This is a genomic window from Bifidobacterium platyrrhinorum, assembly GCF_010667645.1.
GTDB classification, from domain to species: domain Bacteria; phylum Actinomycetota; class Actinomycetes; order Actinomycetales; family Bifidobacteriaceae; genus Bifidobacterium; species Bifidobacterium platyrrhinorum.
Map to the genome: position 1 here is coordinate 438,268 of NZ_WHZV01000001.1, position 56,091 is coordinate 494,358.

The following is a 56,091-nucleotide window of genomic DNA, read 5'->3' on the forward strand; positions in this document are numbered from 1 at the left end:
GGCCGGAGCCGACTGGAACGGGGTCAACGAGGCCGTCGGAGACGCCGTGTGGATCATCCACGACGCGATGATGGACCTGCCCGGGTTCGCCGACATCGGACTGACGCCGCGCCGTCTGTTCGACACGGAGGTGGCGGCACGTCTGCTGGGCCTGCACCGGTTCGGCCTGGCCGCCGTCACCGCGCACTACCTCGGCATCACCCTGGCGAAGGAGCACTCCGCCGCGGACTGGTCGTACCGGCCGTTGCCGTGGGACTGGCGCAACTACGCCGCACTCGACGTGGAGCTGCTCATCGAGCTCGAATCATGCATGCGCGCCGACCTGCGCAGGGCCGGCAAGGAGGAATGGGCCGAGGAGGAGTTCGCCCACATCCTCGCCGAGGGCACGTCCGGGCGCCCGCGGCACGAGCATCCCGTGCCGTGGTTGCGCATCTCGCACATCACCAAACTCGCGCGCGACCGCCGCGGGCTGGCCGTGGCGCGGGCGCTGTGGACCAGGCGCGACGAACTGGCCAGACGGTACGACATCGCGCCCACCCTGCTGCTCGCCGACTCCTCGATCATCGAGGCCGCCCAGCGCAAACCGCACAACGCCAGGGAGTTCCGCGCCGTGCGCTGCCTGAACGAACGCGTGCGCATGCACACCGGCGGCGAACAGGACAAGATGTTCGAACGCTACGCGCCCATCCAGCGTACGGTGAAGCCCTCCATGTGGAAGAACGTCATCCAGGAGGCGCTCGACCTTCCCGAGGACGAGCTGCCGACCATGCCGTCGGGCCATGCGGGGGCCGGCGAAGGCGAGACGAACGCGCCGCGCGCGATGCGCATCTGGGACCGCCACCCCGAACGCAGGGAGCGTCTGCACCGCGTGCGCCGCGTCATCAACCAGATCGCCGAGGACACGCGCACCCCGGCCGATATCATCGTGCGGCCGCAGATCATCCGCAACCTGTGCTGGACCGACGACCCGCGCGGCCTCGATGTGGCCGGCTTCCTCCGGGAGCAGGGCGCGCGCGACTGGCAGGTGAAACTGATCGCAGCGTCCGTGTCGCGCGTTATACTGTGACGGTTGCCTTCGGGCAGATGTAGGAAAAACAACTTTTCAGGAGCGTTTAGCGTGAAGATCAGCGTTCGTAACCTCGAACCCACCAAGGTGAAGCTCACCATCACCGTCGAACCGGAGGAGTTCGACCCGTACCTCGATGCCGCTCGCAAGGACATCGCCAAGCAGGTGAACGTGCCGGGCTTCCGCAAGGGCCACGTTCCGGGCAAGATCATCGACCAGCGTTTCGGCTTCGGCGCCGTCGCCGGTGAGGCCGTCAACAATGGTGTGCCGGAGCTGTACTCCAAGGCCCTCGAGGAGAAGAAGATTCATCCGATGGCCCAGCCGGAGTTCGACGTCGTCGACGTGCCGGAATCCGCCAAGGACGAGAAGAAGCTCAAGTTCACCGCCACCGTCGAGCGCCGCCCGGAGATCGAGCTGCCCGAGATCGACGGCATGGAGATCGCCATCGCCGCCCCGGAGGTCAAGGACGAGGACGTCGACAAGCGCCTCGAGGCCCTGCGCCAGCGCTTCGGCACCCTGGTCGGCGTGGACCGTCCGGCCGCCAAGGGCGACTTCGCCAACATCGACCTGTCCGCCGAGATCGACGGCGAGGTCGTCGACTCCCAGGAGGGCGTGAGCTACGAGCTCGGCTCCAACACCATGCTCGACGGTCTGGATGAGGCCCTCGACGGCCTGTCCGCCGGCGAGGAGACCACCTTCGAAGGCACGCTGGAGGCCGGCGAGCACGAGGGCCAGAAGGCCACCGTCAAGGTCAAGGTCAACTCCGTGAAGGCCGAGGAGCTGCCGGAGCTGGACGACGACTTCGCCCAGGAGGCCTCCGAGTTCGACACGCTCGACGAGCTCAAGGCCGACATCCGCAAGGCCGCCGGCGAGGACGCCAAGGGCCGTCAGGCCACCGAGGCCCGCGACGCGTTCCTCGCGAAGCTGGCCGAGGGCCTCGAGATCCCGGTGCCGAAGGGCGTCAAGGCCGCCGCGGTCGAGGAGCACCTCAAGGGCCTCACCCCGGATCCGGAGAAGGCCACCGACGAGCAGAAGCAGCAGGCCGAGGAAGGCGCCGAGAAGGAGATCAAGGATCAGATCCTGCTCGACACCCTCGCCGAGAAGATGAACGTCGAGGTCTCCCAGGCCGACGTGTTCAACTTCCTCGCCTCCATCGCCCAGCAGTACGGCATGGACCCGAACGCCTTCATCCAGGCCATCATCAAGAACGGCCAGCTCGGCTCCGCCGTGCAGGAGGTCGGTCGTTCCAAGGGTCTGCTGGCCGGCATGCGCGCCGTCAAGTTCACCGCCAACGGCGAAGAGGTCGACCTCTCCGCGTTCCTCGGTGACGCCGCCGAAGAGGAGGAGGCCGAGTCCGTCGAGGCCGCTTCCGCCGCCGCCGCGGTCGCCGACGAGCTGTCCGCCAAGGACGGCGAGTGAGCATGGTCGCGCGCTAGCGTGATATGACGTATGGGGGCTTGGAATCCAACGGGTTCCAGGCCCCCATTTCGTTATGCCGCCGAAACGGCATACCCATGGCGACGGTCGCACGATCGCCGGGGCGCGCAATCGGCTCCCTCCGTCGAGGGAGCTTCCGGCAGGGCCGGTTGGGGGAAAGGTGATGGTGATGTACGGACGAACGCGCATCAATCGCATGCTATGGCTCGTCGCGGCGACGCTCGTGCTGGGGTCGCTGATCGGCGTGGGAGCGGGATTGCTCACGCTGCTGCTATACGGCGTCGAACATGTGATGCTCGGATATATCGAAAGCGGCCTGATCCCCGGTCCGTTCCACGTGCCGGCCGTGCGCCGCGCCGTCTCCGTGACCGTGGGATTGTCCATCGCCGCGTTGGCCTGGTGGCTGCTGCGCACGAAGACCGAAAAGGTGCCGTCCGTCAAAAAGGCGGTCGCGGGGGAGCGCATGCCCTGGTGGCAGACCGTCGTGCACGTGGTGCTGCAGATCTTCATCGTCGGTTCCGGCGCCTCCATCGGGCGCGAGGTCGCGCCGCGCGAACTCGGCGCCATGCTCGCGCAACGGTTCTGCGACCTGTTCCGTATCGGGGTGGACGGGAACGGCACCGGTCCGGCCGACCGTCGCATGGTCGTCGCCGTCGCCGCCGGTGCCGGTCTGGGAGGCGTGTACGATGCGCCGCTCGCCGGCATGTTCTTCGCCGTCGAGATCCTCCTCGTGGACGTGACCATCGAGAAGGTCGCGTTCGGGCTGGGCATGTCCGCCACGGCCGCGTTCGTCGCCTCGCTCGTCAAAGGACGTCACACGTTCTACGATGTGACCGCCATGCAACCGGACTACTCGGCGAGCCTCATGCTGTTCGCGCTGGTATGCGGCGCCATATGCGGCGCCGCCGGCGCCGCCTTCCGCAAAGGGTCGCAATGGGCGACCTCCCATCAGCCGAAGGGACGCGGGCTGCTGTGGCAGATGCCGCTCGCCGGTCTGCTCACCGGACTCGTCGCCGTCATCGTGCCGCAGGTGATGGGCAACGGGCGTGCGGCCGCGCAACTGGGATTCAGTACGTTCATGCCGGACGTCGCCGCCGTCTCCGGGGCGTCGCAGTCGTCTTCATCGACGGCCGCCTCGCCATGGACGCTGCTGGCCACGGGCGGATCGTCAAGCACCGGACTTGCGCCCCACGCCGACGTTCCGCTCGCCATGGCCGGTTTATGGGCGCCGCTCGGGATACTGGCGATCACCTTCATCGCGAAGGCCGCCATCACCTTGCTGACCATCCGGTCCGGCGCATCCGGCGGCGTGCTGCAGCCGGGCATCGCCTTGGGCGCCACGCTGGGGGCGATGCTCGGTCTGGTCTGGATGCTCGCATTCCCGTCCGATTCGGCGGCCGCATGCGCGCTCATCGGAGCGGCGGCCCTGTTGAGCGCCTCGCAGCAGGCGCCGCTCATGGCCATGTGCCTGGTCATGGAACTGACCGAGGCGCCCATCACGTTCTTCGTTCCCGTCGGCCTTGGCGTCGCCGCATCCGCATTCGTCTCCAGCTGGCTGCTTGAACGCAGGTGATCCGGCGAACCGTATGCGCTTCGCCGGATCATGCGCGACGGGGGAGGTCGATCAGCGTCGTCCGACGCGTTCGAACCTTAGGGCGAACGTGGCCAGCAACGCCACCGCGGCCACGGTGAACGGCAGTCCGGCGAGGCCGATGACGTGGTAGTCCATGCCGGAGGCGTTCAGCGCCATGCCGCCGACCAGGGATCCGACGGCGTTGCCGCCGTTGAAGGCGATCTGCACGGCCGCGCCGCCGATGAGCTCTCCGCCGCCCTTGCCGGCCTCGGCCATGAGCAGCATCTGGGGGCCGTTGATGAAGAACAGGCCGAACGCGATCCAGAAGGTCAGCAGTGCGCAGGTGGCCATGTTGCCGGGCGTCAGGAACACCATCAGCAGGCCAAGCGCGGAGATCGACTGGCCCACCGCCGCGGTCGCTGAATGCAGCCAGCGGTCTGCCATATGACCTCCGGACAGGCCGCCGACCACCATGCCGAATCCGGCGAGCATCATCAGCAGCGGCACGAGGCGTGAATCATAGCCGCCGGTCTTCTGCAGCCAGGGGGAGACGTAGCTCCACCAGCAGAACACGCCCGAATTGCCGACGAACACCGCGCCGAGCACCAGCCACGGGCCGGGCTTGGCAAGGAAACGGAACTGTCCGGCAAGACCGGCGTCGGGCACGGCCGGGATAAGCGGCATCCACGCCAGGGTGAGGACGATCGTGAGACCGGCGCCGGCGGCCAGGATCACGAAAGCCAGGCGCCAGTCGAGGTATTCGGCGAGCAACGTGCCCGCCGGGACGCCGAACATGTTGGCGAGCGTCTGTCCGGTGACCATCACCGAGACGGCCTTGCCTTCCCGGCCCTTGTCGGCCAGCGCCTTCGCGATCACCGTGCCGGTGCCGAAGAACGCGCCATGCGGCAGACCGGCGATGAACCGGGCGGCGACGAGCACCGCGGCGTTCGGCGCCGCCGCGCTCAGTGCGTTGCCGGCCAGCGCGAGCGCCATGAACAGGATGACCAGATGCTTCGGACTCGCCTTGCGTCCGAACACGAGCATGGTCACGCCGACGCACACGCCGATGGCGTACGCGGAGATGAAGTGCCCTGCGGTCGGAATGGACACGTTCGTGGCGGCCGCCGCCTGGGGCAGGATGCCCATCATCACGAATTCGGCGGCGCCGAGCACGAAGGCCCCGGCGGCGATGGACAGCAGGCTTCTCTTCACGGGTGATTCCTCTTCTCTGCGACGTGATTGATCCCGCATAGAGTATATGCGCCACGGACGAAGGCGGCGTCCACCTATACGGACTCGTCCAAGGAATTGAGCTTCCCGATGACGATGCAGGGCGTCACCACCACCATCAGAATGCAGAAGCGGTGAGCGATACCGTACAAGACGACACGCAAGACATCAGACGCCCCCGGGGAATAGATGCGTCGTCCCGGCGCGATTTCATGTGGCAACAATCGACCCCGGTATGACTGAGGGCTTTGGAATCCCAATGATTCCAAAGTCCTCGACACTACCCGGCAACCACTTGCTCACATTGGGTGGAGGTCACTCGGAGTAGGCGCCACGCAGCGGGTCCATCGTGCTCAACGGTCCGGTCGGCGGATGCAGACCCCGACAACATCGCGTGATGCGTCGCCTATTGTCCCGCCGGGACAATAGAACCCTCGATTTCGGATTCCCAATGATGCCTATTGTCCCAAATCGGCGTTTTGGAACAATAGAACCCTTAATGTCATGCACATAACGGTTCTTTTCCGCGAAAGGGAACAATAACAATGGGCTACAAGAGCATCCGGCAGACGGTGCATATGAGCCGGTCGGGCGAACGGCCCGACGACATGGCCGAACACGAATACCGGCTCAGACTCGAGGGATGGAGCACGTTCCGTTCCGGAATCGTATTGCGCAGGCACGAGCCGTTCGTCGTGAACTTCCGCGAGCTCGCCGTCATCGTCGAAGGCATCCGGGAGCGGGAACACGATGTGGCGGGCCTATGGAACGACCTGCCGCCGATCGCGCGCCGCGCCTACCTGTTCGACCTCATCGGCGCGGAGATGCAGAGCACCAACAGCATCGAGGGCGTACGTTCCACACGCAAGGAGATCAGCGAGGCGTTGGAGGCCGCCATCGGCGACGGCCCGCATAAACGGTTCAGCGAATTCGCCAAACTATTCCTCGCACTCGGCGGCGACGACCCCGCGCGCTACGCCATGCCCGGGGCACTCGAAGACATCAGGGGCATCTACGACCGCGTCATGGCCGGCGAACTCGCCTCCGGGGACGAACCGGACGGCGAACTATTCCGCAAGGGCTCCGTCTACATCGACGACCAGGCCACGGGCCGCCGCATCCACGCCGGCATCACGCCGGAATCGGAGATCAAGGTCGCGCTCACCCAATGGCTCGCCCTCACACGCAACCGGGACGTTCCGCCACTGATTCGCGCCGCCCTATGCCATTTCGCGTTCGAATACATCCACCCGTTCTACGACGGCAACGGCAGGACCGGACGATTCCTGTTCGCCCTGCAGTTGCGCCAGCACCTGAGCGTGCCCACGGCGATCAGCCTCAGCCCGGTCATCTCCGACGGCAAGGACCGCTACTACAAGGCATTCGAGGATGCGCAGCACCCGTTGAACCGGTTGGACGCCAGCCTGTTCGCCTACCGGATGATGAAATTCGTCGCCGAAGCGCAGCAACACATCATCGACGACCTATCCGAAAAACGGCACAGGCTCGTGCACGCTCTCAACCGCCTCGACGATATCCAGGCCAGGAACGGCTGGACGGACGACGAAGGCAACATCGTGGCCATACTGATCCAAGAGGAGCTATTCGGCGTCGCCCCTCACGTCGTCACCAGAAAACAATTGGGCGAGGGACTCCGTATAGGACGCAAACGCGTCACGCAGGCCCTTGATGGCCTTGAAGCCTCGGGCGTGGTCGCGCATCAGGGAGTGAGGCCGGCACGGTATTACCTCGTGCATGAGACGACGAACGTCCTGTTGCAGGATGCCGGCGAAGAGGAATCATGACCGCCGTGTTGCCGGTGTCTGCGCGGCTGAACTACAGGCTAATGCCCATGATGCTGTATGAAACGGCGCCGAAGCTGACCGTGACGAGCGTCATCCCACCTGACAATCTAGCCGGCCTCTACTGCGCTGCCGCCGACACCGTCCTCATCGACACCTACATGCGCAAACGGTCGCCACGCCGACTGCCGACACCGGTGACGGCGATTCGTCCGACTCCGCAGTCGGCACGCCAATCGGATTCATCGACGTGGACGACGCCGGGTACATCGACATGCTGTTCGTCGACCCGGCGTACGGACGCATGGGCGTCGCCACGTCGCTGCTTACACGGGTGGGACGGTTCGCTGCCGCCCATGGCATCGGACGCCTCACCGTCCATGCCAGCATCACCGCGCGCCCGTTCTTCACCCGTCGCGGATTCCGCACGATCGAGACCCGGCATCCGACCATCGGAACCGTTTCGTTTGTCAACTATCTGATGATCTGCTCATAGCGACCGGCCGCTATCGGGCCGAAACCCCCAGTCTATGGCTCCAGGGTGTGGGGACAAACCCGAAGGAACCCATCCAATGGCGTTCGATACGACAATCCGAGATGGAAGAGCCCCATCGGCCTCTGGAGAATTCCACATGGCCAAAATGACCAAGGGCCTTGGAATCGCTGGAATTCCAAGGCCCTTGCAGTTACTCAGCAACCGCTACTTGCTGACGTTGAACTTGAACTCGACCGGCTTGCCCTTCTGCAACAGTCGCTCGTTTCCACGCATTGATCTCAGTCATCCGCCGTGACAGCGAGTCTGATGGCAATGTACTGGTATTCCTGAGTAAGACCACGCGAAACCCCACGAGTCGGGATGCACGCCGGATGAACAACGCCTTATCACCCTTGGTGTTGGCGCCCTCGGCGATGGGGTCGCCTGTCCGGAATGGCGGATATGAGTTGAGACATGGAGACCTCACATGCCGATCCGCCGCCCGTTGCGTCTAAGCCGCGGGACGACGTCGAGTCTGCCATCGAGCGCGCGCTCATCGATCTGCTCAACGAAGGCGCCGATCCATCCGGCCCGGCGGGACGCGTCGAGCTGCCATCGGTCAAGACGCTATGCGCGAAAGCGTTCGTGGCGCGCAGCACGTTCTATGCGCACTACCACCACGTTGGCGAGGTGCTCGAGACGTTGGAACGTCGACTGGTGAGGGACCTCGAGGAGCTGAACGAGCCGCTGACCGTCAGGGATGCCGATGGCGGGGATGCGCACGGAGCAGCGCGCGTCACGCTCATGCCCACGCTGGACTACATCCGGGCCAACGAGGATGCGTTCCACGCGCTGCTCGTCTCGGCGCCCGACGTTCGGTTCATTGAACGATGGAAGGACGCCATCAAGCGGCAATGCAGACTGCGGATGACCGACGGCGGTGAGGCGTCACGGGCGGAAGGCCCGCGCCGTCCCACCGTCAACCGCGAGTTGATTCTGGAGATCGTCGCCTCATCGATGGTGTCGGCCACCACGTTCTGGCTGCACGACCCATCCAAGGTACACGAGCAGGGAGTGGACGGAATCGTCAACACGGTGTTCGGCGCACTGGACGCACTGATCGTGCCGTGACGTGCGCCGTTTCAGCTCAGCAGGATCGTCTCGGGACGATTCGCCGTGTCGTGGCAGGCGATCGACCGCACGCATAGCGGCGACAGGCTCTGCTCGCGGATCCATTCGAGCGAGGAGCGCTGCGCGTGACGGTCGTAGACGATGCCCGACGTAACCATGTCCCTCCATGATCGCGTGGCGTAGCCGCCGTCGGCGAACAGCAGTACGTACCGGCCCGACGGCGCCGTGATCTTCATGGCCACCTGACCGTCGGTGTGGCCGGGGATGTTGATGAGCTGCACGCTGCGGTCGCCGAACAGGTCGTAGGATCGTCCGGCGGGGCCCTCATGGTCGTTCCAGTCGTACAGGTCGAGGTCGATTCCCCTCCACCACGAGGCATTGAAGCGCACGAGGCTGTTCGGGAACCGCGTGGCGCACCGCATCTCGTCCCTGGATACCATGATGCGCCGGGCGTTCCTCACGCCGCGCAGTCCATTCGCGTGGTCGCAATCGAGATGGGAGATCGCCACCACGTCGAGATCAGCCGGGGACAGGCCCTGCGCGGCCAGCTGCTCAGGCACGGTCATCCCCGTACCCACTACACCCTGGTTGACCCGGTACAGGGACCATGAGCCGAGAGAGCGGATCTGCGCCCCACGGTCGTAGACGCCGTCCGGGCTCATGTCTCGGCCCCAGCCGGTGTCGAACAGGATACAGCCGTGCGGCGTGGTGACGAGGAACGCGCACACGGGCAGCCATATGCGCTTGGACGCGGGCACGAAAAAGCCCGAACCGCGGACCAGTCCGCACCCGTTGCCGAAAGGCAGATCCGGTGAGACACGAACACGGCCGGCCACCATAACCTGAATGGAGATTGCTGAGTTGTTGGCACTGTTGTTGGTCATGGCTCCATTACAGAACGCCGTGTGATGGAGAGGCTTCGTTTCGCGCTACACAAAACGCGATTATGTCCACGATGGGCACCTGTGGCTTTCTCTCCGATCCAATCGTCCGTCACACCGGGCGCAGACCCCGGCGATGCACCGTTCCCAACACAGACCACGCCGCAACGGCCAGCGCTCCCCATTTGACGAGGGCCTTGGAATCACTGGAATTCCAAGGCCCTCAGCGCTACTCAGCAACCACTACTTGCTGACATTAAATTTGAACTCGACGATATCGCCGTCCTGCATGACGTAGTCGCGGCCTTCCTGGCGGAGCTTGCCCTCCTCCTTGATGACGGCCATCGAACCGTCGGCGGCGACGAAATCGTCGTAGGAGACGATGTCGGCCTTGATGAAGCCCTTTTCGAAGTCGGTGTGGATCACACCGGCGGCCTGCGGGGCGGTGAAGCCCTTGTGGATCTGCCAGGCGCGCACCTCCTTGACGCCCGCGGTCAGGAAGGTCTGCAGGCCGAGCACGTCGAAGCCGACGCGCGCCAGCTGGTCGAGGCCGGACTCCTTGAGTCCCGCGTCCTCGAGCATCTCACGGGCGTCCGCCTCGTCGAGCTCGGTCAGGTCGGCCTCGAACTGGGCGTTGAGGAACACGGCGGGCGCGGGGGCGACGGAATCGGCGAGATTCTTCTTCAGATCGTCGTTGGCGAGCTCGTTGTCGTCCACGTTGAACACGTAGATGAACGGCTTGGCGGTCATCAGGTGCAGGTCGTAGACGGAGTCCTTGTCGAAACGGCCTTCACGCGCGGCCTTGTCGAGCGTCTCGCCGGCCTCGAGGATGGTCTTCGCCTCCTTGACCGCGTCGAAGTACTCCTGTTCGATCTTCTTGCCGCGCAGATCCTTCTCCAGCTTCGGCAGCGCGTTCTCGATGGTCTGCAGGTCGGCGAGGATCAGCTCCGTGTTGATGGTGTCGATGTCGTCGGCCGGGTCCACCTTGCCGTTGACGTGCACGATGTCGTCGTCCTCGAAGGCGCGCACGACCTCGCAGATCGCGTCCGCCTCGCGGATGTTGGCCAGGAACTTGTTGCCCAGGCCCTCGCCCTCGGAGGCACCCTTGACGATGCCGGCGATGTCGACGAACGTCACGGTGGCGGGCACGATCTTCTCCGTGTGGACGAGCTTGGCGAGCACCGGCAGGCGGTCGTCCGGCAGCGGCACGACGCCCGTGTTCGGCTCGATGGTGGCGAACGGGTAGTTCTCGGCGAGCACGTTGTTGCGGGTCAATGCGTTGAACATGGTGGACTTGCCGACGTTCGGCAGTCCCACGATTCCGATAGTTAAAGACATGGCTTCCAGTCTAAGGGCGAAAGCGACAACGGGCCGCGGGCAACGCGCCCGGACCGGCGCATCCGTCGCCACGCCCGTTCCGCATCCGTTCGGGACGACGTGTGGCGTTTGGGCCGCTCCGTGGCCATGCCGGGTTTCGGACTATCCGATAGCGGGGTATAAGCGCCGCTCATAGCGGCCTGTGGCGGCGAATGCGCTTTCATCGTCGCGGAAGGGGCCGAATCGAATCGTTTCATCCGTTGCGCCGGTTGGGATTCCGGCGTATGACGCGAATTCCTGCCGGAAGGTCGGAATCTTGCGGATGAAACATAAACGTGAGACGGAAGCCGTTCGGGGCGGCCCGCGGACGTGATGCGGGCGACGAAACATGCCGCGCGGGTCATTATCCTTGTGGGTTAGCAATCGGAATGTCGTTTCGTCGCGGCCGATTCCCGATTCGGCCGCATGCGGGTTTCGACGTGGACGGCGCGGGAGGGGAGTGCGGCGGCGGTCGGCGTTTGGAGGCGATGGGGCGGGACGGTTTCCGCCCGCCGCTCCGCCACGAGAGAAAACGATAGGGGAAATGATCACCATCACACCGATGCGCATGACGGAAGGAGGTAGGTCGTGAGCGGGGAAGTCATCCAGCAGGCGCTTCCGTTGTTCGTCAAGGCGTTCGTCCTGACGCTCAGGCTCTCCGCCGTCAGCGTCGTGCTCGCCACCTTGCTCGGCCTCGTGCTCGCGCTCCTGCGCGAATACCGCGTGCCCGTCCTGTCCCAGGTCAGCACCGTGTTCCAGGAGCTGTTCCGCAACACGCCGCTGCTCATCCAGCTGTTCTTCCTGTACTACGGCCTGCCGTCCATCGGCGTCAAATGGAGCGCCGAGACCTGCGCGGTGGTCGGCATGTCCATCCTCGGCGCCGCCTACATGTGCGGCGCGTTCGAAGGCGGCTTCACCGGCATCCCGCGCGTGCAGAACGAGTCGGCGCGCGCCCTCGGCCTGTCCCCGCTGCAGATGATCCGCCACGTCACGCTGCCCCAGGGTCTGACCCGCAGCGTGCCCGCCGTCGCCGCGAACGTGATCTTCATGGTCAAGGAGACGAGCGTGTTCACCGTCATCGCGGTGCCGGAACTCACCAACACGGCGCGCGACCTGATCGGCATGTACTACCGCAGCGACGAATACCTGTTCATGCTGGTGGTCGCCTACGCGATCATCCTCATACCGCTGTCGGTCATCCTCACGCTGCTGGAAAGGAGGGTCCGTCGTGGAACCTTTGGCGATAACTGACGCCGCGGGCGCCGCGTACGTCACCGTGGCCTCCGGTGCGGGCGTCATCTTCACGGGGGACAATTTCACGCGACTGCTGTCCGGTCTGGGCACGTCCGTGACGGTCGCCGGCCTTGCGCTGCTCGCCGGCATCCCGCTGGGCATCGTGCTCGGCGCGCTGCGCATCCTGCACAATCCGATCCTGCGTGCCGTGCTGCGCCTGTACCTCGAGTTCTTCCGCATCGTGCCCACGCTGGTGATCCTCTTCCTCGCGTACTACATCCTGCCGCGCGAGATCGGCGTGCAGGTGGACGGCGTGACCGTCGCCGTCGTGGCCTTCGGCCTGTGGGTGGCGGCCGAGATCAGCGACATCGTGCGCGGAGCCCTCATCTCCGTGTCCGACCATCAGGTCGACGCCGGCAAGGCGCTCGGCATGAACGGGTTGCAGATTCTGTGGTACGTGCGCATCCCGCAGTCCATCAACCTCATGGTGCCCGCCGTCATCAACCTGGCCGCCCGTGTGATCATGACCACGTCGCTGCTGTTGCTCATCAGCGTCATCGACGTGATCACCGTCGGCCAGCAGATCATGGAGGCCAACCGCATGACCCATCCGGACGCCGCCTTCTGGGTGTACGGGTTCATCTTCTTCCTGTATTTCATCATCTGCTGGCCGCTGGCGATGATCGCCAAGGCCCTCGAGAAGCGAGCCAAGGAGCGTAACAATGGCTGAAGCCGATAACGAAACCACCGCCGCGGGCGAGGAGCCGCTGCTGTCCGTGCGCCATCTGCGTAAATCCTACGGCGACCATGAGGTCCTCAAGGACGTGAGCTTCGACGTCAGGCGTGGCCAGGTGCTCGTCCTGCTGGGCCCCTCCGGATCCGGCAAGTCCACGCTCATCCGCTGCCTCAACGGCCTGGAGACCATCCAGGGCGGCGAGATCCGCTTCAAGGGCGAACTCGTGCCGAACAACAACGAGAAGGCGTGGCGTCGCCTGCGCAACGAGATCGGCATGGTGTTCCAGAGCTACGACCTGTTCCCGAACCTCACGGTCGCGAAGAACATCGAGCTGGGCCCCACCAAGGTGCAGAAACGCCCCAAGGCCGAGGTCGACGAGCAGATGGACAGGCTCCTCGCGGACGTGCAGCTGTCCGAATACAAGAACGCGTACCCGCGTGAACTGTCCGGAGGCCAGAAGCAGCGCATCGCCATCGTGCGTGCGCTCGCCATGAACCCCGAGCTCATGCTGTTCGACGAGGTCACCGCCTCGCTCGACCCGGAGATGGTGCGCGAGGTCCTCGAGCTCATGCTGCGCCTGGCCAAACGCCATATGACGATGATCGTCGTCACGCACGAGATGGAGTTCGCCCGCCGTGTGGCGGACACCGTCATGTTCCTCGAGAACGGCGTGATCCTCGAACGCCAGTCCGGATCCGACTTCTTCGCCCATCCCGGGACCGACCGCGCGAGGAGCTTCCTCGACAGCATGTCGCCGGTCGGCGACGAGTGACGCGTCGGGCGCCATACGCACCCGACGGCCCATATGACACGTACAACGACAAGAAACACAACAACAGAGGAGAGGAAACCATCATGTTCAATCTCAAGAGGATCGCCGCCGGCGTGCTCGCCGCGGCCACGCTGATCTCCGTCGCGGCCTGCGGCAACGGCCCCGATCCGGCGGCCGGCGGTTCGTCCGCCTCCGGCCAGCAGGGCCAGACCGTCGAGCAGATCAAGAAGGCCGGCACCATCCGCATCGCCACGTTCGGCGATCTGCCGCCCTACGGCTACGTGAAGAACGACGGCACCCGCGCCGGCTACGACGTGGCGCTCGGCAACCAGATCGGCAAGGACCTCGGCGTGAAGGTCGAGTGGGTGCAGGTCAACGCGGACGGCCGCGTGGACTCCCTCAAGTCCGACAAGGTCGACCTCGTCCTCGCCAACTTCACCGTCACCGACGAGCGCAAGCAGGTCGTCGACTTCGCCAGCCCGTACATGAAGGTGTCCATCGGCGTCGTCTCCCCGACGGGTGCGAAGATCACCAGCGCCGACGAGCTCAAGGGCAAGGACCTGGCCGTGACCAAGGGCACCACCGCCGAGACCTACTTCACCCAGAACTACCCGGACGTGAACCTGCAGAAGTTCGATTCCAAGACCCAGCAGTTCCAGGCGTTCAAGGACGGCCGTGTCGCCGCCCTCGCCGACGACAACACGTACCTGTACGCGTGGGCCAAGGACAACCCGGGCTACACCGTGGGCATCAAGACCCTCGGCGACGAATCCACCATCGCCCCGGCCGTGAAGAAGGGCAACAAGAGCCTGCTCGACTGGACCAACAAGGAGATCAAGACGCTGACCGCCGACGGCTTCTTCGAGAAGGCGTACGAGAGCGAGCTCGCGCCGAGCTTCACCTCCGACATCAAGCCGGAGGACGTCATCATCAAGTGACGCCGAAGGCCTCATGACGGAGGCGGGAGAGGCGGGGCGTCTCGGTTCCACGACCGGGGCGCCCCGCCTCGTCGTATCCTCGCCTCCCCGTCCTCGCCCGGTTCCCGGCATCCGGAGGCGGCGGCGAACAGGGGCGTGGCATAATCGTGGGCATGCGAATCGTCATCCAGAAAGTCTCCCAGGCAAGCGTCGACGTCGTCAACGAGCTGGGAACCATCGATCCCACGTTCGAGCCGCAGCAGATCAGCCACGGCTACATGATCCTCGTCGGCGTGTCCGACGCGGACGGCGACGCCGAGATCGCCTGGCTCGCCCACAAGGTGCTCAATCTGCGCGTCTTCGAGGACGAGCACGGCAAGATGAACCGTTCCATCCAGGACGTGGACGGCGAGATCCTGTCCATCTCCCAGTTCACGCTCTACGCGGACGTGCACAAGGGCAACCGTCCGAGCTTCATCAAGGCCGGCAAGCCGGAGCACGCCGACCTCATGTGGATCAGGTTCAACGAGGCGCTGCGCTCCGGCGGCGTCCCGGTGCGCGAAGGGCGTTTCGGCGCGCACATGCGCGTCGGGCTCGTCAACGACGGCCCGGTCACCATCGTCATCGACACCGACACGGACATGCCCCATAAAGCGTGACAATATCGGTCATCGGCATCCCATTATCGTATTTATGCGATTCCGCGCGAGACCGAGGCGATACGATGCGGTATCGGACGGATCGGGACGGACGATGCCGGGCGGACGGCGCATGGCCACCGTCCGTCCCGTCCCATGGGAACACGCATACGGGTTCGGGAGGAGAAGCGCGATGACGAAAAACACGATGACGAAGGGCGACGCCGATCGGCGTCGGCGGGATGCGGGGCGGCGTCGGTACCTGCCGGTCGACGCGGCGCCGGTGAAGGCGGCGGTGCTGTCGGTCTCCATGCTGCTCATGAGCTTCGCCTCCATCAACGGCGCGCTTCCCGCCATGCGTGACGACCTCGGCGTCTCCACCCAGTACAGCGAACTCATGAGCACGGTGCCCAGCGTCGTGGTCGTCGTGTTCATCTTCCTCGCCGGAGGGATGTCCCGGCGATTCGGCTGCAAACGCGTCATCACCGCGGGCATGCTGATCCTGGGCGCGGCGGGGATCGTCCCCGTGTTCGCCGCGTCCTTCCCGTTGATCTTCGCCAGCCGACTCCTGTTCGGCGTGGGCATGGGCCTGTTCAACGGACTGGTGGTCGACCAGATCGGCATCCTCTACCACGGCGACGCCCGCGCGTCCATGCTGGGTCTGCGCGCCTCGGCCGAACAGGTCGGGCAGGCGTTGTTCACGTTGCTTGCCGGCGTGCTGCTGGCCTGGGGCTGGCATATCAGCTTCGCGATCTACGCGCTCGCGTTCCCCGTGGCGGCGGTGTTCTGGCTCATCGTGCCCGACGACCTCTCGATGCGCGGCGGTGCGGGGGCCGCCGGCGGCGAGGCGGGGGAGGCGTCGTCCCGCGTCGCGGGCAAGGCCCGTCTCGACCCGATCGTCTACCTGTTCATGCTGTTCTCCATCGCGACCCTCGTCAACTACAGTTCCGTCGGCGTGCGGTTCCCCAGCATCGCGGTGGGTCTCAACGGCGAGGGCTACAACCCCAGCTTCCTGCTCTCCCTCATGCCCGTATGCGGCATCGCGGCGGGCATCGCCTTCGGCTGGCTCAACCGTCGTCTGGGCAAGGGGGTGTTCCTGCTCGGCATCGTCGTCTGGCTGGTCGTCGACCTGCTGCTCACGTTCGGCGCCGCATCCTTCCCGGCGGTCGTCGTCGCCATGCTGCTCAACAGCGTCCCGCTGCCGCTGTGTCTGCCGTATCTGCTCAACACGCTCGCCGAAACGGTCGACCCGCGGGTGGGCGTGCTCGCCACATCGCTCATGTTCGCGTCGATGAACCTCGGCAATTTCCTCGGCCCTGTCGTGATGAACCTCATCGCCTCGGTGTCGCGCTCCGACTCGCTGACCATCCCGTTCCCCGTATACGCCGTCGTCTTCGCCGCCATCCTCGTCGCTATCATGGTGCATGACGCGCGCGTCCGGCCGTAGCCGCCGGGACGTGGAGACGCGTCCGACATAGACACAAGGGGGAAACGCCTATGGCATCGGCCATCGACCTGACGAACGTGGACCTGACGGGCATCGACCTGTCCGTGATCGACCGCATCGCCCTGTGGTACGGGAATCTCCCGTCCGAGGTGCGCACCTGCCTGACCGTCGCGATCGGCGCGGCCATCGCCTACGTGGTGTTCAGGATCGTCGCGGGGATCATCAAGGGCGTTCTCGTTTCGGTCATCGCGGCCGTGCTCGCCTTCCTGCTGACCACGGTCCCCGGCAACATGCTGCTGTCGCAGGCGTACGATCGCGTCGAGCAGCAGGTCTCCACCAGCCTCCGGCAAACGGGGGCGGGGCAGTGAACGCGGGACGACGGCCCGCGCACGTCCACGGCGGCGGGCGATCGCGAAGGGCGGCGGCATGAGGGTGTTCGACTTCGACGGGACCATCTACGACGGGGAAAGCCTGTTCGACCTGTACCTGTTCAGCGCCCGTTACGACATGAAAGTGTTCCGCCATCTCGCACCCGTCCTGCGCTACGCCGTCAAATACAAGCTCGGCAAGGCCACGCTCGAGCAGATGGAACGAGGCGTCGGCAAGGTCGCCAGGGGATACCTGCGCGACCTCGCCTCCTCGAAGGGCGTCGACGGGCTGCGTGTGCGATCGCTGGACGGCGCCGCGCGGGCCGGTCTGGGCGACGACGTGCTCGTCGCCGACGCCTCGGTGATCGGCGCGGACGACCTGACCGGCGGATTGCGCTCATTGGTCAGCGCCTTCTGGGACCACAACATGCGCAAGATCAAACCATGGTATGAGCCGCGTCCCGACGATGTGATCCTCACCGCCTCGTTCGACGTGACCGTGGGGGAGGCGTGCCGTCGGCTCGGCGTCGAACGCCTCATCGCCTCCACCATCGACCCGGAGACCCTGCAGGTCACCTATCTCAATTTCAACACGAACAAGCCGAAGCGGCTGCGCCAGGTGCTGGGCTCCGACGCGACGATCGACGAATTCTACACGGACAGCGAGTTCGACCGCCCTATGCTCGACATGGCCCGTAAGGGGTTCATGGTCAAGGGCGACGTCGTCACACGAGTCAAATAGGGGCGTGGCCGGCCCCACGCCGGCGTGTCGCCGATTTGCGCCTCGAGCGCTTGAGGGTCGTACGGTGGGAACCGTTACGTGATGCCGCGCGGCTCATCCGGTCCGCGACCGCGACGGGGGCGGCCCGTCGGGAACGGGATCCGGTGCCGCACAAACCGTACAAGAAGGAGAACGACATGAACGAGACGATGAAGGCCGCGATCTTCGTGAAGCCCGGCGAGATGGCCGTGCGGGAGGTTCCGAAGGCCCATCTCGAACGGGACACGGACGCCTTGGTGCGCGTGGTGCGCGCCTGCGTGTGCGGATCCGATCTGTGGTATTTCCGCGGGCTTTCCCCGCATCCCGAAAACAGCCAGATCGGACACGAGTCGATCGGCGTGGTCGAACAGGTGGGCGATGCCGTCACGACCGTCGCGCCCGGCGACTTCGTCGTGCTGCCGTTCCCGTACAGCTGCGGCAAGTGCCCGGTGTGCGAGGCCGGTTTCGAGTCCGTGTGCCCGCACGGCGGCTACTTCGGCGCCAGCCAGGCCGAGTATGTACGCGTGCCCGAGGCCGACGGCACGTGCGTGAAGGTCCCCGGTTCCCCGGAGGACTACGACGACGGGACGCTCGCCTCGCTGCTCACCATCGCCGACGTGATGTCCACCGGCTACCATGCCGCCGTCTCCGCCGAGGTCAGGCCCGGCGACACGGCCGTCGTCATGGGCGACGGCGCCGTCGGCCTGTGCGGCGTCCTCTCCGCGAGGATGCTCGGCGCGAAACGCATCATCGCGATGAGCCGCCACGAGGACCGAGCCGCGCTCGCCCGCGAATTCGGGGCCACCGACGTCGTCGCCGAACGCGATCAGGCCGCCGTCGACAAGGTGCTCTCGATGACCGGCGGTTACGGCGCGGACGCGGTGCTCGAATGCGTTGGCTCCAAGCAGTCGTTCGACACCGCCGTCGGCCTCGCGCGCCGCGGCGCCGTCATCGGCCGCGTCGGCCTCCCGCACGACGTCGAAATCAGCGCCGAAGGCACGTTCTACGGCAACATCGGCATCAAGGGCGGCCCCGCGCCCGTGCGCCACTACGACCTCCAATCCGGATTGCTTGACGCGGTCGTGAACCACGAGATCGATCCCGGCCGCGTGTTCACCGGCGTCTACGACCTCGACCACATCCAGGAGGCGTACGAGGCGATGGACCGGCGCGAGGTCATCAAGTCCCTCATCCGCTTCTGACGTTCCGGTCGGGGCCGCCGTGACCGGTCCTTCCGCCCCGTCCCTCCACGCGGCATGCGCCTACAATGGCCGCAGGAACGACGAACGGCACGGAAGGAGCGGATCACGATGATGGGAGGGCCGACGGCGATCGAGGTGCGCGGGGCCCGCGTGCACAACCTCAAGGACGTGGACGTCGACATACCGTTGGGCGGGCTGACGGGAATCGCCGGCGTCTCCGGATCGGGCAAAAGCTCGCTCGCCCTGGGCGTGCTCTACGCGGAAGGCTCGCGCCGCTACCTGGAGGCCCTGTCCACGTATACGCGCCGTCGTCTTACGCAGGCGACGCGCGCGCAGGTCGACGACGTGCGCCACGTGCCCGCCGCGCTCGCCCTCCGCCAGCGGCCCGCCGTGCCCGGGGTGCGTTCCACGTTCGGTACGATGAGCGAACTGCTCAACAGCCTGCGTCTCCTGTTCTCCCGTTGCGGCGCGCACGTGTGCCCGCATTGCGGCGCACGTCAGGATCCCACACTCGACGTGGCCGCCGAACTGCCCATCCGCTGCGCTACGTGCGGCGAGACGTTCTTCGGACCCGGCGCCGAATCCCTCGCCTTCAACTCGGCCGGCGCATGCCCCACCTGCTCCGGCATCGGCGTCATGCGCGAAGTGAACCTCGCCTCGCTCGTGCCCGACGAGTCGAAGACCATCGACGAAGGCGCCGTCGCCCCATGGGGATCGCTCATGTGGGACCTGATGAAGGACGTATGCCGGGCGATGGGTGTGCGCACCGACGTGCCGTTCCGCGAACTCACCGACAAGGAACGCGACATCGTATACCACGGGCCCGCCGTCAAGAAGCACATCCTCTACCGGTCGAAGAAAAGCGACGACTTCGCCGAACTCGACTTCACCTACTACAACGCCGTGTACACGGTCGAGAACGCGCTCGCCAAGGCCAAGGACGAGAAGGGGCTGAAACGCGTCGCGCGGTTCCTCGAGGAGAAGCCGTGCCGGGACTGCGGCGGCACACGCCTGAGCGAGGCGGCGCGTGCGCCGCGCGTGCGCGGGCTGGACCTCGCCCAGGCGAGCGCCATGACCCTGGACGAGGCGGTCGCGTGGGTGCGCGGCGTGCCCGCCACGTTGCCCGGGGCGATGCGCCCGATGGCGACGAACATCGCCGAATCGTTCCTCGACGTGGCGAAACGTCTGCTGGAACTCGGACTCGGCTATCTTTCGCTCGACCGCGCAGGCGCGACGTTGTCCACGGGCGAACGGCAGCGCGTCCAACTGGCACGCGCCGTGCGCAACCGGACGACCGGCGTGCTGTACGTGCTCGACGAGCCGTCCATCGGCCTGCACCCGGCGAACGTGGACGGGCTCATCGGCGTGATGCGCGACCTCGTGGCGGACGGCAACACCGTGGTCGTCGTCGACCACGACGTACGCGTGCTCAAGGCGTGCGACCATCTCATCGAAATGGGGCCGGTCGCGGGCGCGGACGGCGGGAATGTGATCGCGCAGGGCACGGTCGCCGACGTGACGGCCATGGGGGATCGGGGTAGCCGCATCGCGCCGTTCCTCGCCGAGACCGGTCCGGAGCGGGTGCGTGCGCGCGTCGATGCGTCGCGTATGTTCGACGCCGGGGCGATCCACATGGAGACCGGGCCGCTGCACACGGTGAAGCCTTTGGTCGTGGACGTGCCGTGCGGCCGCCTCACCGTGGTGACCGGTGTGTCCGGATCGGGCAAGACGACGATGGTATTGGAGTCGTTGATCCCCGCGTTGCGGGCGAACGCCGCCCGTGCGGATGACGCCGGCACCGGCGGTGCCGCGATGCCCGCGCACGTGCGTTCGGTCAAGGCGGACGGCATCCGGCGCGCGAACCTCATCGACGCGACGCCGATCGGCGCGAACGTGCGCTCCACCGTCGCCACGTACGCGGGGATCCACGACGACCTGCGCCGCGCGTTCGCCCGCACCGACGAGGCGAAACAGGGCGGCTGGAAGGCCGGCGACTTCTCCTACAACACGGGACGGCTGCGCTGCCCCACCTGCGACGGCACCGGGTCGATCTCGCTCGACGTGCAGTTCCTGCCCGACGTGAGCATCGACTGCCCCGACTGCCGTGGTTCGCGCTACGCGCCCGCCGCCGGCGGAATCCACCGCGTCGGCAAGGACGGCCGTACGCTCACCCTGCCGCGGTTGATGGCGATGAGCGTCGACGAGGCGCTGGAGGCGACCGGCGACATGCGCAAGGTGCATGCGCGGTTGGAGACGCTGCATGATCTGGGACTCGGCTATCTCACGCTGGGGGAGCCGACGCCCGCCCTGTCCGGAGGCGAGGCGCAGCGGTTGAAGCTCGCCGGCGAGATGGGGCGCGCCCAATCGGACGCCGTATTCGTGTTCGACGAGCCGACCATCGGCCTGCACCCATTGGACGTGCGCGTGCTGCTCGACGTGTTCGACCGGCTCGTGCGGGGTGGGGCTACCGTCGTCGTCATCGAACACGATCTCGACATGATCGCCAACGCCGACTGGATCATCGATATGGGGCCGGGCGGAGGCGCCGCCGGCGGCCGCATCGTCGCCGCCGGCACGCCGGCCGAGGTCGCCGCGAACCCGCGGAGCGTGACGGGCCGTTACCTGCGGTAGGGAGGATTCGCGGATGGGCGTGGCCTCCGGCCATGCGCTCCCGGCATGCCCGGGCATCCGTTGCGGGCATTGGATATCACGCGGCTCGGGCGGTTCAATGGTCCCGATGCGTCGGCTTCGGGAATCCGAAGCATCCGGATTCACGAGGCACGGAGAATAGGAGATCATGAGCCCGAACACCACCTGGCATACGATCCGCGAGGCGTCGCTCGCCTCCGGACTGCCGGAATCCGCATTGCGCTACTACGAGCAGATCGGCATCATCCCGCCGATCGCCCGCGACCCGTCCGGACGCCGCGTCTATTCGGACGACGACGCGCAGGCGCTGCTCGACGAGCACCGCGACGTCATCGCGCAGGTCAAGCGCCTGCAGGCACAGGCCGGCCGGTAGGATGCCGGACGTCGTCGCGGCGGACCCGCTTGCCGTCTCTCAGCGCAGCACCTTGCCGAGGATGTGGCGCATGAACGGGATGGTCGTCGCGAACGTGAGGATGTCCGCCAGGGACTGGGCGGCCTCCACGCCGGTCACGCCGAGGAAATGAGGGAGGATGAGCACGATCGGCGCGAGATAGAGGCCCGTGCGGCATACGGCGAGGAACGAGGCGATGCCGGTCTTGCCCAGCGTCTGGGAGATCATGTTGCCCATCATGTTGACGCCGTTGAGCACGACCGTCACGCATTGGAAGTGCAGGGCGGCGACGCCCACCGCGACCACGGCCGGGTCGGAGCGGAAGACCTCCACCAGCCGCGGCGCCGTGATCCAGATGGCCACGGCGAGCACGAGCAGCACGCCGGTGGCGAGCTTCACGCAGAACCAGTAGGCCTCGCGCACGCGCGCGAACTTCCCGGCGCCGTAGTTGTAGCCGCAGACGGGTTGGAATCCCTGGCCGAGGCCGATGATGACCGAGTTCGCGCCGAGCATGATGCGCATGACGATGGCCATGCCGGCGATGGCCGCGTCGCCGAACGGGTTGGCCGCGATGTTGACGCACGTGGTGGCGATCGAGCCGGCGCCCTGACGGACCAACGACGGCAGGCCGCCGCCGGCGATCTCGCGCAGGAGCAGCGGGTCGGGACGGCAGTTGCGCAGCGACAGCTTCAGCACGCCGAACCGGGCGCTCATCACGGTGAGGATGACGAAGCTCACCGTCTGGCAGATGCCGGTGGCGAGTCCGGCGCCGAAGATGCCCATATGGGCCACGAAGATGAACAATGGGGCGAGCAGGAAGTTGAGCAGCGCACCGGTGACGAGTCCGATCATGCCGAACGCGGACTGGCCCTGATAGCGCAGCAGACCGTTCAGCGCGAACGAGCCGCATACGCATGGCGCGGCCACGAGGATGGGCGTCAGGTAGGTGACCGCATACGGTGCGATGGTCACGGTCGATCCCAACGCCATGACCAGCGGACGCAACGTGGACAGGCAGACGACGGTCACGACGAGGCCGGAGAGCACGGCGCCCGCGAATCCGATGGCGAGCAGCTTGGATGCGCGTTCGTCGTTGCGTTTGCCGAGTTCGCGGCTCATCGAGTTGCCCGCACCGTTGCCGAAGAAGAATCCGAGCGCCTGCAGGATGGTCATGATGGAGAACGCGATGCCGATCGCGCCCGACTGCGAGGTTCCCAACTGGCCGATGAAGAACGTGTCGGTGAGGTTGTATGCGGTGGTCACCAGATTCGACACGACCGCCGGGATGCACAGCCGCAGAATCAACGGCTTGATGGGGCTTTGCGTCATCTGCCGGTATTTCGCGTCGGCCGAGGCCCTTCCGATTCCTGCATGCTTCTGGATCACGGAACGCTACTGTACTCCCGTGGCCACCATCATGTGGTGGCCACGGGCGATGGCGGACGCACGAGGGGGTGTTCTCCCCGCGAACCGCTGCGGGTCAGCCGCGGGCGGAACGCGGCGGCGTGCATCCGTGCCGGCCGCTATCATGGCTGGGTATGTCGAAACGAGGTGAGAAGTAGGGTATGAGCCTGATCGAGATGATGATCCTCGGATTCCTGTCCGAGAAGACGATGTGCGGCTACGAACTGCGCAAGAAGATGGAGCAGCTGCAGGGCGACATGCGCAAGTTCAGTGACGGCGCCATCTACCCGGCGACCGGCCGTCTCGTCAAGGCCGGTCTCATCTCCGAGCAGACGGATGTGCGCGACGGTCGTCAGCGTCACCTGTTCACGTTGGAACCGGCCGGCCGGGAGGCGCTCGTCGAGGCGCTGAAGACCGCGGATGGCTTCATCCTCACCGACTTCAACCGGTGGCGCGTCGTGCTCACCTTCCTGTCCGTCGTGCCGGACAAGGCCGACCGCGACGCGGTGCTGCGCCGCCGCTACGACCTGCTCTCCGGCGGCGACGTGCACTTCTTCTACTGCGATGCGGGCAATCCGCTGTCGATCGACCATATCGACGACCCCTACCGCAGGGGATTGATCGCCGTGCATGACGCCCAGGTCTCCGCGGAGCTCGACTGGCTGCGCGGCATGCTCGGCATGGGGGAGTAGCTCCTTCTAATATGCCCGGATTCCCTGTGCGGACTGTGTGTCTTGCGCTTGCGCGCATGGCGTGCGAATGGCCGGGCCCCGACGTGATGCGCATCACGTCGGGGCCCGGCCATTCGTCGTTGGGACGACCGTTTACTTGACGACCTTGAAGCCGCCGGTCCACGGGGTCTGCTCGGTCACGCCGAGGACGATCTGCAGGGCGCCGTAGCCTTCGAGGTACTGGGCGCGCTTGAGCGGGCCGGCGTCCACGGTCTTGAGTCCGGCGGCCTCGATGAACGCGGCGACGGACTTCTTGGCCGCCTCGTCGTCGGAGGCGAGCTGGACGACGGTCGGGGCGCCGTCGTTGACGCCGGTGGCCAGGGTCGCGGCGAAGGTGGTGTTGAAGCCCTTGACGACCTTGGATTCGGGCAGCTTGCCGGCCAGCCATTCGGCGGCGGACTTCGCACCCTCCGGTAGCGCCAGGTCGAAGGTGGTGAAGTCGATCGGGTTGGACACGTCGACGATGGTCCTGCCGGCGAACTGGTCGGCGTAGGTGGCGAGCGTCTCCTCGTAGGCGGGGAACGGCAGGGCGAGCACGACGATGTCGCCGGTGACGGCCTCGCCGAACTTCGCGCCGGCGACGCCTTCGGCGGCGGCCGCGGCCTTATCCGGGTTACGGTCGATGACCTGCACGGCAGCGCCGGCCTTGACGGCGATGCCCGCCACGGCGGATCCGATGTTGCCCGCGCCGAAGATGGTGATGTTGCTCATGATGGTTTCCTTCCGGTGGTGTGTTCCGTTGTCGTTCCGGTTGTCGCTGCCGGCGGCGGTGCGGTTGCCGTTCCCGTCGTCCTCGCGTTGGTCATCACTCTATTCGAGGTATTGGCATATTTCAAGCCGAGATATATCGAATCAATGTATAGTGGGTTGAAGAACGGCGGAATTCCGCGGAATGCGTGTGGGGCGACCGCCATTTGCCGTCGGCGTGTCGTTTCGAGATATATCGAAGCGAGGTATCATGGTGGGCATGATGAACACGATAGAACTCATGACGTTGGGATTCCTCTCCGAAGGTCCCGCGTGCGGCTACCGGCTGCGCAAGAAGATGGAACAGCTCCAGGGCTACATGCAGGCGGTCTCCGACGGCACGCTGCATGCGGTCACCGGCCGCTTCGTCAAGGCCGGGTACATCGGCGAGACCCATACGGTCGTCAACGGGCGGCGCCTGCGTGAATTCCATCTCGAACCGGCCGGCCGCGAGGCGCTCATCGCCGAACTCAAGGGCACGAGCGGGTACATGCTCACCAACATCACCAAATGGGCGGTCGTCATGTCGTTCCTGTCCGTCATCCCCGACGAGGCGGACAGGAACGCGGTGCTGCGCCGTCGGCTCGACTCGCTCGCCGAGGCCGACGTGCGCCGCCTCTACAGCGACGGCGAAGGCCCCATCGACAACGACAAGGTTGAGGACAAATACCGTCGCGCCGTCATCACCATCCATGACGCCGAGATCGACGCCGAACGCGCATGGCTGGAACGCGAGCTCGGCGTCCACGAATGATCCGGACGCCGAAGCCCATGCGACCCTACGTCATGCGACGAGCATGAACCCGACCGCCACGGCGAGCGGCGGGACGACGACGCTCGCCAGCAGATAGCCGGTGGCGGTGGGGTAGCGGTGCTTGACGAACAACGTCACCATCTCGTTGATTGCGGTCGAGAACGTCGAAAAACCGCCGAGGAAACCGGTGGCGAGCATCAGCCGCCATGATTCGTCCAGCCCGCCGCCGAGCGCCGCCGCGGCGACGAGCCCGGCGAGAAGACCGGCCAGCAGGTTGATGACGAACGTGGACATCGGGAACGCACGCGTCCAATACGTCTTGACGGTCGTGTCGAGCAGATAGCGGCAGGAGGCGCCCAGACCGCCGAACAGGCAGACGAGCACGGGAAGGAACATGGCCATCGTCACGCCTCCTTGCGCACGTCGGACACGGATGCGGTGCCGGACGCGGTTCCGGTCGCGGCGAGCCGCCTGCCCGCCCATGCTCCGATCGCGGCGCACAGGATGCCGAGCGCGAACGTCACGACGAGATACAGGACACCGACGCCCGCGTCGCCCGAACGGATCGCGGTGAAGCACTCCAACGCGAGCGTGGACATCGTGGACAACCCGCCGCATAGTCCCATGCCGAGCCCGCGGCTCGCGTACTCCTTGCCGCGGGAGCCGAACCGCGCGGCGAACGATGCGGAGCCGGCGAGGAACGCGGTCAGTCCCGCGTACAGGAAACAGGCGAGCAGGTTCGCGGCCAACGTGCCGGTATGGAAGTCGCCGGCCGCGGGGATCAGTGCGAACGTGTAGCGCAATGCGGTGCCGATCGTGCCGCCGACGAAGACGACGACGATGATGTCGGGATGGATCTGGGGTATGCGATGACCCATATCGTTGCCTTTCCGGATGCCGCCGCGGTCCGCTGAAGACACGACGGCCCCTCAGGGAGAATCGTGTAGGAACTATCAGCGGTAATGCGGTTCGGAAAACGGGTTTCCGGGCGGGTTCCATCGCCTGCAGGTCAGGATACTCGGTGGGTCGACAATATGGGGTCCCCTGGGCTGGCATGTGAAAACGGACATCATGTCGTCCGTTCGGTGCAACCAAAACAGACGACACGATGTCCGTTCAACGCTCGTATCGAGCCGTGACGCCGATCAACGCCTCCAGTGGCGACGGTGGCTGATGATGCGCTTGCCGCCGACGCCGGCCTTGCCGCCGGGCCCCCACGGCCCGCGTGCCTCGGCCTGAAGCTGCTTGAGATGATGCTTCATGGCGAGCAGCATGATGTGCGTGTCCTCGAGTCCAAGGTGGCGTTCGGCGTCGTCCTCGCGCAGCGCCCCCTGGCGCTTCGCGTACGCGTCGAGGCGGTTGTCGCCGTCGGGGTGCTCCTCGCTGGGGATGGAGCCCTCGTCCCACAGCCGGCTCATCGGCAGCGTGTCGATGATGGTCACGTGGCCGTTGCGGTACGCCTCCGCGTAGCCCTTCACGTTGAGCATGAAGAAGCTGTGCTCGAACGTGGCCATGTGCGCGACGAACGGCTGCGCGGTCAGGCGCTTGAGCAGATCGGCCTGCGCCTCGGCGTCCTCGTCGAACATCGGATAGCCGGCGCCGACGCGCTGCTTGATGTCGATGCCGGTCAGCTGGATGATGAACGGGTTGCCGTGGCGCGCCGCCTCGTCGGTCACGCCGAACGAGAACCGATGCTGGTCGTACGCGTCGCCGCCCTCGTAGTAGTCCTTGTCGTACTCGTAGCCGGTGGGGGCGTCCGCCGGACGCGGGGACTTCATGTTCATGTATTCGAAGCCCACGTCGATGATGTACGCGCGGTACGGTTCGGTGCCGTTCGTCTCCAGGTCGATGCCCATCACCTTGTCCACGTCGCGGCCCGGCAGGAACACCTCGCGCCAGTAGTCCTTCGGACGCGCCGCCTCGCGCGCGGCCACATGCTCGGCCGCCGCGTGGCGCGACTTCTCGAAACGGGCCTCGGGCACGGCGGTCTCGTCGCGGTTCACCTGTTCGATGGCCGGGACGGCGGGGTTGTCGTCGTTGATGACCGGCTGGCCCTCGATGAGGTAGTCGGGGCTGCCCTGGTCGGAGCTTGAATCGACGGGCGCCGACTCGTCCGGACCCGCCTCGACTGATCCGTTCCTCACCTCGTCGGCCTCGAACAGCGCGTGCTCGCGGTGCAGGCGCGCCGCCTCGCGCTTGGCCCGGTCCGCCTTGCGTCGTTCGGCGCGCGTGTTGACGATCTCCGCGGTGCGGTCCTGGATGTCGTCGACGACCACGCCGTCCCGCGCCGCCGTGAGCACCGGCACGGTGACGCGCTGGCGGTCCTCGTCCTCGACGGTCCACAGGCCCTCGGCGATGCCGCGGTCGCGCAGCAGCGCGATCTGGTCGTTGAGCCGGCGGTCCGCGTAGGCGAGCGCCCGCGGCAGGTCATACGTCCGGATCTTCCGGTCGAAGTCGCGCATGAAGGTCATGCTCATCTTCGCGATGATGGCCTCGAGCCTGTCGCGGATCGCGAGGTCGGCCTTGAGCAGGTCGTGCACGCTGGACGAGGCGCCCGCCTCGTAGTCCGCGGGGCCGGCCACGCCGATGCCGTGCTCCAGGTCGAGCGAACGCACCCAATCCCAGTCGATGTCGTTATCGTCCGCATCCTTCAACATGATGTACGACCACTGGCTGATGCTTTCCTTCGCTCCGGTCAGCCACGAGCGGTCGATCGTAAAACCACTGTTTCCCATTATTCCGTTATCTTCGTTTGCCTGTTCGCTACTCATACTCAATCATGCATTCGTATCCGTGGAATCGGATTCCACGCATCCCCATGGTAGCGCTCACGGCCATCCTGTGGGAGGAATCGCCGCGAACGGCGGGGAAACGGCGGGTGACGGAACACGTGCGCGCTGGTCGCGACCCGATGGGCCGCTCAGCGCACGCCGCGCATGTCCCGCGGCCTGAACTGGTCGTCCGCGGTGAAGCAGGTGCGGTACGTCATCGCCATGATGAGGCTGTCGGCGACGAGCGTGAGCGCCGCGATCGCGGCGAACACCACGAACTGGTATTTGCCCGCCTCGACCGGGTCGCCGCCGGCGATGACCTGCCCGGCCATCATGCCGGGGATCGTCACGATGCCGCATGAGGCGAGCGTGGCCATCGTGGGCAGCAGGCCGAGACGGATCGACGAGACGATGGACGGCCGGGCGGCCTCCCATGCGGTCGCGCCCAATGCGAGCAGCGTGTCGATCTCGTCGCGGCGTTCGTCCATGCTCTCATAGAACCGGCTCAGCCCCACCGCCAGCGCGGAGACCGTGTTGCCGAGCAGCATGCCGGTCAACGGCACGACCAGTTGCGGCGCATACCATGGATGCGGACGCACCACGAGCTCGGTGACCAGGGCGATCATGAGCAGCATCGTGATGGTCAGGCTCAGCAGCACCGGCCCGGCGAGTCCCTTCGGCACGCCCTTGGCGCGCGACAGCACGATCTGCACGGCGGCGAGCAGCATCACGCCGATCGTGGCGAACACGAACCACGGGTTGTCCGCGCGGATCACGAACCCGACGACGAAGCCCATCGCGCACAACTGCAGCAGGGCGCGGCACGCCGACCACAGCAGCGACCTGCCGATGCCCATGCGCATGATCTCGCTCACGCCCGCCGCCACGGCGACCATCGCCATCGCCACGACGAGACCCCATACATCGATGTCGTACGCGTTGCCGCTCATCGTCCGGCCCCCTTCCCGTCCGCCGCCTCCGCCATGGTCTCGGTGAGCGCACCGCCCTCAAGGGTGACGATGCGCGAGGCGCGCCCGTCCGGCGGACGGTGGCGGATGCGCACGATCGCCATGCCCCGCCCCGCCGCATACGCCATGATCGACGCGACCCTGTCCGCGTTCTCGTCGTCCAGACCGGCGTCCACCTCGTCGGCGAGCAGCACCTTCGGCTCGGTCAGCAGGGTGCGTGCGAGCGAGATGCGCGCCGCCTGGCCGCCGGACAGGTCGTGCGGATGACGTTCGAGATCGATGTCGTCGCATCCCATCGCGTCCAGCGTCCCACGGATGCGGCCGTTCGGCAGCAGTTCACGCGCATGCGCCCCGTCGCTGCGGAAGAACCGGGACAGACCGCGGCCGAACCGGCCTTGCCGTCCGTCGCCGTCCGCCCCCGCGGCGGCCGTCGGCGCGTCGGCGCGCACGGCCAGCGTGAACGGCAGGCGAATCGCCTCGGCCACCGTGTTTCCGGGCAGAATCGGCTTCTGCGGCAGATACGCCACCTCACGGCGCCACCGCTGCGGCGTGAACCCGTCGGCCGTCCTGCCTTCCAGCATGAACGTGCCGGTCGCATGCGGATTGAGACGGGCGAACGCCGTCAGCAGGCTGCTTTTGCCCGAGCCGGACGGCCCCACGAGATCGACGATCTCCCCCCGTGCGATGGCGAACGCGAGACCGGAAAAGACAATGCGGTCGCCATCGGGCGACGGCACCGTGCACGACACCTGTTCGGCGGTGAAGACGGGAGGGTTGTTCTGCATACCGGGCACGATAGCGCCACCGCGGCGCGACGCCAACCGTCACGCGTTTCTTAGCGGTTCCTAAGCCGTGCCGCGGTCTGATATAACCGTAGAAGACCATGGCCGATCCGCGAGGTGAACGCATATGACCACAGTGGATGAGAACAGGACGACGGAAAGGACGGAGACGTCGCCGGAGCGGCTGCTCCTGCCCGCCGTCCTGCTCATCGAGGACGACCCGAACCTCGGCGCCATGACCGCCGAGATGCTCGCCGCCGACTACCGTACCGACTGGGCGCAATCGGTCGGCGACGCGACCCGGCTCATGGCCGGCGCACGCTACGACGCGCTCATCGTCGACCGGCGGCTGCCCGACGGCGACGGACTCGACCTCATCCGCATGCTGCGCGGCACCGGCGTCACCACGCCGGCGCTCATCCTCACCGCGCTCGTCGAAATCGACGACATCGTCGAGGGCCTCGACGCCGGCGCCAACGACTACCTGACCAAACCGTTCCACTTCGTCGAGCTCGAGGCGCGCCTGCGCGCCCTCCTGCGCGGCTTCCACGCGCAGGCCAACGGCGTGATGGTCGGCGACTGGCTGCTCAAACCCGACTCCAACGTCATCGAGGACCCGGACGGGCGGGCCGTGCCGCTCACCGACGTCGAGACGAAGCTGCTCGCCGCGCTCGCCACCTCACCCGACCACGTGTTCACCCGCGAGGAGCTGCTCGCCGGCGCGTTCTCGCCCGGCAGCGACCTGGGCGCCGTCGACGTGTACGTCTCCTACGTGCGCGGCAAGACCACGCGTCGCATCATCGACACCGTGCGCGGCCGCGGCTACCGCATCGGCACTCCGGAAGGATGAGCGATGAGCATCACATCATCGAACAAGGGACGCGCCCGGCTCATCAGCCTGCGCATGACCATCGCCATGGCCGCCATCACCGTGATCGGCGGCATCCTCTTCACGCTCGGGGTGCTGCTCGGCTCACGCCACGAGTTCACGGAACGCGGCCTCGACCCCAATGCCATGAGCGTCACCGAACAGTTCGGCTCCGGCATGATGGTCATCGACACGAGGAAGGCCATCGCGTTCACCCTCCTGTTCGTCGTCGGCGTTATCGCCGCCGTGGCCGTCGTCGGCCGCTACTACGCGCGCAAGGAGGTCGAACCGCTCGAACGCGCGTTCGAACTCCAGAAGGATTTCGTCGCCGACGCCAGTCACGAGCTCAAGACGCCGCTCGCCGTGATCGCCACGCGCATCGACCTCATCGACTTCCGCCGCTCTCATGGCGGCGACATCGACGCGCCGCTCGCCGCATTGCGCGGCGACGTCGACCGCATGACCGCCATCATCACCGACCTGCTCGTCGCCGCACGCGGCGCCGTCAACGCCGAACCCGTAGCCCTCGCCGACGTGGCCGACCAGTCCGTCGAGGAGGTGCGCCCGCTCGCCGAGACGCGCGGCGTCGGCCTCGTCGTGCGCGTCGACGGGGAACGCGGACGGCTCGTCGTGCGCGGCAACGCGATCGGACTGTCCCGATGCCTCGTCGCCGTGCTCGACAACGCCATCGCCCACTCGCCCGATGGCGCGCAGGTCGCCGTCTCGGTAGGTTACCTGCACGGCGGCCGGGCCGTCGTGCGCGTCACCGATCACGGCGCCGGCATCGGCGACGATCCCGAACGCCTGTTCCGCCGGTTCGCCCGCGACGACGACGGCACCGCGCACCAGGGCTACGGGCTGGGCCTCTCCCTCGCCCGCGACGTGGCGACCCGCTACGGCGGCACGCTCGACGTGGAATCCACGTCGCCGGCCGGCACCACGATGCGTCTCACCCTGCCGCTCATGGACGGGGGACGGCGAAGGGGCGTCACAGGTCGCGCACCGCGCCGATGAACAACGGCACGCCGTCCGGCGTGGACAACTCGTAGAGGAACGGCCGGTCCACGTCGAACGTGACCTTATCGGCGATGGGCGCCCCGGCCGCCTCCGTCTGGATCTGCGTGAACGCGGCCGCCTTCGCGCCCTTCTCGTTCACCTCGATGCGCGTGCCCTGGATGATCTCGCCGATGAACGGATTCCCCGGCAGCCCGTCAGGCTCCAGCATGCCGGAGAAATCCGCCGTGCCCTGCGAGAACGCGTCCGTCACGCCCAACGCCCGGAGCGTCTTCTCGGCGCTCTCTGGAGAGAACGCGTTTTCGATGGAGAACCGCGGAAGTTTCAGGTCCACGCTTGTCGACGCGGCCTCCACCTCCGGGACGGCGTTTCCCGCGGCATCGGTTCCGGCCTTCTCGCTGCAGGTGGGCGCATCGCCGCCGGTCTCGCGCGCGGAGCACGTCGACATCGCCCACTCCAGCCGCGCCGCGTCGGAGGAGAACTCGTCGAACCGTCCCTCGGCGGGCAGCAGCACCGTCAGCGCGCCGCCGTTGTCGAACGGGATGGAGACGCGCCGCCATGAGCCGTCCGCCGCCTGTGCATAGCCCATCGAATCGAACGTATGCGCCATCATCGGCACCATGCGCTCGCGCGAAGCGCCGTGGAACGTCCGATCCTCGGTGTTCGTCTCCTCGAACGGTGTCTCCCAGCGGCCGTCCGCGTACACGGTGTCGATGATCGTCATCACCGTGTCGGCGTTCAACCGGATGTCCGGTTTGAGCATGCCGTGGGTGTTGTCCTCGATCCATTCGGACATGCGCTTCTCGGCGCGCGCGTCGAACGCGAGGGATTCCACGTCGGCGTCGAACCTTTCCTGCGCGGCCCGCCGGAACGAATCCTTGAGCGTGTAGCGGCCATCCACCCACACGGAGTCGTGCACGTCCATCACGGACCGCGCATCGTCGTACCGGCCGTTGACCGACGAGCGCAGCGACGTGTAGTCCCCGTCGCCGAGACCCTTGGCTCCGAGCGTCTCGTCCAATTGCGTGCGCGTCGCGCCGCCGGCGCCCTGCGCGGCGAGCGCGAGCGCCATCCACATCGACGTGGGGGAGTAGTTGACGTTGACGTTGCCGTCGTCGCCGTTCGCCGCGTCGAGGAACCCGGGTGCGGAACGGTAGGCGAATCCGGTGACCGCGTCGATCGCGGTCTGCGTCGCCGGTTCGGCCGGCTCCCTGCGCATGAGCGCGACGGTTCGGGCGCCGCCTCCCAGCGTCCACCAGACGGTCCCGCCTCCGCCGATCGCGATGATCGCCGCCAGCAGCGCGGCGAGGATGATGCGGACGCGTTTCGCGCGGCTCGGGGACCGGGATGTGTGTGAGGCGCGTGACGAGCCTTCGCCCGGCGCGGTCGGCGCGGACGTCGTGACGGTTGTTGATGGTGTCGTGTCGTGGTCTCGCGTGGACATGGCGATCTCCCTCGATCCGTCGATGCTGCTCGCGTTACCTCCCGCGATACCGCCATCGTATCAGCGGGCGTCACCCGCTTCCGTCGCCTCCCGTGCGGATGCGTTTCGCTCCACGCCGGCGAGCTCGGCGATGCGGTCCACGAACGCGGCGACGGTTGGCGTGGGGTCGGTCGGGTAGAGCAGACCGTACTGCATGCCGACCGGTTCGGGCCAGTCCACGGCCACGTTGACGAGCTGCGGGTGCACGTCGGCCCACATCGGTTTGGAGACGAGCAGGTCGCCGGTCCGGGCGCACTCGTTGAACACGTCCAGATCGTAATGGTCGATGTCGGCCAGTTCGATGCCGCCGGCGCGTTCGAACAGGTCGCGTGCGACGTCGTCCGTGCCGTTGCCGCGCGGCAGCATGCGTATGCGCGTGCCGGCGAGGTCGTCGAGCGTCACCCTGGCGCGGCGGGCGAGCGCATGGCCGCGCGGCACGGCCAGACACAACGGTTCGTAGGACAATGCCAGCGTCCCGCATACGCCCGTCCAATGATCGGGTGCGAACGCGGTGGCGATCACGTCGATCGTGCCGCCGAGCCGGGCGATGATGTCGGTGATGGACGTGCGGTTGTCCGGCAGGGAGACGAGTTCGAGGCGGATGCTCGGAGTGCGGCCGGCGTCATGCTGCCACAGGTCGAGGATGCGTCTGCCCGGCCGCAGCATGGAGACGCCGAGACGCACCGGCACGATGTCCGGCCGGGCGCGCCGCCGCGCCCTGCGGATGATCTCATCCGACCGGCGGATCAGGTCGCGCGCGCCCTCCACGAGTTCCGTGCCGGCCGGTGTGGGGGTCACGCCGCCGTGCGAGCGGACGAACAGGGTGAGCCCGTATTCCGTTTCGAACGTGTTGACCTGTTTGGCGACTGCCGGCGTCGAGATGTGCAGGAGGCGCCCCGCCTTCGCGAAACTGCCCGTCTCCGCCGCCGCCACGATAGCATCCAAGCGCCTGTCGTACATCGTCGTCCTTTCCATCCGTCCGGACGTTTCATCTGCGCCCCCTTCAGGGGGAGCTGCCGGCGAAGCCGGCTGAGGGGGTGAGCGTGAACCTATGGTTCATACAATATGAACCATAATCACTCACATTCCAACGTTCCCAACATCCCACGCGCCGTACCATATCCTACGCGACAACCGATATGACATTCCGATCCATAGCGTAAGGAGAGAACGACGACCATCTCATCGACCGTTTCATCGCCCGCCCCATCGACTTCGTCGACGGCGTTTCCGGACGACCGCACGCGGGCCATCGCCCGTTCCGCGCCGTTCGCCACGGCCGCCGCGTCCATCGCCTCGTTCCTCGTCGGCATGGACGTGCTCATCGTCAACGTGGCGCTGCCCACCATCAGCCGCGACCTCGGCGGCGACATGGCCGTCCAGCAGTGGGTGGTCGACGGCTACAGTCTCCTGTTCGCCGCGCTCCTCCTGCTGTGCGGCAACCTCGCCGACCGGTGGGGTGCCAGACGCGTGTTCGTCTGCGGGGCCGCGCTGTTCGCCGCCGCATCCCTGTTCAGTTCGTTCGCATGGTCGATGGGCGCGCTCGTCCTCGGCCGATGCCTGCTCGGTGTGGCGTCCGCCCTGATCCTGCCCGCCTCCATGGCGCTCATCAACGAGACGAACCCCGATCCGAAGCGACGCGCCTGGGCACTCGCCCTGTGGGGCGCGGGCGGCGCGAGCGCGTCTGCCGTGGGGCCGCTGCTCGGAGGACTCCTCACGCCCATCCACTGGAGTCTCGTGTTCGCGGTCAACGTGCCGTTCTGCCTGCTGGTCCTCGGCCTGTGCACGCGCGTCGCGCCCTCGCCTCGCCGTGCCAAGCGGTTCGACTGGGTGGGGCAGGCGCTCGCGCTGTCCGGCCTCGTCGCCCTCATCGCCGGCGTCATCGAGATCGGCGCCCTCGGCGTCTCCTCGCTCCTCGCTTGGACGCTCGTCGCCGGCGGCGCGATCCTGCTCGTCGCGTTCGTCCGCTCCCAGGCGCAGGTCCGCGCGCCCATGATGCCGCTGGGACTGTTCCATGTGCGCGGCATGCAGGTCGCGCTGCTCATCGGCTTCGTCATGATCTTCAACTGGTACGGCATGGTGTTCATCTGCACGCTGTTCCTGCAGAACGGGCTCGGCATGGGCGCCTTCGCCGCCGGGCTCGTGTTCGTGCCGTCCGCGTTCGTCACCATCGCCGGCAACCTCGTCGGCGGGCGCATCATCACCGCACGCGGGTCGAAGTTCTCGATCACGCTGGGACTCGCGATCATGATCGCGGGATTCCTGTTCGAATTCCTCCACCCGTCGCCGATCCCCGTATGGGCGATCGCCACGGGGCTGAGCGTCGTCGGATTCGGCGCCGCCATCACCACGCCCGCGGCCGCCGGCGTGGTGCTCAAGAGCGTCGACCCCGCGCAGGCCGGCATCGCCTCCGCCATGTTCAACACGTTCCGCCAGGTCGGCGGCGCGGTCGGCGTGGCCGTGTTCGGCGTCATCGCCACGTTCCTGCCCTCGCTCACCCTGGCCCTGCGCGCCGTGTTCCTCGCCTCCGCGCTCCTGCTCGCCCTCATCCTCGCCTTCGAACTCCTACGCTGGCGCGACCGCTGACGTACGGCGGCATGCCGTCGGCTCCGCGTCTGTCATGAGGCTTCCTCCGCTCCCGGCATCGGGAAGGCGATACAATCACCATTCAGGACGGTATGCGTCCGCAAGGGACTCGTGGAGGAGGTTCGACGATGAGCAGGGGGATCGACGACATCAGGACGGTGGCGAACGTGGGCACGGGCACGATGGGGCATGCCATCGCGCTCCAGTTCGCGCTCGCCGGCTACGACACGAGGCTGGTCGGCCGTAGCGAGAAGTCGCTGGACCGTGCGACGGCGAACATCCGCCGGGACGCGACGGCGTTCGCCGACGCGGGACTGCTGCGCGACGGCGAGACCGTCGACGACGTGCTCGCCAGCATCACGCCGGTCGTCGGCTACGAGCGGGGTGTCGCCGACGCGGACTTCGTCATCGAATCCGTGGCGGAGAACCTCGACGTCAAGAAGTCCGTGTGGACCGAGGTGGAACGCTTCGCGCCCGAGGACGCGATCTTCGCGACCAACACGTCCGGCCTGAGCCCGACGGCCATAGCCTCGGCGCTCGAACATCCGGAGCGTTTCGTCGTCGCCCACTTCTGGAATCCCGCCCAGCTCATGCCGCTCGTCGAGGTCGTGCCGGGGGAGAAGACCACGAGGGACGTGGTCGATACGACCTTCGACCTCATGGCACGCATCGGCAAGAAGCCGGCCCGGCTCAACAAGGAGTCGCTCGGCTTCATCGGCAACCGTCTCCAGATGGCCGTGCTGCGCGAGGAGTTCCACATCATCCAGGAGGGCATCGCCGACGCCGCCACCGTGGACGACGTGATGAAATACAGTCTCGGCCGCCGCTGGAACCTCGTTGGCCCGGTCGCCAGCATCGATCTGGGCGGACTCGACGTGTTCTACAACATCAGCACCTACCTGTTCGACGACATGGACAACGGCACCGGGCCGAGCCCGCTGCTCGCCGAAAAGGTCAAGGCCGGCGACCTCGGCGCGAAGACCGGCAGGGGATTCTTCTCCTGACAGGGCGAGGACGGCAGACGTGTCATCGAACAACGCGACCAGGCGCTGCTGCGCGCGTTGAAGGACGACGCGGCGGAAGACCGCTGAGGACGGCACCCGGCCGCCGTCATGTTCGCGATGCGGACGCATCCGCGGACCGTATGCGTCCGCATCGCTAGCGTGAAACGCATGGTCGTATGGGATTCCGAACAGTATCTGCGGTTCAAGACGGAACGCACGCAGCCGTCACATGATCTGGCGATGCAGCTGCCGCCGGACGACGGGACGGTCACGCGGCTCATCGACATCGGCTGCGGGCCGGGCAACAGCACCGCCGTGCTGCGCGAACGCTACCCGCACGCCGCGATCCTCGGCGTGGACAGCTCGCCGGAGATGATCGCCGCCGCCCGCCAGGCCCATCCGGACATCGACTTCGCCCTGTGCGACATGTCCAAGACGGACGAGGTCGCCGCCCTGCCGCACGACTTCGATGTGGTCTTCTCCAACGCGTGCATCCAATGGGTGCCCGACCATCCGCGCCTCATCCCCGCGATGCTCGGCCTGCTGCGCGAAGGCGGCATGCTCGCCGTGCAGACGCCGATGAACTACGAGGAACCCATCCACCGCATCATCGGCGAACTGGTGCATTCGCCGGCGTACACGGACCGGCTCCCGCAGGCCCGCGAGTTCTTCAACCTCACGCCGCCCGAATACTGGGAGCTGCTGCACGCGCACGCCGCGCATTTCCGCATGTGGACGACCACCTACATGCACACCCTGCCCTCGCATGAGGCCATCATGGACTGGTATCGCGGCACCGGACTGCGCCCCTACCTGCAGGCACTCCGCGACGAGCGCGAACGGGCCTCCTTCGAGCACGAGGTGTTCGTCCGCGTGCGCGACGCCTACCCGACCCGGTCCGACGGCAGCATCATCTTCCCGTTCCCCCGGTTCTTCTTCACCGCCGTGCGGTGAGCCGGGAAGGGCGCCGGCGCAACATTTCGAGAGGAAAGGAAGGGCCGCATCATGGTCACCGCGAACAGGAGCCGCGTGGTCGTCGTCGGCACCGGAAGCGTCGGTGCGGCGGTGGCGAGCGCCATCGTGCAACAGGGGTTGTGCAACGAGCTCGTGCTCGTCAACCATCATCCCGAAAAGGCGGAGGGCCTGGCCATGGATCTGGCCGACGGATCCGAGTTCCTCGGCAGGTTCGTGACGATCCGTGCGGGCGGCTGGGAGGATTGCCGTCGCGCCGACGTGGTCGTCGTCACCGCCGGGCCGAAGCCAAAACCGGGGGAGACGCGCATGCAGGAGCTCGGCGCCGCCATCGACATCGTCGACCCGATCCTGCGCCATATCAGGGATTCCGGGTTCAACGGCATCCTCATCATGGTGTCGAATCCGGTCGACGTGCTCAGCTGGTTCGCGTGGAGGCGCACCGGACTGCCTCGCGCGCAGGTGTTCGGCTCCGGGGCGGCGCTCGACACGTCGCGCATGAAGACGATCATCGGCGAGACCACGCGTCTCGACCCGCGTCTCGTCTCCGGATACGTGATCGGCGAACACGGCGACAGCCAGTTCGTGCCGTGGTCCACGGTCTCGTTCATCGGCAAATCGTTCGCACAGTACCTGGAGGACAACCGTTCGCGCTATCCGGGCGTCACGCTCGCCGGCATCGAGGAGGAGACGCGCCGACGCGGACTCGACATCAAGGGCCTGCGCGGCGGCACCAGCTACGGCATCGCCGCCACGGTCGCCGGGCTCGTGCGCATGATCCTGTGGAACGAGCGCGGCGTCGTGTCCGTGTCCACGCTCATCGACGGCGAATACGAGTACGGCGAACGCGACGTGTTCCTGTCCCTGCCCGTCGCGCTCGACGGCGACGGCGTGGGCGACTTCGTCGACCTGCACCTGAGCGGCGACGAACTGGCGAGGTTTCACAGGTCCGCCGCCGTCGTGCGCGACCACTGTCGCCTCGTCGCCGACCGGCTGTAGACGTTCGTTGTCGGCGAACGTGGCTAACGTTCGGACTCATGTGTACCTTGCGCTGCGCCTCATCGCCGGACAACAACGCCCCGGTGTACGCGCCCGGCTTCATCTGACATACGGTCCCGGCACACCGTCGCCGCACCGTCCATGACGGACGGTCGGCACGGCATGCCGGTTCGACCGTACGCATGCCCTGCACGGTGCGGAACGAACGGACCGTGCGGAACGATGAAGTGAAGGAACACCCATATGCCCGATACCCCTGAACCGACCATGCCCTTCGAACCGGAGACCGATCTGCGGGAGTTAGACTGGACGCGTCGCGTCGCCCTGCTGCTCACCGGACAGGCGTTCTCCCTGCTCGGCTCCAACATCGTGCAGTACGCCCTCTGGTGGTGGATCGTGCTGCAGGAGAGAAGCGGCTGGTCCATGCTGCTCGCCACCCTGTTCGGCGTCATGCCGCAATCCCTCGTGTCGGTCTTCGGCGGGTCCATGGCCGACCGCCACCGGCGCAAGCCGCTCATCATGCTGCCGGACCTCATCATCGCCGGCGTCACCGTCATGCTGTCGTTCGCCTTCGCGCACGGATGGGCGAACCTGGCCATCCTGTTCGTCGTCCTGTTCATCCGCTCGGCCGGCGGCGGCGTGCAGACGCCCGCCATCCAATCGTTCATCCCCGACATCACGCCGGCCGGCGGACTGCTGCGCGTCAACTCGATCTACGGCATGATCAACTCGGCCAATATGCTCGTCGCGCCCGCCATCGCCGCTGTGCTCATCAACGTGATGCCCCTGTGGTCGATCCTGCTCATCGACGTGACGACCGCGGTCATCGGCGTCGGCTTCGTCGCCCTCATCCGCGTGCCGGAACGCCGAGGGGGAACCGTTGCGTCGCCGACACCGGTCGCGGGCGTCGCGGCGGACAACGCGCTCGTCTCCGGCATCCGCCGCGCGTTCGCCGACCTCAAGGCCGGTCTCGTCTACACGATGCGGCAGCCCCGCCTCAAAGGCGTGGTGTTCGGCGATGCGCTCACTTGTTTCGTGGCGGTCGCGCCGATGAACCTGACGCTCCTGCTCATGACCCGCGAATACGATGGGCGGGATCTGAATCTCGGGTTCGTGAACCTCACCACCGCCTCCGACAAACTCGCCGCCAATGAGCTGAGCTGGAGCGCCGGCATGCTGCTCGGCGGGCTCATCATGTCCACCATCGGCGTGAAGGTCATCCGCGACAACATGCGCGTGTCCGCATACGCCATCGCCGCGGTCGGCGTCACGATCGTCGGGCTCGGGCTCGCACCCGGACTGCTCGCCTACCTCGTCATCAACATCCTGTGCGGCGTCGCCTGGGGCATGTGCGCCGCGCCGATGCGCACCGTCATGCAATCCGAATCCGATCCATCGATGGTCGGCCGGGTCTTCGGCCTCGACACGACGCTCGCCACGCTCGGCATGCCGCTCGGCATGCTCGTGTTCGCGCCGCTCGCCGACCTGATCCCGATCGCGTGGGTGTTCGTCGCCAGCGGCCTGCTCGCCCTGCCCGTCGCCCGGTACGTGCTCGGACAGGCGCGCGTCCGGTGAATGCGAGAATGGAACGTATGCGTATGGACGATTCCGGAGATTCCGCGGCCTCGGCGGCCGGCGTGACGCTGCGGCCGCTTCGGCGCGATGATTGTCCGGCGCTCGTCGCGATGATGCGCCGCATGTGGTACGCCGACCCCGAGATGGACGGGCGTTGCGCGCGACGTCTCGCCATCATCGACCTGCATCATTGCCTGTCATGCTCGACCATCGCGACCGTCGCCGTGCAAGGCGACAGGGTCGTGGGCGTGATCCTGGCGCGCGTCGACGCGAAGATGCCGCGTCTGCGGTCCACGCCGTTCGGCCGCCACGTCCGACGCGTGATCCGTGAATCGCTGCCGTTGCCGTTCACGGCGGACGGCCGACGAGGCATCCGCGACGCGCTCGACCTCATCGCCGTGGACGGACGGTTGATGCGCGGGCTCAGGACGCGCTACGACGCGGAGGCGGTGCTGTTCCTCGTCGACGAGCGGGTGCGCGGCAGGGGAGTGGGGCGCCTGCTGTTCGACCATGCGGTCGGACGATTCCAGGCCGAAGGCGCACGCCGGTATTTCCTGTTCACCGACACCACGTGCAATGTGGGCTTCTACGACCATCGCGGCCTGACCCGGATCCGTGAGGAACGCCGGGGGCATGCCGACGGCACCGTCGACACCTACTACCTTTACGAAGGCGAGGTATGAGGGGCGCGAGTGGCGGGAAGCCATCGCCTCCATATCCGTCGTCCGCGTCGGTTACTCGTTCCGTGCGGCGTCGCGTGCGGCGATGCGCTCGAGGAACCCGGTCCTGTCGGCCTCCGTGATCGGGCGGATGACGCGCGCCGGATTGCCGACGGCGACCACGCCTGCCGGGATGTCCTTCGTGACGACCGAGCCGGCGCCGATCACCGAACCGCGTCCGATGGTCACGCCGCCGAGCACGGTCACGTGGCCGCCCAGCCATACGCCGTCCTCGATCACGATCGGCTTCGCCTGGCATGCCCCCGCCTTGCGCTCCTCGAAATCAAGCGCATGGTTGGTGGCGAACAGGCCCACCATCGGCGCGATCCACACATAGTCGCCGATCGTGATCGGCGCGTTGTCGAGCATCACGCAATCGAAGTTGATATAGGCGTGCGAGCCGATCGTGATGTTGCGGCCCATCTCGCAGCGGAAGTTCGGTTCGATGAACACGTCCTCGCCGACCGAGGCGAACAATTGCTCCATGAGTTCGCGACGACGTTCCACATCCTCATAATCGGTGCGGTTGTAGGCGACGAACAAGCGCTTCGCCTCCGCGCGCTTGCGCTCGATCTCCGGATGGGAATCCTCGTAGACCTCACCGGCCACCATGCGTTCCCATTCGACGCGGCCCTCCGGCGTGAGATCCGCGGTGACGTCGTAGTCGTTGCCGTGTGCGTCCCTGGTCATATCTCTGAAGCTCCTTCGCTCGATGCATGTACGTTCGTACATTATATGGCTTCGATGCGGCGACGGGCCGGCTCCGGCATGTGACCGGCGCTCCGGCCGGTAGAATCGTCGCATGGGTCTCAAGGCATGGAAGCGTTGGACGGACTGGCCGCTGATGGCGCTGTCCGTCATGTTCCTCGTCGCCTACTCGTGGGAGATCCTCGCCGGCACGCACATCCTCCTGTGCGAGACCGTCATCAACGTGATATGGATCGTGTTCGTCGTCGACTACGTCGTCTCGTTGTGGCTCGCCGAAGACCGGTGGCGATGGTTCACGCGCAACCTGTTCGCCCTCGCGACCATCGCGCTGCCCATGTTGCGCCCGTTGCGGCTGCTGCGTCTGCTTACCGTGCTGCACGTGCTCAACCGCACCTCCGGCATGGCGGTGCGCGGCCGCATCGCCGTCTACGCGTTCGGCGCGGTCGGCATGCTCATGTACGTGGGCGCGCTCGCCGTCTACTCGGTCGAGCGCGGGGCGCCCGGCACGACGATCGACGGGTTCGGCACGGCCCTGTGGTGGGCGTTCGTCACCGTCACCACCGTCGGCTACGGCGACGTGTCGCCGGTCACGTTCGAAGGCAAGCTCATCGCCGTGGCGTTGATGTTCGCCGGCATCGCGCTGATCGGCATCGTCACCGCCACGCTCGCCTCATGGATCGTCGACCAGGTCAACTTCGAGGCGCACCGGCGCGAAACGGCAGGACGGAAAGCCGGGGAGAAGCGTGCGGCGATGGCGACGGATTCCGCGGTGGATTCCGCCGAGGAGCTGCGTGCGCTGCGCGAACAGGTACGCGAACTCACCGCATCCGTAGCCGCCCTGCGCAAGGAGCTCGCGTCACGTGGGCGGTAGTCGCGTCATGGCCAAACGGCGACGCGGTCCGTCGTGGACTGGGGATTGGGGACGACGGCCTCTCGACGCGAAACGGCTCTCATGGGCGGACCATGAGAGCCGTTCTTTGCTATGGAATCATTCGATTGACGTTACTTGGCCAGGAACGCCTTGTAGTCCTCGACGGCCTTGGCCAGCGCCTCGTCGGTGATGCCGAAGGAGGCGAAGGTGACGAACGGCTTGACCCACGTGGCGTTGATGTGATTGGCCGTGCCCTCGAACGGGACGAGCACCTGCTCGATGGTGAACCTGTTATCGCCCTCCGGCTGGTACTTCGATTCCGGGGAGCCGGTGGAGACGGCGACGGCGAACTCCTTGCCTTCGAACGCGTGGCCGTCGGCGCCGTACGCCCAGCCGTGCTCGAGCACCTCGTCCTCCCACTCCTTGAGCAGGGCGGGGGAGGAGAACCAGAACAGCGGGAACTGGAACACGACGCGGTCGGCGGCCTCGACCGCCGCCTGCTCGGCCTTCACGTCGATCCTGCCGTCCGGGTAGAGCGCGTACTCGTCGCGCACGGTCACGTTGTCCAGTTCGCCGGCGGCCTCGGCGAGCGCCTTGTTGACGTGGGACTGTCCGTTCAGGGACGGGTGGAACACGAGGACCAGCGTCTTCTTCATATGTTGTCTCCTTGTTGGCATGGCTCGCTTCGCGATATCTCGAAACGAGAGGTCTATGTCTTTTCTACCATGTCCTCCCGCGACACGCCGCGGCTGGGATCGAATACGTTCCGGGCGAACGCGCCGATGCCGCCGACAAGGTCGACGAAGCCAGGGGCTGACCGATCGCATATGCGGTATGTCCGCACCCGATGGGCATGATATGCCGCGTATGTCTCAATATCTTTCGGAAGAAACAATCGAAGAAGAAACAATCGCAACGACAATCGAAGACACATCCGACCGGTCCGAACGCGGGTGGATACGCCGCGCCGCATTGCTGCTCACCGGCCAGGCGTTCTCCCTGCTTGGCTCCAGCGTCGTCCAGTTCGCCATCTGGTGGTGGATTGTATTGCAGACCCGCACCGGATCGGCCATGCTGCTGGCCACCCTGTTCGGCGTCCTGCCGCAGGCGCTCGTCTCCATATTCGGCGGGCCGATGGCCGACCGCTACAACCGCAAGGCGCTGATCGTCCTGCCTGATCTCGTCATCGCCGCCGTGACCGTCCTGCTGTCCATCGCGTTCGCGACCGGCTGGGCCAGCCTGTCGCTCATCTTCGTGGCACTGCTCATCCGATCCGCCGGAGCCGGCATCCAGCAACCCGCCGTGCAGTCGTTCATCCCGGACGTCGTCCCGGAGAAGGGGCTCCTGCGCGTCAACTCGATATTCGGCGTCATCGACTCGGCGAACCGCATCGCGGCGCCGGCGATCGCCGCCGTGCTCGTCAACGTGGCGCCGCTGTGGTCGATCCTGCTGGTCGACGTGACGACCGCGGTCATCGGCGTCGGCTTCGTCACTCTCATCCGCGTGCCGGCGAAACCCGAGATCTCCAGGGCCACGGAGGACGGTGCCGGGACGGAAACCGGCGAGGCCGCGGCCCGGCCGGTGGAACCGCTTCCGCTCGCCGTGCTATGCCGCACGTTCGCCGACCTCAAGGCCGGCTTCATCTACACGATGCACCACCCGTACCTGAAGGGCGCGGTTCTGGGCGACGCGCTCACCTGTCTCATGTCGGTCGCGCCGATGAACCTGACACTGCTGCTCATGACCCGCGAATACGACGGACTGAATCTGGACCTCGGGTTCGTGAACCTCACGACCGCGTCCGACAAGCTCGCCGCCAACGAGCTGGGCCTGAGCGTCGGCCTGCTGCTCGGCGGTGCGCTCATGTCCGCGATCGGTCCCAGGCTGCTGGGCGGCGCGCTCGCCCGGATGCGTGCGATCGCATTCGGCATCGCCATGGTCGGCATCACCGTCGTCGGTCTCGGGCTTGCGCCGAACCTGCTCGCCTATCTGATCGTCGACGTGTTGAACGGCGTCGCCTCCGCGGTCTGCGTCGGGCCGATGCGCACGATCATGCAATCCGAATCCGACGAGTCGATGACCGGCCGGGTCTTCGGCCTCGACACGATGCTCTCCACGCTCGGCATGCCGTTGGGCATGCTCGTGTTCGCGCCGCTCGCCGACGTGATTCCGATCGTATGGGTGTTCGTCTCCGGCGGCGTGCTCACCCTGCCTGTCGCATGGTATGTGCTCACGCTGTCACGCCGAAGCGTTCCCGGAAAGCGGTGATCCGTCAAAGAACGAATGGGGCGTGCGCCCGCTCATCGGATATCGGTCCGGCCGGCAGGCACACGCGCCGCCGCTGTCAGTCATGTACGGTGAGCCGGCAGACCCGGCTCACCGCCCTCCAAACGACCGTCAGTCGGTGAGGAACGCCTGATACCTTCGGCCCGCCGTGGCCAACGCCTCGTCGGACAGTTCCATGGATTCGAAGACGACGAACGGGTCGCGCCACACGGCGTGCGTGTAGCGGGCCATCATCCGGTAGGGGGAGAGCACCTCGCGCATCGTGGCGCCGTCGTCCTCCTCCACATATTCGGATTCCGGGCCGCCCGCCGTGGTGGCGACCGCGATCTCCTTGCCTTTCATCGATTCGCCGCCGGGGCCGTACGCCCAGCCGAACGCGAGCACCTTGTCCTCCCACTCCTTGAGCAGGGCGGGTGCCGAATACCAGTACATGGGGAATTGCAGCACGATGCGGTCATGCTTCTCGACGAGCCGCTGCTCGGCGGCCACGTCGATCACACCATCCGGGTACAGCGCATACACATCGCGCACCGTCACGGCGTCGCCAGGCAGTTCGCGCGCCGCCCGGACCAGCGCCTTGTTGGCGCGCGATGCACCCTCGAGATCGGGATGGAACACCAGAACCAACGTCCTCATCAGAGCCTCCTTGCGGTATGGGGGGGGTGGGCATCGACACTTCGCATGATACCCGAGGGGAAGGCGCGGCCATCCCGCCGCCGGGTGTCACGCCCGCCACATCATGCCGATGTGGGGGATGCCGTCCTCGAGGAACTCGTCCGAGACCTGCGTGAACCCGAGGGCCTCGTACAATCCGCGCGCATACGTCTGCGCCTCGATATGCACGGCATCGGCATGCAGACGCTCGCGCGCCACCCGAAGCCCCTCGCTCACGATACGGCTTCCGAGCCCCTGTCTGCGCCGCGTCGCCAGCACGCGCCCTATCGAGGCTTCGGGGAACGTGATGCCCGGATCGATCACACGGCAATACGCGGCGATGCCATCATCATCATGCAGGAACACATGCCAGCAACGCCGGTCCGCCTCATCCACTTCCTGATAGGCGCACCGCTGTCCCACCACGAACACCGCCACACGCACCCGGTAGATCTCATACAACTCCGCCGCACTCAGTTCCTCGAACCGTTTCACCGTCAACTGCATACGCGCCATCGTATAGGCCGGCCGGGAACGCGAACCCATGCCCGCGACGCATGACAGGATATCGAACGACGCTATTGGCCATTGCGGCGCGGCCGCGGTGTAATACGGGATGGAGGCCGCGGGCCTTTCGCATTCGATACCCGCGGAGCGCAGGCATAGTCCTTAGAGGGAAAGGAACCATCATGGGCAAGCGCATACTCGTCACCTATTTCTCCGCCACCGGCACCACGCGAGGCGTGGCCGAACGACTCGCGCATGCCATCGGCGCGGACCTGAAGGAGATCGTGCCGGCCCAACCGTACACGGCCGCCGACATCGACTGGCGTGACGCCGCCAGCCGTTCCAGCGTGGAGCACACGCACCGTGACATGCGCCCGGCGCTCGCCGGACCGATCGACGTGAAGCCCTACGACGTGGTGTTCGTCGGATACCCGTTGTGGTGGGAGACCGCGCCGCGCGTGGTGCGCACGTTCCTCGAAAGCGAGGACTGGGCCGGCAGGACCATCGCGACGTTCGCCACGTCCGGTTCCAGCACGCGCGGCGCCGACGGCGCGCAATTGCATGATTCCGCGCCCGCCGCCCGTTGGGTCGCGGGACGCCGCGTCGCCGCCTCCGAAAGCGAGGCCAAGCTCGCCAAGTGGGTCGACGGTCTGGGCCTGTGAATTTGATCAGTCGCGCACGGTGAAGCCGGCACCGGCGATGCGCTCCCGCATGTCCTTGGCGATGGACAGGCAACGGGCGCGCGGGATGCCGGCCTTGACGCCGATGCCGGCCAGGTCGGCGAGCGTGATGCCCCGCCCCTTGCCGTTGACCGCCGTGGTGTGCTCGCCGTTGATGCCGGGGTTCTCGGTCAGATCGTAGGCAGGGGAGAGCCGCCAGGCGGCGTGCTCCCGGTCGTACAGGTAGGAGAAGTTCTTCGTGTGGTCGTCATGGTTGCCGACGAACACACCTTCCCGCAGCGGCAGGCTCAACGGGCTGATGGAGGATCCATGCGCCAGCCACGTCCGATCGTAGGCGAACGCCAGGGTACGGTTCGGGGACAAGGTGAGCACACCGACCGATTCCCCGACATATGCGACTCGAATCCGGTCAAGATCCGGCAATGGGTTGGTCATGCGCGGCCTCCGTCCCGTCGTGCGGCTGCGGCGACATCGTCGATGTCGCATAGTACGGCTGTGCGAACAACGCGTCGAAATCCCGTTCGCAATCCAGTGCGAAGGCGATGTTCACCAGCGAGCCGAACCTGCACATGTGTCTGTGCCGGTCAACCGAGTCGCAGGCCGCTCTGCTGCCCGTCAGTGGTTGGTGAGGGCCTCCTGCGTGGGCTGGTAGCGGGCGCCCTCGATGGTGATGGAGTCGAGCGTGCGGTCGATGGCGGCGAGTTCGTCGGGCGTGAACATGACGGCCGCGCCACCCAGGTTCTGACGCAGACGGTCCACGTGCTTGGTGCCGGGGATCGGCGCGATCCACGGCTTCCGCGCGAGCAGCCAGCCGAGCGCGACCTGCGCGGGCGCCACGCCCTTGGCTAGTGCCAGCGACTCGACGTAGTCGCTCATCGCGATGTTGTGCGCCATATGGTCGGGGGAGAAGCGCGGGATATGGCTGCGGTAGTCGTCGGCCGCGAACCGGGTGGACGCGGTGAACCGTCCGGCCAGCATCGCCTTGCCGAGCGGGCTGAACGGCACCAGTCCGATGCCGAGCTCATCCAGGGTGGGGATCAACTCCTCCTCGGGTTTCCTCCACCACATCGAATACTCGTTCTGCACGGCTGTGACCGGCGTGATCGCATGCGCCCGGCGCACGGTCGCCGGAGCCGCCTCCGACAGGCCCCAATGCAAAATCTTGCCTTCGGCCATGAGCTCGCCCATCACGCCGGCCACATCCTCGATCGGCACCTTCGTGTCCACACGATGCTGGTAGTAGAGATCGATGTGGTCGGTGCGCAGACGCCGCAACGACCCCTCGACCGCCTTGCGGATCGTCTCGGGGCGCGAATCGGTCTGCTGCACGCGCCCGGAGGAGTCGAGCTGCGCCTCGCCCTCGCCTTCGCCGAATCCGCCATGCAGGGCGAAACCGAACTTGGTGGCGATGACCACATCGTCGCGGAACGGCTCCAACGCCTCGCCCACCAGCTCCTCGTTCGCGAACGGGCCATACACCTCGGCCGTGTCGAAAAACCGTTCGCCCATCTCATAGGCGGCGCGGATCACACGGATCGACTCGTCGTGCGGCAGGAACGGCGGCCAGCTCATCGTGAACCCCATGCAGCCCAAGCCGATCGCCGAAACCTCCAAAGCCGCGGAACCCGTGCCGAGCGTGCGCTTCGGCAGATCGACCGGCGTAATGTCGTCGAACTCGTCGTCAGCGGACCTGACTGTATTGGTGGACATGACTGTTTCCTTTCCTGAATGATCCCTAATCGCATGTTCCGCCGCACCGTCGCAACGTCGCGGCACCGGAACGTCACACGTGCCCGATGACCTTGGCCGGCACCCCGGCGACGACCGCGCCAGCCGGCACGTCATGTGTGACGACCGCCCCCGCGCCGACGATCGCTCCGTCACCGATTGTCACATCCTGCAGCACAATCGCGCCCGCGCCGATCCACACGTGCGCGCCGATGCGGATCGGCTTCGAGACGGTCACCGCCCGCCGCATCGGGTCGCGCATGTGGTTGATGGTGATGAGTTGCACGTTCGGTCCCAGGAACGAACCATCCCCGATCGAGATGCCGCCACGGTCCATCAGCGTGCACCCCCAGTTGACGAACACATCCCGGCCGACCTCGATGTTCCGGCCGAAATCCGTGTAGAACGGTGGATTGAGACGGAACGACGCATCCACCGGATGCCCCACGATCCGTTCGAACATCGCATGGACCTCGGCCGGATCGTGATAGCCGCCCGTATTGAGCTCCACGCACAGCCGCTTCGTCTCCGTGACGATCCGCCCGATGACGGCATACCCCGGTTCGGCGGGATCGACGGGCACACCGCCCCGGTCGCGGGCGAGAACATCGGTCGTGGGTTCGGCCATAACGACACTCATGATCACGGTCCTTTCCACAAGTCGGTCCCATTGAACCGCAGCTGGAAAGAACCGGCCAATAGTGTCGTTCGATGCACCCCCATGCCCGCCGGCTATACGGGACGCACCTCACGCGATGAACCGCAGATACGTGCGATCATCGAACGATCCCAACCCCGCCGTGAACCCCTTCGTGCTCCGATACTCGCGCACAAGCCCCGGATCCTCGTGGCGAAGACGCTCCAACTCCGCTTCCGACCCGGCCAACGTGGAACGCAGCAACGGATAGCCATCCGACGCAAGCACCACCTCGGCCCCCGGCTCCACCGGCACGACGTGAATCGGATACTCCGGATCGGTGAACCCGTCGAACACGAAATACCCATACTCCCCACGCCGATTCGCGAACTCCGTCTGCAACCGCAGGAACGGCATGATCAGGTCACGCGCCGGATCGACGGAACCACCCGACTCCGCGGCCGACTGCCCGGCGGCGCATCGCGTCTCCGCATCCGCGCGCAACGCCAACGCCCGTGCGGCGAACGAACGCAGCTTCCCAAGCAACTCATCCACACGTTTCAACGTCGGCACCTGCACCCCATCCACCATGACCTGACAATCGCCGAACAGCCACACCTCGCCACGGCGAACGCTATAGACCACAGCGTTCGCCTGAAGACGCTCCCACGGCTCCACCTCGAACACGCGCGAAGACGCATCGCCTGAGGTCACATCGCCATGTACGGCCGCGAACCGCGCATACTCATTACGCAGCCGGCCATCAAGCGTCCGTTGCGCCTCACGCATCGAAGCGCCACCGGGCAAACCCGCGATAGCGCTCGCCAGCAGGTCCTTCGCCACCACGCCGCCGCTGGGCTTCCACGGATGCCGCAGGCTCTTGCCGGTCACCCCGTCCACCACGGCGGCGAAATCCTCCGTGACGACGAGACCGTCCTCGTTCAACGACTGGTCGGCGTGCTTGCCCCGGCAGAACCGTTCGATGATGCGCATGCCTCCACCATACGCGTGCCGGATATCCCGCTGTGGTCGTCGAATGCGCGGCCATGCCTTATACGCATGGCCGCGCATGGGGTCATGCTATTGGCGGAAACGCGGCAGCGGGCGTGTAATGGACCTCGATAACGGCAAGAACGAAAACAGGGAAGGACGAAACATCATGGAGAACCCGAGCGCATTCCCGATGGGGCAGCCGAACGACGCGTACGCGCAGTACTTCGAAGGCCAGAGCTGGCTTGCGCCGCTCGCCGGCGACGAACAGGTCAACGTCGCGAACGTGACTTTCGAGCCGGGCTGCACGAACCACTGGCACATCCACCACGGCGTATGCCAGATTTTGCTGGCCGTGGGAGGCCGTGGCTACTACCAGATCGAAGGCCGGGAGCCGGTGGAGCTCAAGCCCGGCGACGTGGCGTACATCCCGCCGGAGACCAAGCACTGGCACGGCGCCTCCCCGAACGAGGCGTTCGCGCACGTCGCCATCATGCCCAAGAAGGAGGGCGCGAGCAACGAATGGCTCGAACCGGTCGACGAGGAGACGTACCGCAACCTCGCCTGAGCCTGCATCCCGCCGTCATGCGCGGTCATGCGCGCAGGAACCGGGCGAACGCGCCGGCCGCGGGGGAGGAGACGCCCTGCTTCTTCCACACGAGCACGGAGCTGCTTTCGAACGTGGGCGTGAGCGGCACCGCGCGCACTCCCGGATACGAGACGCCGTAGTCGAGACACAGGTAAAGACCCAATCCGTTCGCCGCCATCGCCGCGCCGTTCGCCGGCAGATTGCACGTGCCGGCGATGACGGCCTGCGGGGCGAGCGAACCGAACCAGTGCATCACCACGCGCCGCACCGGTTCGCGCGACGGCAGCAGCAGCGGCTCGCCGACGAGGTCGGCCGGCGTCAACGATTCACGGGTCTGCAATGGATGCCCGTCGGGCACCATCGCCGCCCAATGGTCGCTGATGCCTGTATGCAGGTATTCGTAGCGTTCGGTGTCCACCGGATCGGCGAGCAGGCCGAAATCCATGAGTCCCTGTTCGAGCTGATCCTGGATCACGTCGGCCGTCGTGCTGACCACATGGAACCGCACCGCCGGATGGGCCTCACGGAATTCGGCCATGCGCCGCGCCAGATACGACATGCCCCCACCTCGCCGCAGCCGGCGGTGATGTCGCCGGAGAGCTCCCCGGCGGAACGCTTCAGATCGACCTCGGTCTTGTTCGCCAGCGAGACGATGGTCTGCGCGCGGTCGCGCAGCAATCGTCCCTCCTCGGTGAGCGTGATCGCATGCGGCCCACGCTCGAACAGCGTGACGCCGAGCTCCTCCTCCAACTGCTTCAGTTGCCGGGACAGGGTCGGCTGGGAGATGCGCAGCAATTGCGCCGCCCACGTGATGTTGCCTTCCTCAGCCACCGCGAGGAAGTATTTCAGCACGCGCAGTTCCATGGTTCCGCCCTCCGTCATTGGGATTCGTTCCGGGATGCGTTCGCGAGTTCCGGGATTCGTCCAGGACACCACCATTGTAGAGGTGTGGCGGGTGGCGGTGACCGGTCGTCGCCGCGGTGCCACGGGCGGCTGCAGCTCAGCGCCGGTCGCGTACGAACAGCGACAGCACGAACGCCGCGCACGCCACGACGGTCGCCGTGACGAACACTGCGTCCACGCCGTGGGCGAGACCGGCCGCCGTGGAGCCCGCGACGGCTGCGGGGCGCGTGTTCGTGGTCATGATGGTGAAGTTGACGGCGATGCCGATCGCCGCGCACGTCTGGCGCAGCGTGTTGTTCATAGCCGTGCCGTGCGGCAGCATCGGGCCGGTCAGCTGGTTGAGCGCGGTGGTGGTCAACGGCATCAGACAGAACGCGACGCCCGCCATCATCAGCGTGAAGAACACGGCCGGCCACCATGCGGGCGTGTCCGCGCCCATGCGGGAGAGCGCGAACGTGGCGACGGCGACCACGGCGATCGCGGGCGGCGCGATGCGGTGGATGCCCACACGGTCGAACAGGCGGCCCGCCACCGGGTTGAACACGCCTTCGGCCACGCCGCCGCCCATGAGCAGCAGTCCGGACTGGAGTGCGGTCATCCCCAGCGAATCCTGGATGAACATGGGCAGGATGTTCATCGTCGAGATGAACGTGACGAACACGAGCACGATGACGAGCATCGACAGGGCGAACATCGGCTTGGCGAACACGCGGAAGTCGAGCATTGGCCGCGCGAGATGCAGCTGACGGTGGATGAACGCGCACAGGGCGAGAGCGCCCACGACGAGCGGGCCGAGCGTCCGCGACGACGTCCAGCCCTCCTGGCCGGCGAGGCTGAAACCGAGCAGCAGACCGCCGAAGCCGAGCGTCGACAGCGCGATCGAGAGCACGTCGATGGTCGGGTCGGTGCGCGTGGTCACGTTGCGCACGGTCGGGATGGCGGCGGCGAGCACGACGACGGCGATGGCGATCAGCGGCACGAACAGGAATCGCCACGGCAGGAAGTCGATGATGAGACCGGACAGGGTGGGCCCCAAGGCCGGTGCGAACGCGATGACCAGGCCGAACCAGCCCATCGCCGCGCCGCGTCTGTCCGGCGGGAACGTGATGAACAGCACGGTCTGCAGGAGCGGCATGAGGATGCCCGCGCCCGTCGCCTGCAGCACGCGGCCGGCGAGCAGCACCCAGAACCCGGGCGCGAACGTGCATACGAGCGTGCCGAACAGGAACATGCCGATCGCATAGAAGAACAGCTGACGCGTCGTGAACTTCTGGATGAGGAACGCGGTGACCGGGATCATGATGCCGTTGGTGAGCATGAACCCGGTGCTCAGCCATTGCGCCGTGTTGCTCGTCACGCCGAATTCGCGCATGAGATGCGGCAGGGCGGAGGTCATCAGCGTCTGGTTGAGGATGGCGGTGAAGCTGCCGACCATCATCACGATGATCGGGATGACGGAACGCTTCGACGGCGTGCGTCCGGGCATGACGGAATCCATGGGCACCTCGAATCTGTCGGAAAACGGATCCGGCTGATTTCGGTCGTCGCCGCGCGTGGGAAACGTGGATGCGCGACGCCGTAGCCCCTGCCGGCGTGACAGCCCAAGTGTACCGTCGCGCGCGACATGCACGCCCGTCTATGAGGGGGCGGCGGTGGCGTGGCCCGCATGGAATCATGGGGCATGTCTTTATGGAAACCGTTTACCGCATGCGGGTACACTATCCTTGGAACAGTCACAAGGAGGTACGAATCATGCTGGTCCAGAACGACAACCCGACCCGCGCCGCAATGCTCGCCCGTGTGGGTTCTTTGCAGCAGGCGGCGTATGTGCGTCCGATCGAGTATCAGGAGGGGCGTGCGCATGGGTTGCGTGGCGTCGAGGTGAAGAACGGTCCGTTGCGGTTCATGTCGATGGCGGATCGTGCGTTGGATGTCGCGCAGTTCGAGTATCGGGGCGAGAACCTGACGTTCCTGTCCAAGCCGGGGTTGAACGGGCGCAACCAGTTCGACACGAACGGTCTGGAGGCGCAGCGTTCGATCATGGGCGGTTTGTTCTTCACGTGCGGGTTCGAGAACATCTGCGCGCCGTACGTGACCCCGGAGGGCTCCAAGTATCCGGCGGGCGATTATCCGATGCACGGGCGCATCCGCACCACGCCGGCCGAGCACGTGTCCTCGGACGCGTATTGGGACGGGGGCGGCCGGTATGTGCTCGAGGTGTCGGGCGAGATGCGCGAGGCGGAGCTGTTCGGCGAGAACCTGGTGCTGCGCCGCCGTATTTCGTCGGTGTACGGCACGTCCACGGTCACCGTCGAGGACGAGGTGACCAACGAGTCGTTCCGGAGCGAGCCCCTCATGTGGATGTACCACTGCAATTTCGGCTGGCCGCTGCTGGACGAGGGCGCCGAGGTGGTGATCCCGAGCCGGAAGGCCACGCCGCGCGACGAGACCACCGCCGCGGACGAGACTCCATGGAATGAGATCGGCGCTCCGGTGGACAACAGGCCGGAGAGCGTGTACCTGCACGATCTGGCCGCCGACGGGGAGGGTCGTAGTTTCGCCGCCGTGGTCAACCGCAAACTGGGGTTGGGTGTCGTGATCGAATTCGACGCGGCCGATTTCCCGTATTTCATGGAGTGGAAGTCGATGGGGTCCGGCGATTACGTGGTCGGGTTGGAGCCGTCGAACTCGAGCGTGTACGGGCGTGGCTGGCATGAGGAGCGCGGCGACCTGCACATGATCGCCCCGCAGGCCACGGAACGCAAGACCGTCACGTTCACCGTCATCGAAGGCGAGAAGGCCATCGACGAACTCGCCGCCCGACGCGACAGCCTCCTCGACAACTGAACACCGGCCGGAGGCGGTGGGCGCCCTGCCGGGCGCCGTCGGTCCACGTCGCCCGGCGGCGCCCTCCCGTCCCGCGCCCTATGGCCTCTCGTCGGTGGGCGCCGCCGTATCGGTCCGTCGGTGCGGCGTGACCGGGGAATCGTCACCCTTCAGCGAATTGATGAGCTGGGCGATGGTGTCCGGCAAAGCGGAGTTCGCGAGCCATTCGACGCTTTCCGGCGTGAACAGAGTCCGCGCCTTGCCGAGCACGCCGAGGATGCCGCTCGTCGCGAACTCCAGCACGATCCGCTGCCCGGAGCTGAGCTGAGACTCGTCGAGTCCCAGCACGGACAGCCATACGCCGCCGACGTACGTCTTGAGCTGCGCGGCCAGTCCCGTGGAGCCGTGCGGTCCGGCGATGAGCGACAGATGACGGATGCTCGCGAGATGCTCGGGTGAGCCGACGAACTCCAACGCGTAGTCGCGCAGCATGCCGATATCGCCGTCCTGTCGGATGATGTGCGCGATGAACCCCGTCACGCCCGGCTCGCCGTAGATGGCCGCGATCGCGTCGTCGGCGAGCTCGGGGATGTTGGCGTAATGGTAGTAGAACGCGCTGCGGTTCAATCCGCTTTCGCGCGTGATGTCGCTGATGGTGATCTGCGCGTACGGCTTCTTCTCCAGCAACGTCCAGAACGCCTCCTGCATCCTCTCCGGCGCCGATCGTTCGGTGGCCTTCGGTCGTGCCATATGCCCTCCTTCGCCGTCATGCATCGACCCGTGCGGCATCCGCACCCGCATGCCCGTTCCAGTATTCCCGGGAGGACGTCGCCGCCGCAACCCGTTAACCCGACACGTTATCGGAATATGGGGATTTAACCCTACGGCGTGATGGGTTACGCTCTCAGGTGCCCGGTGAAGAATGGAAGACAGCACCGGTGCCGACCAGAGAGGTAAAAACGATGAGCTTCCTTGAATTCCATGACGTGGTCCGTCAGTATGGCAACGGTGAATCCGCCGTGCTGGCTCTCGACCATGCGACCTTCGACATCGAACAGGGCGAACTGGCCGTGATCCTCGGCGCGTCCGGCGCCGGCAAATCCACGGCGTTGAACATCCTCGGCGGCATGGACCGCGCCACGTCCGGCAGCGTCAGGCTGGGTGATCGCGACGTCACGAAGGCGTCCGACGCAGAACTGACCGACTACCGCCGCTTCGACGTGGGCTTCGTGTTCCAGTTCTACAACCTCGTGCCCAACCTCACGGCCCTC

At 66.4% G+C, this 56,091-nt stretch carries 54 protein-coding genes, 3 pseudogenes and 1 riboswitch (2 of these 58 cut by a window edge); of the genes and pseudogenes, 33 read left to right on the forward strand and 24 right to left on the reverse strand.

From position 1 onward, the window contains the following. The 3 genes from GFD21_RS01705 to GFD21_RS01715 all read left to right on the forward strand — a co-directional run. Positions 1-1,066, forward strand: the 3' portion of a protein-coding gene (locus tag GFD21_RS01705) for an HRDC domain-containing protein (protein ID WP_163196193.1). The gene continues 239 nt to the left of window position 1, outside the view; the window shows 1,066 of its 1,305 coding nt (coding positions 240-1,305); its start codon lies beyond the left edge, outside the window; it ends in the stop codon at positions 1,064-1,066. 51 nt (positions 1,067-1,117) lie between these two features. Next, positions 1,118-2,485, forward strand: coding sequence for a trigger factor (gene tig / locus GFD21_RS01710; protein WP_163196195.1), 1,368 nt, complete (start codon positions 1,118-1,120; stop codon positions 2,483-2,485). A gap of 187 nt (positions 2,486-2,672) precedes the next feature. Next, positions 2,673-4,076 carry a chloride channel protein gene (locus GFD21_RS01715; protein WP_163196196.1) on the forward strand — a complete coding sequence of 468 codons (1,404 nt, stop codon included), beginning with the start codon at positions 2,673-2,675 and terminating at the stop codon, positions 4,074-4,076. Between the two features lie 51 nt (positions 4,077-4,127). Here the strand turns inward: GFD21_RS01715 and GFD21_RS01720 are convergent, their stop codons facing one another. Continuing rightward, entirely contained in the window at positions 4,128-5,288 is a 1,161-nt protein-coding gene (locus GFD21_RS01720) for an MFS transporter (RefSeq protein WP_163196198.1), read from the reverse strand. Positions 5,289-5,851: 563 nt separating this feature from the next. Here GFD21_RS01720 and GFD21_RS01725 point away from each other — a divergent pair. From GFD21_RS01725 to GFD21_RS01735, 3 genes are all read left to right on the forward strand, one after another. Next, positions 5,852-7,111: a Fic family protein gene (locus GFD21_RS01725; RefSeq protein ID WP_163196199.1), complete on the forward strand. Its 1,260-nt coding sequence runs from the start codon at positions 5,852-5,854 to the stop codon at positions 7,109-7,111. Positions 7,112-7,343: 232 nt separating this feature from the next. After that, positions 7,344-7,604 carry a GNAT family N-acetyltransferase gene (locus GFD21_RS01730; RefSeq protein ID WP_318643721.1) on the forward strand — a complete coding sequence of 87 codons (261 nt, stop codon included), beginning with the start codon at positions 7,344-7,346 and terminating at the stop codon, positions 7,602-7,604. Between the two features lie 453 nt (positions 7,605-8,057). Next, positions 8,058-8,714 (forward strand): hypothetical protein, encoded by a 657-nt coding sequence (locus GFD21_RS01735; protein ID WP_163196203.1) that lies wholly within the window; start codon positions 8,058-8,060, stop codon positions 8,712-8,714. Positions 8,715-8,725: 11 nt separating this feature from the next. Here GFD21_RS01735 and GFD21_RS01740 read toward each other — a convergent pair whose 3' ends face one another. Next, a complete protein-coding gene (locus tag GFD21_RS01740) occupies positions 8,726-9,472 on the reverse strand; it encodes an N-acyl homoserine lactonase family protein (RefSeq protein ID WP_240811886.1) in 747 nt (248 codons plus the stop codon). 366 nt (positions 9,473-9,838) lie between these two features. Beyond that, positions 9,839-10,933, reverse strand: a complete 1,095-nt coding sequence (ychF, locus tag GFD21_RS01745) for a redox-regulated ATPase YchF (protein ID WP_163196207.1) — start codon at positions 10,931-10,933, stop codon at positions 9,839-9,841. 606 nt (positions 10,934-11,539) lie between these two features. On the opposite strand from ychF, the gene GFD21_RS01750 reads away from it, so the two are divergent. The 11 genes and pseudogenes from GFD21_RS01750 to GFD21_RS01800 form a co-directional block, all read left to right on the forward strand. Further along, a complete protein-coding gene (locus GFD21_RS01750; protein ID WP_163196208.1) occupies positions 11,540-12,202 on the forward strand; it encodes an amino acid ABC transporter permease in 663 nt (220 codons plus the stop codon). Then, positions 12,189-12,914 (forward strand): amino acid ABC transporter permease, encoded by a 726-nt coding sequence (locus GFD21_RS01755; protein WP_191996809.1) that lies wholly within the window; start codon positions 12,189-12,191, stop codon positions 12,912-12,914. The genes GFD21_RS01750 and GFD21_RS01755 overlap by 14 nt, the downstream gene beginning before the upstream one ends. Further along, positions 12,907-13,692 carry an amino acid ABC transporter ATP-binding protein gene (locus GFD21_RS01760; RefSeq protein ID WP_163196210.1) on the forward strand — a complete coding sequence of 262 codons (786 nt, stop codon included), beginning with the start codon at positions 12,907-12,909 and terminating at the stop codon, positions 13,690-13,692. Before GFD21_RS01755 ends, GFD21_RS01760 begins: the two co-directional genes overlap by 8 nt. Positions 13,693-13,775: 83 nt before the next feature. After that, on the forward strand, positions 13,776-14,630 hold the full coding sequence (locus GFD21_RS01765) for a transporter substrate-binding domain-containing protein (RefSeq protein WP_163196212.1): 855 nt from the start codon (positions 13,776-13,778) through the stop codon (positions 14,628-14,630). 152 nt (positions 14,631-14,782) lie between these two features. Then, positions 14,783-15,268 carry a D-aminoacyl-tRNA deacylase gene (dtd, locus tag GFD21_RS01770; protein ID WP_163196213.1) on the forward strand — a complete coding sequence of 162 codons (486 nt, stop codon included), beginning with the start codon at positions 14,783-14,785 and terminating at the stop codon, positions 15,266-15,268. A 172-nt stretch (positions 15,269-15,440) separates the two neighbouring features. After that, a complete protein-coding gene (locus GFD21_RS01775) occupies positions 15,441-16,694 on the forward strand; it encodes an MFS transporter (RefSeq protein WP_163196214.1) in 1,254 nt (417 codons plus the stop codon). Between the two features lie 50 nt (positions 16,695-16,744). Next, positions 16,745-17,062, forward strand: coding sequence for a hypothetical protein (locus GFD21_RS01780; protein WP_163196215.1), 318 nt, complete (start codon positions 16,745-16,747; stop codon positions 17,060-17,062). A 58-nt stretch (positions 17,063-17,120) separates the two neighbouring features. Next, on the forward strand, positions 17,121-17,804 hold the full coding sequence (locus GFD21_RS01785; RefSeq protein WP_163196216.1) for an HAD family hydrolase: 684 nt from the start codon (positions 17,121-17,123) through the stop codon (positions 17,802-17,804). Positions 17,805-17,980: 176 nt separating this feature from the next. Continuing rightward, positions 17,981-19,024 carry a zinc-dependent alcohol dehydrogenase family protein gene (locus tag GFD21_RS01790; protein ID WP_163196217.1) on the forward strand — a complete coding sequence of 348 codons (1,044 nt, stop codon included), beginning with the start codon at positions 17,981-17,983 and terminating at the stop codon, positions 19,022-19,024. A gap of 108 nt (positions 19,025-19,132) precedes the next feature. Beyond that, positions 19,133-21,655 carry an excinuclease ABC subunit UvrA gene (locus GFD21_RS01795; protein WP_163196218.1) on the forward strand — a complete coding sequence of 841 codons (2,523 nt, stop codon included), beginning with the start codon at positions 19,133-19,135 and terminating at the stop codon, positions 21,653-21,655. 166 nt (positions 21,656-21,821) lie between these two features. After that, positions 21,822-21,983: pseudogene (locus GFD21_RS01800) on the forward strand (MerR family DNA-binding transcriptional regulator); the annotation flags it as partial. Positions 21,984-22,085: 102 nt separating this feature from the next. On the opposite strand, the gene GFD21_RS01805 reads toward GFD21_RS01800, so the two are convergent. Beyond that, on the reverse strand, positions 22,086-23,450 hold the full coding sequence (locus GFD21_RS01805; RefSeq protein ID WP_163196220.1) for an MATE family efflux transporter: 1,365 nt from the start codon (positions 23,448-23,450) through the stop codon (positions 22,086-22,088). Between the two features lie 179 nt (positions 23,451-23,629). On the opposite strand from GFD21_RS01805, the gene GFD21_RS01810 reads away from it, so the two are divergent. Further along, positions 23,630-24,160: a PadR family transcriptional regulator gene (locus GFD21_RS01810; protein WP_163196221.1), complete on the forward strand. Its 531-nt coding sequence runs from the start codon at positions 23,630-23,632 to the stop codon at positions 24,158-24,160. 132 nt (positions 24,161-24,292) lie between these two features. Here the strand turns inward: GFD21_RS01810 and GFD21_RS01815 are convergent. Next, a pseudogene (locus tag GFD21_RS01815) lies at positions 24,293-24,922 on the reverse strand (NADPH-dependent F420 reductase); the annotation flags it as partial. A gap of 244 nt (positions 24,923-25,166) precedes the next feature. Between GFD21_RS01815 and GFD21_RS01820 the strand changes: the two are divergent. Then, positions 25,167-25,700, forward strand: coding sequence for a PadR family transcriptional regulator (locus tag GFD21_RS01820; RefSeq protein ID WP_225431525.1), 534 nt, complete (start codon positions 25,167-25,169; stop codon positions 25,698-25,700). A gap of 30 nt (positions 25,701-25,730) precedes the next feature. On the opposite strand, the gene GFD21_RS01825 is transcribed toward GFD21_RS01820, so the two are convergent. The 5 genes from GFD21_RS01825 to GFD21_RS01845 form a co-directional block, all read right to left on the reverse strand. After that, on the reverse strand, positions 25,731-26,102 hold the full coding sequence (locus GFD21_RS01825; protein ID WP_163196223.1) for a fluoride efflux transporter FluC: 372 nt from the start codon (positions 26,100-26,102) through the stop codon (positions 25,731-25,733). Positions 26,103-26,104: 2 nt separating this feature from the next. Further along, positions 26,105-26,578 (reverse strand): fluoride efflux transporter FluC, encoded by a 474-nt coding sequence (locus tag GFD21_RS01830; protein WP_163196224.1) that lies wholly within the window; start codon positions 26,576-26,578, stop codon positions 26,105-26,107. A gap of 59 nt (positions 26,579-26,637) precedes the next feature. Continuing rightward, positions 26,638-26,712: riboswitch (Fluoride riboswitch) on the reverse strand. 133 nt (positions 26,713-26,845) lie between these two features. Further along, entirely contained in the window at positions 26,846-28,435 is a 1,590-nt protein-coding gene (locus GFD21_RS10940) for a PolC-type DNA polymerase III domain-containing protein (RefSeq protein ID WP_191996811.1), read from the reverse strand. 185 nt (positions 28,436-28,620) lie between these two features. Beyond that, the gene (locus GFD21_RS01840; RefSeq protein ID WP_163196225.1) at positions 28,621-29,421 is read right to left on the reverse strand and encodes an ABC transporter permease; all 801 of its coding nucleotides are present in this window, start codon (positions 29,419-29,421) and stop codon (positions 28,621-28,623) included. Further along, positions 29,418-30,224, reverse strand: coding sequence for an ABC transporter ATP-binding protein (locus GFD21_RS01845; protein WP_163196226.1), 807 nt, complete (start codon positions 30,222-30,224; stop codon positions 29,418-29,420). Before GFD21_RS01845 ends, GFD21_RS01840 begins: the two co-directional genes overlap by 4 nt. Before the next feature lie 124 nt (positions 30,225-30,348). Between GFD21_RS01845 and GFD21_RS01850 the strand changes: the two genes are divergently transcribed. After that, the gene (locus GFD21_RS01850) at positions 30,349-31,071 is read left to right on the forward strand and encodes a response regulator transcription factor (protein WP_163196227.1); all 723 of its coding nucleotides are present in this window, start codon (positions 30,349-30,351) and stop codon (positions 31,069-31,071) included. Between the two features lie 3 nt (positions 31,072-31,074). Beyond that, positions 31,075-32,103 carry a sensor histidine kinase gene (locus GFD21_RS01855; protein ID WP_163196228.1) on the forward strand — a complete coding sequence of 343 codons (1,029 nt, stop codon included), beginning with the start codon at positions 31,075-31,077 and terminating at the stop codon, positions 32,101-32,103. On the opposite strand, the gene GFD21_RS01860 is transcribed toward GFD21_RS01855, so the two are convergent. Beyond that, positions 32,078-33,547 carry a serpin family protein gene (locus GFD21_RS01860; RefSeq protein ID WP_163196229.1) on the reverse strand — a complete coding sequence of 490 codons (1,470 nt, stop codon included), beginning with the start codon at positions 33,545-33,547 and terminating at the stop codon, positions 32,078-32,080. The genes GFD21_RS01855 and GFD21_RS01860 overlap by 26 nt on opposite strands. 60 nt (positions 33,548-33,607) lie before the next feature. Continuing rightward, the gene (locus tag GFD21_RS01865) at positions 33,608-34,546 is read right to left on the reverse strand and encodes a LysR family transcriptional regulator (protein ID WP_163196230.1); all 939 of its coding nucleotides are present in this window, start codon (positions 34,544-34,546) and stop codon (positions 33,608-33,610) included. A 291-nt stretch (positions 34,547-34,837) separates the two neighbouring features. Between GFD21_RS01865 and GFD21_RS01870 the strand changes: the two genes are divergently transcribed. The 6 genes and pseudogenes from GFD21_RS01870 (at position 34,838) to GFD21_RS01895 (ending at position 41,405) form a co-directional block, all read left to right on the forward strand. Beyond that, the gene (locus GFD21_RS01870) at positions 34,838-36,172 is read left to right on the forward strand and encodes an MFS transporter (protein ID WP_318643722.1); all 1,335 of its coding nucleotides are present in this window, start codon (positions 34,838-34,840) and stop codon (positions 36,170-36,172) included. Between the two features lie 128 nt (positions 36,173-36,300). Continuing rightward, positions 36,301-37,263 (forward strand): annotated as a pseudogene (locus GFD21_RS01875) (3-hydroxyacyl-CoA dehydrogenase family protein). Positions 37,264-37,344: 81 nt separating this feature from the next. Then, positions 37,345-38,130: a methyltransferase domain-containing protein gene (locus tag GFD21_RS01880; protein ID WP_163196231.1), complete on the forward strand. Its 786-nt coding sequence runs from the start codon at positions 37,345-37,347 to the stop codon at positions 38,128-38,130. Positions 38,131-38,181: 51 nt separating this feature from the next. Continuing rightward, positions 38,182-39,147 carry an L-lactate dehydrogenase gene (locus tag GFD21_RS01885; protein ID WP_163196232.1) on the forward strand — a complete coding sequence of 322 codons (966 nt, stop codon included), beginning with the start codon at positions 38,182-38,184 and terminating at the stop codon, positions 39,145-39,147. 267 nt (positions 39,148-39,414) lie between these two features. After that, positions 39,415-40,722: an MFS transporter gene (locus GFD21_RS01890; protein WP_225431602.1), complete on the forward strand. Its 1,308-nt coding sequence runs from the start codon at positions 39,415-39,417 to the stop codon at positions 40,720-40,722. 23 nt (positions 40,723-40,745) lie between these two features. Further along, positions 40,746-41,405, forward strand: a complete 660-nt coding sequence (locus GFD21_RS01895; RefSeq protein ID WP_225431527.1) for a GNAT family N-acetyltransferase — start codon at positions 40,746-40,748, stop codon at positions 41,403-41,405. Between the two features lie 51 nt (positions 41,406-41,456). Here the strand turns inward: GFD21_RS01895 and GFD21_RS01900 are convergent, their stop codons facing one another. Next, positions 41,457-42,131 (reverse strand): sugar O-acetyltransferase, encoded by a 675-nt coding sequence (locus tag GFD21_RS01900; RefSeq protein WP_191996812.1) that lies wholly within the window; start codon positions 42,129-42,131, stop codon positions 41,457-41,459. Between the two features lie 112 nt (positions 42,132-42,243). Here GFD21_RS01900 and GFD21_RS01905 point away from each other — a divergent pair, with 112 nt between their 5' ends. Then, entirely contained in the window at positions 42,244-43,020 is a 777-nt protein-coding gene (locus GFD21_RS01905; RefSeq protein ID WP_163196235.1) for an ion channel, read from the forward strand. A 131-nt stretch (positions 43,021-43,151) separates the two neighbouring features. Here the strand turns inward: GFD21_RS01905 and GFD21_RS01910 are convergent, their stop codons facing one another. Then, entirely contained in the window at positions 43,152-43,676 is a 525-nt protein-coding gene (locus GFD21_RS01910; protein WP_163196236.1) for an NAD(P)H-dependent oxidoreductase, read from the reverse strand. 238 nt (positions 43,677-43,914) lie between these two features. On the opposite strand from GFD21_RS01910, the gene GFD21_RS01915 reads away from it, so the two are divergent. After that, the gene (locus tag GFD21_RS01915) at positions 43,915-45,288 is read left to right on the forward strand and encodes an MFS transporter (RefSeq protein ID WP_318643723.1); all 1,374 of its coding nucleotides are present in this window, start codon (positions 43,915-43,917) and stop codon (positions 45,286-45,288) included. Positions 45,289-45,417: 129 nt separating this feature from the next. On the opposite strand, the gene GFD21_RS01920 is transcribed toward GFD21_RS01915, so the two are convergent. Further along, positions 45,418-45,942, reverse strand: a complete 525-nt coding sequence (locus GFD21_RS01920; RefSeq protein ID WP_163196238.1) for an NAD(P)H-dependent oxidoreductase — start codon at positions 45,940-45,942, stop codon at positions 45,418-45,420. An 87-nt stretch (positions 45,943-46,029) separates the two neighbouring features. Next, entirely contained in the window at positions 46,030-46,467 is a 438-nt protein-coding gene (locus GFD21_RS01925) for a GNAT family N-acetyltransferase (RefSeq protein ID WP_163196239.1), read from the reverse strand. A gap of 182 nt (positions 46,468-46,649) precedes the next feature. On the opposite strand from GFD21_RS01925, the gene GFD21_RS01930 reads away from it, so the two are divergent. Continuing rightward, positions 46,650-47,129, forward strand: a complete 480-nt coding sequence (locus GFD21_RS01930) for a flavodoxin (protein WP_163196240.1) — start codon at positions 46,650-46,652, stop codon at positions 47,127-47,129. 6 nt (positions 47,130-47,135) lie between these two features. On the opposite strand, the gene GFD21_RS01935 is transcribed toward GFD21_RS01930, so the two are convergent. The 4 genes from GFD21_RS01935 to GFD21_RS01950 form a co-directional block, all read right to left on the reverse strand. Next, complete coding sequence (locus GFD21_RS01935) at positions 47,136-47,582, reverse strand: HipA domain-containing protein (protein ID WP_163196241.1); 447 nt, start codon at positions 47,580-47,582, stop codon at positions 47,136-47,138. Positions 47,583-47,762: 180 nt separating this feature from the next. Beyond that, the gene (locus GFD21_RS01940) at positions 47,763-48,857 is read right to left on the reverse strand and encodes an aldo/keto reductase (RefSeq protein WP_163196242.1); all 1,095 of its coding nucleotides are present in this window, start codon (positions 48,855-48,857) and stop codon (positions 47,763-47,765) included. A 73-nt stretch (positions 48,858-48,930) separates the two neighbouring features. Then, positions 48,931-49,503 (reverse strand): sugar O-acetyltransferase, encoded by a 573-nt coding sequence (locus GFD21_RS01945; RefSeq protein WP_163196243.1) that lies wholly within the window; start codon positions 49,501-49,503, stop codon positions 48,931-48,933. A 120-nt stretch (positions 49,504-49,623) separates the two neighbouring features. Further along, entirely contained in the window at positions 49,624-50,505 is an 882-nt protein-coding gene (locus tag GFD21_RS01950) for a hypothetical protein (RefSeq protein WP_163196244.1), read from the reverse strand. 166 nt (positions 50,506-50,671) lie between these two features. Between GFD21_RS01950 and GFD21_RS01955 the strand changes: the two genes are divergently transcribed. Beyond that, complete coding sequence (locus GFD21_RS01955) at positions 50,672-51,070, forward strand: cupin domain-containing protein (protein ID WP_163196245.1); 399 nt, start codon at positions 50,672-50,674, stop codon at positions 51,068-51,070. 25 nt (positions 51,071-51,095) lie between these two features. Here the strand turns inward: GFD21_RS01955 and GFD21_RS11320 are convergent, their stop codons facing one another. The 3 genes from GFD21_RS11320 to GFD21_RS01965 form a co-directional block, all read right to left on the reverse strand. Further along, entirely contained in the window at positions 51,096-51,629 is a 534-nt protein-coding gene (locus GFD21_RS11320; RefSeq protein WP_318643712.1) for a LysR family transcriptional regulator substrate-binding protein, read from the reverse strand. Continuing rightward, positions 51,563-51,973 (reverse strand): LysR family transcriptional regulator, encoded by a 411-nt coding sequence (locus GFD21_RS11325; protein ID WP_318643713.1) that lies wholly within the window; start codon positions 51,971-51,973, stop codon positions 51,563-51,565. Before GFD21_RS11325 ends, GFD21_RS11320 begins: the two co-directional genes overlap by 67 nt. Before the next feature lie 118 nt (positions 51,974-52,091). After that, positions 52,092-53,480 carry an MDR family MFS transporter gene (locus tag GFD21_RS01965; protein ID WP_163196246.1) on the reverse strand — a complete coding sequence of 463 codons (1,389 nt, stop codon included), beginning with the start codon at positions 53,478-53,480 and terminating at the stop codon, positions 52,092-52,094. Between the two features lie 266 nt (positions 53,481-53,746). On the opposite strand from GFD21_RS01965, the gene GFD21_RS01970 reads away from it, so the two are divergent. Then, complete coding sequence (locus GFD21_RS01970; RefSeq protein WP_163196247.1) at positions 53,747-54,841, forward strand: aldose 1-epimerase family protein; 1,095 nt, start codon at positions 53,747-53,749, stop codon at positions 54,839-54,841. Between the two features lie 78 nt (positions 54,842-54,919). On the opposite strand, the gene GFD21_RS01975 is transcribed toward GFD21_RS01970, so the two are convergent. Further along, on the reverse strand, positions 54,920-55,570 hold the full coding sequence (locus GFD21_RS01975) for a TetR/AcrR family transcriptional regulator (RefSeq protein WP_163196248.1): 651 nt from the start codon (positions 55,568-55,570) through the stop codon (positions 54,920-54,922). 212 nt (positions 55,571-55,782) lie between these two features. Here GFD21_RS01975 and GFD21_RS01980 point away from each other — a divergent pair, with 212 nt between their 5' ends. Next, positions 55,783-56,091: the beginning of an ABC transporter ATP-binding protein gene (locus GFD21_RS01980; RefSeq protein WP_163196249.1), read on the forward strand. It continues 393 nt past the right edge of the window; 309 of the gene's 702 nt are visible here — the first part of the coding sequence; its start codon is at positions 55,783-55,785; the stop codon falls past the right edge of the window.

What these genes read in the sequence shown, in the direction of transcription:
- GFD21_RS01715 (WP_163196196.1), top strand. Translation starts at nt 2,673, where the DNA reads ATGTACGGACGAACGCGCATCAATCGCATGCTATGGCTCGTCGCGGCG.
- GFD21_RS01725 (WP_163196199.1), top strand. Translation starts at nt 5,852, where the DNA reads ATGGGCTACAAGAGCATCCGGCAGACGGTGCATATGAGCCGGTCGGGC.
- GFD21_RS01735 (WP_163196203.1), top strand. Translation starts at nt 8,058, where the DNA reads ATGGAGACCTCACATGCCGATCCGCCGCCCGTTGCGTCTAAGCCGCGG.
- ychF (WP_163196207.1), bottom strand. Translation starts at nt 10,933, where the DNA reads ATGTCTTTAACTATCGGAATCGTGGGACTGCCGAACGTCGGCAAGTCC.
- GFD21_RS01760 (WP_163196210.1), top strand. Translation starts at nt 12,907, where the DNA reads ATGGCTGAAGCCGATAACGAAACCACCGCCGCGGGCGAGGAGCCGCTG.
- GFD21_RS01765 (WP_163196212.1), top strand. Translation starts at nt 13,776, where the DNA reads ATGTTCAATCTCAAGAGGATCGCCGCCGGCGTGCTCGCCGCGGCCACG.
- dtd (WP_163196213.1), top strand. Translation starts at nt 14,783, where the DNA reads ATGCGAATCGTCATCCAGAAAGTCTCCCAGGCAAGCGTCGACGTCGTC.
- GFD21_RS01775 (WP_163196214.1), top strand. Translation starts at nt 15,441, where the DNA reads ATGACGAAAAACACGATGACGAAGGGCGACGCCGATCGGCGTCGGCGG.
- GFD21_RS01780 (WP_163196215.1), top strand. Translation starts at nt 16,745, where the DNA reads ATGGCATCGGCCATCGACCTGACGAACGTGGACCTGACGGGCATCGAC.
- GFD21_RS01785 (WP_163196216.1), top strand. Translation starts at nt 17,121, where the DNA reads ATGAGGGTGTTCGACTTCGACGGGACCATCTACGACGGGGAAAGCCTG.
- GFD21_RS01790 (WP_163196217.1), top strand. Translation starts at nt 17,981, where the DNA reads ATGAACGAGACGATGAAGGCCGCGATCTTCGTGAAGCCCGGCGAGATG.
- GFD21_RS01795 (WP_163196218.1), top strand. Translation starts at nt 19,133, where the DNA reads ATGATGGGAGGGCCGACGGCGATCGAGGTGCGCGGGGCCCGCGTGCAC.
- GFD21_RS01810 (WP_163196221.1), top strand. Translation starts at nt 23,630, where the DNA reads ATGAGCCTGATCGAGATGATGATCCTCGGATTCCTGTCCGAGAAGACG.
- GFD21_RS01820 (WP_225431525.1), top strand. Translation starts at nt 25,167, where the DNA reads ATGATGAACACGATAGAACTCATGACGTTGGGATTCCTCTCCGAAGGT.
- GFD21_RS01825 (WP_163196223.1), bottom strand. Translation starts at nt 26,102, where the DNA reads ATGGCCATGTTCCTTCCCGTGCTCGTCTGCCTGTTCGGCGGTCTGGGC.
- GFD21_RS01830 (WP_163196224.1), bottom strand. Translation starts at nt 26,578, where the DNA reads ATGGGTCATCGCATACCCCAGATCCATCCCGACATCATCGTCGTCGTC.
- GFD21_RS10940 (WP_191996811.1), bottom strand. Translation starts at nt 28,435, where the DNA reads ATGGGAAACAGTGGTTTTACGATCGACCGCTCGTGGCTGACCGGAGCG.
- GFD21_RS01840 (WP_163196225.1), bottom strand. Translation starts at nt 29,421, where the DNA reads ATGAGCGGCAACGCGTACGACATCGATGTATGGGGTCTCGTCGTGGCG.
- GFD21_RS01845 (WP_163196226.1), bottom strand. Translation starts at nt 30,224, where the DNA reads ATGCAGAACAACCCTCCCGTCTTCACCGCCGAACAGGTGTCGTGCACG.
- GFD21_RS01850 (WP_163196227.1), top strand. Translation starts at nt 30,349, where the DNA reads ATGACCACAGTGGATGAGAACAGGACGACGGAAAGGACGGAGACGTCG.
- GFD21_RS01855 (WP_163196228.1), top strand. Translation starts at nt 31,075, where the DNA reads ATGAGCATCACATCATCGAACAAGGGACGCGCCCGGCTCATCAGCCTG.
- GFD21_RS01860 (WP_163196229.1), bottom strand. Translation starts at nt 33,547, where the DNA reads ATGTCCACGCGAGACCACGACACGACACCATCAACAACCGTCACGACG.
- GFD21_RS01865 (WP_163196230.1), bottom strand. Translation starts at nt 34,546, where the DNA reads ATGTACGACAGGCGCTTGGATGCTATCGTGGCGGCGGCGGAGACGGGC.
- GFD21_RS01880 (WP_163196231.1), top strand. Translation starts at nt 37,345, where the DNA reads ATGGTCGTATGGGATTCCGAACAGTATCTGCGGTTCAAGACGGAACGC.
- GFD21_RS01885 (WP_163196232.1), top strand. Translation starts at nt 38,182, where the DNA reads ATGGTCACCGCGAACAGGAGCCGCGTGGTCGTCGTCGGCACCGGAAGC.
- GFD21_RS01890 (WP_225431602.1), top strand. Translation starts at nt 39,415, where the DNA reads ATGCCCTTCGAACCGGAGACCGATCTGCGGGAGTTAGACTGGACGCGT.
- GFD21_RS01895 (WP_225431527.1), top strand. Translation starts at nt 40,746, where the DNA reads ATGGACGATTCCGGAGATTCCGCGGCCTCGGCGGCCGGCGTGACGCTG.
- GFD21_RS01900 (WP_191996812.1), bottom strand. Translation starts at nt 42,131, where the DNA reads ATGACCAGGGACGCACACGGCAACGACTACGACGTCACCGCGGATCTC.
- GFD21_RS01905 (WP_163196235.1), top strand. Translation starts at nt 42,244, where the DNA reads ATGGGTCTCAAGGCATGGAAGCGTTGGACGGACTGGCCGCTGATGGCG.
- GFD21_RS01910 (WP_163196236.1), bottom strand. Translation starts at nt 43,676, where the DNA reads ATGAAGAAGACGCTGGTCCTCGTGTTCCACCCGTCCCTGAACGGACAG.
- GFD21_RS01920 (WP_163196238.1), bottom strand. Translation starts at nt 45,942, where the DNA reads ATGAGGACGTTGGTTCTGGTGTTCCATCCCGATCTCGAGGGTGCATCG.
- GFD21_RS01925 (WP_163196239.1), bottom strand. Translation starts at nt 46,467, where the DNA reads ATGCAGTTGACGGTGAAACGGTTCGAGGAACTGAGTGCGGCGGAGTTG.
- GFD21_RS01930 (WP_163196240.1), top strand. Translation starts at nt 46,650, where the DNA reads ATGGGCAAGCGCATACTCGTCACCTATTTCTCCGCCACCGGCACCACG.
- GFD21_RS01935 (WP_163196241.1), bottom strand. Translation starts at nt 47,582, where the DNA reads ATGACCAACCCATTGCCGGATCTTGACCGGATTCGAGTCGCATATGTC.
- GFD21_RS01940 (WP_163196242.1), bottom strand. Translation starts at nt 48,857, where the DNA reads ATGTCCACCAATACAGTCAGGTCCGCTGACGACGAGTTCGACGACATT.
- GFD21_RS01945 (WP_163196243.1), bottom strand. Translation starts at nt 49,503, where the DNA reads ATGGCCGAACCCACGACCGATGTTCTCGCCCGCGACCGGGGCGGTGTG.
- GFD21_RS01950 (WP_163196244.1), bottom strand. Translation starts at nt 50,505, where the DNA reads ATGCGCATCATCGAACGGTTCTGCCGGGGCAAGCACGCCGACCAGTCG.
- GFD21_RS01955 (WP_163196245.1), top strand. Translation starts at nt 50,672, where the DNA reads ATGGAGAACCCGAGCGCATTCCCGATGGGGCAGCCGAACGACGCGTAC.
- GFD21_RS11320 (WP_318643712.1), bottom strand. Translation starts at nt 51,629, where the DNA reads ATGGCCGAATTCCGTGAGGCCCATCCGGCGGTGCGGTTCCATGTGGTC.
- GFD21_RS11325 (WP_318643713.1), bottom strand. Translation starts at nt 51,973, where the DNA reads ATGACGGAGGGCGGAACCATGGAACTGCGCGTGCTGAAATACTTCCTC.
- GFD21_RS01965 (WP_163196246.1), bottom strand. Translation starts at nt 53,480, where the DNA reads ATGCCCGGACGCACGCCGTCGAAGCGTTCCGTCATCCCGATCATCGTG.
- GFD21_RS01970 (WP_163196247.1), top strand. Translation starts at nt 53,747, where the DNA reads ATGCTGGTCCAGAACGACAACCCGACCCGCGCCGCAATGCTCGCCCGT.
- GFD21_RS01975 (WP_163196248.1), bottom strand. Translation starts at nt 55,570, where the DNA reads ATGGCACGACCGAAGGCCACCGAACGATCGGCGCCGGAGAGGATGCAG.